Annotated in this window: 53 protein-coding genes (2 of these 53 cut by a window edge); 43 read left to right on the top strand and 10 right to left on the bottom strand. The window is 57.5% G+C overall.

Going from position 1 to position 57671, the window contains the following annotated elements; translation table 11 throughout:
- Both QP904_RS01915 and QP904_RS01910 read right to left on the bottom strand, forming a co-directional pair.
- On the bottom strand, positions 1-1058 hold the start of the coding sequence (locus QP904_RS01915; RefSeq protein ID WP_284835429.1) for a glycogen/starch/alpha-glucan phosphorylase. 1333 nt of this gene lie to the left of the window's left edge; the window shows 1058 of its 2391 coding nt (coding positions 1-1058); it begins with the start codon at positions 1056-1058; the stop codon falls past the left edge of the window.
- Positions 1059-1158: 100 nt separating this feature from the next.
- Complete coding sequence (locus QP904_RS01910; protein ID WP_259825609.1) at positions 1159-2364, bottom strand: amidohydrolase; 1206 nt, start codon at positions 2362-2364, stop codon at positions 1159-1161.
- A gap of 36 nt (positions 2365-2400) precedes the next feature.
- Between QP904_RS01910 and QP904_RS01905 the strand changes: the two genes are divergently transcribed.
- Entirely contained in the window at positions 2401-2799 is a 399-nt protein-coding gene (locus tag QP904_RS01905; RefSeq protein ID WP_259825608.1) for a hypothetical protein, read from the top strand.
- Here QP904_RS01905 and QP904_RS01900 read toward each other — a convergent pair.
- A complete protein-coding gene (locus tag QP904_RS01900; RefSeq protein WP_259825607.1) occupies positions 2796-3878 on the bottom strand; it encodes a glycerate kinase in 1083 nt (360 codons plus the stop codon). The two genes, QP904_RS01905 and QP904_RS01900, sit on opposite strands and share 4 nt — an antisense overlap.
- 198 nt (positions 3879-4076) lie before the next feature.
- On the opposite strand from QP904_RS01900, the gene gdhA reads away from it, so the two are divergent.
- Positions 4077-5423 carry an NADP-specific glutamate dehydrogenase gene (gene gdhA / locus QP904_RS01895; protein WP_259825606.1) on the top strand — a complete coding sequence of 449 codons (1347 nt, stop codon included), beginning with the start codon at positions 4077-4079 and terminating at the stop codon, positions 5421-5423.
- 201 nt (positions 5424-5624) lie between these two features.
- Positions 5625-6383: a DivIVA domain-containing protein gene (locus tag QP904_RS01890; protein WP_023021265.1), complete on the top strand. Its 759-nt coding sequence runs from the start codon at positions 5625-5627 to the stop codon at positions 6381-6383.
- Positions 6384-6567: 184 nt separating this feature from the next.
- On the opposite strand, the gene QP904_RS01885 is transcribed toward QP904_RS01890, so the two are convergent.
- Positions 6568-7215: a hypothetical protein gene (locus tag QP904_RS01885; protein ID WP_086587444.1), complete on the bottom strand. Its 648-nt coding sequence runs from the start codon at positions 7213-7215 to the stop codon at positions 6568-6570.
- A 150-nt stretch (positions 7216-7365) separates the two neighbouring features.
- On the opposite strand from QP904_RS01885, the gene QP904_RS01880 reads away from it, so the two are divergent.
- From QP904_RS01880 to ffh, 16 genes are all read left to right on the top strand, one after another.
- Positions 7366-7911 (top strand): YceD family protein, encoded by a 546-nt coding sequence (locus QP904_RS01880; protein WP_259825605.1) that lies wholly within the window; start codon positions 7366-7368, stop codon positions 7909-7911.
- Positions 7908-8678, top strand: coding sequence for a ribonuclease III (gene rnc / locus QP904_RS01875; protein WP_023021268.1), 771 nt, complete (start codon positions 7908-7910; stop codon positions 8676-8678). Before QP904_RS01880 ends, rnc begins: the two co-directional genes overlap by 4 nt.
- Positions 8679-8680: 2 nt before the next feature.
- Entirely contained in the window at positions 8681-9496 is an 816-nt protein-coding gene (gene mutM, locus QP904_RS01870; RefSeq protein ID WP_259825604.1) for a bifunctional DNA-formamidopyrimidine glycosylase/DNA-(apurinic or apyrimidinic site) lyase, read from the top strand.
- A 53-nt stretch (positions 9497-9549) separates the two neighbouring features.
- Positions 9550-11049, top strand: coding sequence for an alanine/glycine:cation symporter family protein (locus QP904_RS01865; protein WP_259825603.1), 1500 nt, complete (start codon positions 9550-9552; stop codon positions 11047-11049).
- Positions 11050-11071: 22 nt separating this feature from the next.
- The gene (locus QP904_RS01860; RefSeq protein ID WP_023021271.1) at positions 11072-11350 is read left to right on the top strand and encodes an acylphosphatase; all 279 of its coding nucleotides are present in this window, start codon (positions 11072-11074) and stop codon (positions 11348-11350) included.
- A gap of 78 nt (positions 11351-11428) precedes the next feature.
- Positions 11429-14938 carry a chromosome segregation protein SMC gene (smc, locus tag QP904_RS01855; protein ID WP_259825602.1) on the top strand — a complete coding sequence of 1170 codons (3510 nt, stop codon included), beginning with the start codon at positions 11429-11431 and terminating at the stop codon, positions 14936-14938.
- Between the two features lie 102 nt (positions 14939-15040).
- Positions 15041-16981 carry a signal recognition particle-docking protein FtsY gene (gene ftsY, locus QP904_RS01850; protein WP_284798367.1) on the top strand — a complete coding sequence of 647 codons (1941 nt, stop codon included), beginning with the start codon at positions 15041-15043 and terminating at the stop codon, positions 16979-16981.
- A 371-nt stretch (positions 16982-17352) separates the two neighbouring features.
- Positions 17353-20331: a DUF4040 family protein gene (locus QP904_RS01845; RefSeq protein ID WP_284835428.1), complete on the top strand. Its 2979-nt coding sequence runs from the start codon at positions 17353-17355 to the stop codon at positions 20329-20331.
- Positions 20331-20807, top strand: coding sequence for a sodium:proton antiporter (locus tag QP904_RS01840; RefSeq protein ID WP_023021275.1), 477 nt, complete (start codon positions 20331-20333; stop codon positions 20805-20807). The genes QP904_RS01845 and QP904_RS01840 overlap by 1 nt, the downstream gene beginning before the upstream one ends.
- Positions 20807-22348, top strand: coding sequence for a monovalent cation/H+ antiporter subunit D family protein (locus QP904_RS01835; protein ID WP_259825599.1), 1542 nt, complete (start codon positions 20807-20809; stop codon positions 22346-22348). Before QP904_RS01840 ends, QP904_RS01835 begins: the two co-directional genes overlap by 1 nt.
- Complete coding sequence (locus QP904_RS01830) at positions 22349-22882, top strand: monovalent cation/H+ antiporter subunit E (RefSeq protein WP_259825598.1); 534 nt, start codon at positions 22349-22351, stop codon at positions 22880-22882.
- The gene (locus QP904_RS01825) at positions 22879-23169 is read left to right on the top strand and encodes a hypothetical protein (protein ID WP_023021278.1); all 291 of its coding nucleotides are present in this window, start codon (positions 22879-22881) and stop codon (positions 23167-23169) included. The genes QP904_RS01830 and QP904_RS01825 overlap by 4 nt, the downstream gene beginning before the upstream one ends.
- 1 nt (position 23170) lies before the next feature.
- Positions 23171-23539: a Na+/H+ antiporter subunit G gene (locus QP904_RS01820; RefSeq protein WP_049361135.1), complete on the top strand. Its 369-nt coding sequence runs from the start codon at positions 23171-23173 to the stop codon at positions 23537-23539.
- 222 nt (positions 23540-23761) lie between these two features.
- On the top strand, positions 23762-24100 hold the full coding sequence (locus QP904_RS01815; RefSeq protein ID WP_200288908.1) for a P-II family nitrogen regulator: 339 nt from the start codon (positions 23762-23764) through the stop codon (positions 24098-24100).
- Positions 24101-24107: 7 nt separating this feature from the next.
- The gene (locus QP904_RS01810) at positions 24108-26231 is read left to right on the top strand and encodes a [protein-PII] uridylyltransferase (RefSeq protein ID WP_284798370.1); all 2124 of its coding nucleotides are present in this window, start codon (positions 24108-24110) and stop codon (positions 26229-26231) included.
- Positions 26232-26282: 51 nt separating this feature from the next.
- A complete protein-coding gene (gene ffh, locus QP904_RS01805) occupies positions 26283-27935 on the top strand; it encodes a signal recognition particle protein (protein WP_049361138.1) in 1653 nt (550 codons plus the stop codon).
- A 137-nt stretch (positions 27936-28072) separates the two neighbouring features.
- On the opposite strand, the gene QP904_RS01800 is transcribed toward ffh, so the two are convergent.
- Entirely contained in the window at positions 28073-30340 is a 2268-nt protein-coding gene (locus QP904_RS01800) for an acyltransferase family protein (protein ID WP_200288911.1), read from the bottom strand.
- Positions 30341-30693: 353 nt separating this feature from the next.
- On the opposite strand from QP904_RS01800, the gene rpsP reads away from it, so the two are divergent.
- Positions 30694-31209: a 30S ribosomal protein S16 gene (rpsP, locus tag QP904_RS01795; RefSeq protein ID WP_005325261.1), complete on the top strand. Its 516-nt coding sequence runs from the start codon at positions 30694-30696 to the stop codon at positions 31207-31209.
- 227 nt (positions 31210-31436) lie between these two features.
- Here rpsP and QP904_RS01790 read toward each other — a convergent pair whose 3' ends face one another.
- Both QP904_RS01790 and QP904_RS01785 read right to left on the bottom strand, forming a co-directional pair.
- Positions 31437-32123: a TetR/AcrR family transcriptional regulator gene (locus tag QP904_RS01790; protein ID WP_234288180.1), complete on the bottom strand. Its 687-nt coding sequence runs from the start codon at positions 32121-32123 to the stop codon at positions 31437-31439.
- Between the two features lie 38 nt (positions 32124-32161).
- Entirely contained in the window at positions 32162-32566 is a 405-nt protein-coding gene (locus QP904_RS01785) for a cupin domain-containing protein (protein WP_284835427.1), read from the bottom strand.
- 104 nt (positions 32567-32670) lie between these two features.
- Here QP904_RS01785 and rimM point away from each other — a divergent pair, with 104 nt between their 5' ends.
- The 13 genes from rimM to QP904_RS01720 all read left to right on the top strand — a co-directional run bounded on the left by rimM (position 32671) and on the right by QP904_RS01720 (position 45302).
- Positions 32671-33168 (top strand): ribosome maturation factor RimM, encoded by a 498-nt coding sequence (gene rimM / locus QP904_RS01780; RefSeq protein WP_200288914.1) that lies wholly within the window; start codon positions 32671-32673, stop codon positions 33166-33168.
- Positions 33165-34037 (top strand): tRNA (guanosine(37)-N1)-methyltransferase TrmD, encoded by an 873-nt coding sequence (gene trmD, locus QP904_RS01775; RefSeq protein WP_284835426.1) that lies wholly within the window; start codon positions 33165-33167, stop codon positions 34035-34037. Before rimM ends, trmD begins: the two co-directional genes overlap by 4 nt.
- A 495-nt stretch (positions 34038-34532) precedes the next feature.
- Positions 34533-35165, top strand: coding sequence for a hypothetical protein (locus tag QP904_RS01770; RefSeq protein ID WP_284835425.1), 633 nt, complete (start codon positions 34533-34535; stop codon positions 35163-35165).
- A gap of 144 nt (positions 35166-35309) precedes the next feature.
- Positions 35310-37643: a Tex family protein gene (locus QP904_RS01765; protein ID WP_284835424.1), complete on the top strand. Its 2334-nt coding sequence runs from the start codon at positions 35310-35312 to the stop codon at positions 37641-37643.
- A gap of 363 nt (positions 37644-38006) precedes the next feature.
- Positions 38007-38351 (top strand): 50S ribosomal protein L19, encoded by a 345-nt coding sequence (rplS, locus tag QP904_RS01760; protein WP_005325245.1) that lies wholly within the window; start codon positions 38007-38009, stop codon positions 38349-38351.
- 185 nt (positions 38352-38536) lie between these two features.
- The gene (lepB, locus tag QP904_RS01755; RefSeq protein WP_023021292.1) at positions 38537-39340 is read left to right on the top strand and encodes a signal peptidase I; all 804 of its coding nucleotides are present in this window, start codon (positions 38537-38539) and stop codon (positions 39338-39340) included.
- Positions 39318-40055, top strand: coding sequence for a signal peptidase I (gene lepB, locus QP904_RS01750; protein WP_086587466.1), 738 nt, complete (start codon positions 39318-39320; stop codon positions 40053-40055). The genes lepB (QP904_RS01755) and lepB (QP904_RS01750) overlap by 23 nt, the downstream gene beginning before the upstream one ends.
- Positions 40042-40683, top strand: coding sequence for a ribonuclease HII (locus tag QP904_RS01745; RefSeq protein ID WP_200288919.1), 642 nt, complete (start codon positions 40042-40044; stop codon positions 40681-40683). The genes lepB (QP904_RS01750) and QP904_RS01745 overlap by 14 nt, the downstream gene beginning before the upstream one ends.
- 62 nt (positions 40684-40745) lie before the next feature.
- Positions 40746-41051, top strand: coding sequence for a DUF2469 domain-containing protein (locus tag QP904_RS01740; RefSeq protein WP_005325239.1), 306 nt, complete (start codon positions 40746-40748; stop codon positions 41049-41051).
- Between the two features lie 172 nt (positions 41052-41223).
- Positions 41224-41622 carry a YraN family protein gene (locus QP904_RS01735; RefSeq protein WP_086587468.1) on the top strand — a complete coding sequence of 133 codons (399 nt, stop codon included), beginning with the start codon at positions 41224-41226 and terminating at the stop codon, positions 41620-41622.
- Positions 41609-43171, top strand: coding sequence for a YifB family Mg chelatase-like AAA ATPase (locus QP904_RS01730; protein WP_284835423.1), 1563 nt, complete (start codon positions 41609-41611; stop codon positions 43169-43171). Before QP904_RS01735 ends, QP904_RS01730 begins: the two co-directional genes overlap by 14 nt.
- Entirely contained in the window at positions 43168-44349 is a 1182-nt protein-coding gene (dprA, locus tag QP904_RS01725) for a DNA-processing protein DprA (protein ID WP_023021297.1), read from the top strand. The genes QP904_RS01730 and dprA overlap by 4 nt, the downstream gene beginning before the upstream one ends.
- A gap of 35 nt (positions 44350-44384) precedes the next feature.
- A complete protein-coding gene (locus QP904_RS01720; RefSeq protein ID WP_284835422.1) occupies positions 44385-45302 on the top strand; it encodes a tyrosine recombinase XerC in 918 nt (305 codons plus the stop codon).
- On the opposite strand, the gene QP904_RS01715 is transcribed toward QP904_RS01720, so the two are convergent.
- On the bottom strand, positions 45299-45805 hold the full coding sequence (locus QP904_RS01715) for a M23 family metallopeptidase (protein WP_308767530.1): 507 nt from the start codon (positions 45803-45805) through the stop codon (positions 45299-45301). The genes QP904_RS01720 and QP904_RS01715 overlap by 4 nt on opposite strands.
- Before the next feature lie 393 nt (positions 45806-46198).
- Here QP904_RS01715 and rpsB point away from each other — a divergent pair, with 393 nt between their 5' ends.
- From rpsB to QP904_RS01690, 5 genes are all read left to right on the top strand, one after another.
- Positions 46199-47032 carry a 30S ribosomal protein S2 gene (gene rpsB, locus QP904_RS01710; RefSeq protein WP_005325233.1) on the top strand — a complete coding sequence of 278 codons (834 nt, stop codon included), beginning with the start codon at positions 46199-46201 and terminating at the stop codon, positions 47030-47032.
- 300 nt (positions 47033-47332) lie between these two features.
- Entirely contained in the window at positions 47333-48145 is an 813-nt protein-coding gene (gene tsf / locus QP904_RS01705) for a translation elongation factor Ts (RefSeq protein WP_023021300.1), read from the top strand.
- A gap of 268 nt (positions 48146-48413) precedes the next feature.
- A complete protein-coding gene (gene pyrH / locus QP904_RS01700; protein ID WP_023027755.1) occupies positions 48414-49100 on the top strand; it encodes a UMP kinase in 687 nt (228 codons plus the stop codon).
- Positions 49101-49171: 71 nt separating this feature from the next.
- Positions 49172-49729 carry a ribosome recycling factor gene (gene frr, locus QP904_RS01695; RefSeq protein ID WP_023021301.1) on the top strand — a complete coding sequence of 186 codons (558 nt, stop codon included), beginning with the start codon at positions 49172-49174 and terminating at the stop codon, positions 49727-49729.
- Between the two features lie 151 nt (positions 49730-49880).
- Entirely contained in the window at positions 49881-50759 is an 879-nt protein-coding gene (locus QP904_RS01690; protein WP_200288923.1) for a phosphatidate cytidylyltransferase, read from the top strand.
- Positions 50760-50846: 87 nt separating this feature from the next.
- Here the strand turns inward: QP904_RS01690 and QP904_RS01685 are convergent, their stop codons facing one another.
- Positions 50847-51254, bottom strand: coding sequence for a LapA family protein (locus QP904_RS01685; RefSeq protein WP_200288924.1), 408 nt, complete (start codon positions 51252-51254; stop codon positions 50847-50849).
- A 94-nt stretch (positions 51255-51348) separates the two neighbouring features.
- Between QP904_RS01685 and rlmN the strand changes: the two genes are divergently transcribed.
- From rlmN to QP904_RS01670, 3 genes are read left to right on the top strand one after another with little or no spacing between them, the layout of a single operon-like run.
- On the top strand, positions 51349-52461 hold the full coding sequence (gene rlmN, locus QP904_RS01680; RefSeq protein ID WP_489884471.1) for a dual-specificity RNA methyltransferase RlmN: 1113 nt from the start codon (positions 51349-51351) through the stop codon (positions 52459-52461).
- 18 nt (positions 52462-52479) lie between these two features.
- Positions 52480-53310, top strand: coding sequence for an ABC transporter ATP-binding protein (locus tag QP904_RS01675; RefSeq protein ID WP_023021305.1), 831 nt, complete (start codon positions 52480-52482; stop codon positions 53308-53310).
- Positions 53311-53315: 5 nt separating this feature from the next.
- Positions 53316-54908 carry a hypothetical protein gene (locus QP904_RS01670; protein WP_284835421.1) on the top strand — a complete coding sequence of 531 codons (1593 nt, stop codon included), beginning with the start codon at positions 53316-53318 and terminating at the stop codon, positions 54906-54908.
- Positions 54909-55088: 180 nt separating this feature from the next.
- Here the strand turns inward: QP904_RS01670 and QP904_RS01665 are convergent, their stop codons facing one another.
- Complete coding sequence (locus QP904_RS01665; RefSeq protein ID WP_023021307.1) at positions 55089-55550, bottom strand: DUF2631 domain-containing protein; 462 nt, start codon at positions 55548-55550, stop codon at positions 55089-55091.
- A 177-nt stretch (positions 55551-55727) separates the two neighbouring features.
- Between QP904_RS01665 and dxr the strand changes: the two genes are divergently transcribed.
- Both dxr and QP904_RS01655 read left to right on the top strand, forming a co-directional pair.
- Entirely contained in the window at positions 55728-56888 is a 1161-nt protein-coding gene (gene dxr, locus QP904_RS01660) for a 1-deoxy-D-xylulose-5-phosphate reductoisomerase (protein WP_284835420.1), read from the top strand.
- Between the two features lie 15 nt (positions 56889-56903).
- Positions 56904-57671: the 5' portion of a M50 family metallopeptidase gene (locus QP904_RS01655; protein WP_200288928.1), read on the top strand. It continues 441 nt past the right edge of the window; the window shows 768 of its 1209 coding nt (coding positions 1-768); the start codon lies at positions 56904-56906; the stop codon falls past the right edge of the window.

Raw genomic sequence — 57671 nt, 5'->3', positions numbered from 1 at the left:
TTCTGGAAGATGGACACCTCCCAGCTCTCCAGCGCCTCCGCCAGCACGGTGTGGTTGGTATAGGCGAAGGTTTCGGTGACGATCTTCCAGGCTGCATCCCAGCTCAGACCATGCTCATCGAGCAGGATGCGCAGCAGCTCCGGGATGGCAAGTACAGGGTGGGTGTCATTGAGCTGGATGGAGTTATACTTCGCAAACCCGGTGAGGTCTTCGCCGTGCTGGTCAATGTAGTTATCCACCATGGTCTGCAGGGAGGCAGAGACAAAGAAGTACTGCTGGCGCACGCGCAATACCTTGCCCTCGTACGTGGTGTCATTGGGGTAGAGCACGCGGCAGATATCCATAACACGCTCGCGCTCGACGATGGCCTCGGTAAAGCGCTGGGAGTTAAAGGCATCGTAATCGAAGTCATCGATGGGCTCGGACTTCCATAGGCGCAGGGTGCCTACGTTATCGGTCCCGTAGCCGGTGATAGGCATGTCATAGGGAATTGCGCGCACGTCCATGTCATCGAAGTGGACGCGGCGCTGTTCAGAGGCTCGGCGGATGACAAAGTCATAGCCGTTTTCCATCCACGCATCTGGTTGTTCTTTCTGGAAGCCATTCTCAAAGGACTGTCGGAAAAGGCCGTAGCGGTAGAGAAGGCCATAGCCGGTTACGGGGTAGTCCTGAGTGACAGCGGAATCGAGGAAGCAGGCGGCAAGGCGTCCGAGGCCGCCGTTGCCGAGCGCGGCATCATGCTCGGCTTCGAGGACATCGCTCAGCTCGTGATCGGTTGCCTTGGCCGCAGCCTTGGCATCGTCAACAAGACCCAAGTTGGTGAGGTTATTGAGCAGCGCGCGTCCCTGCAGGAATTCCGCAGAGAAGTAGTGCTGTTGGCGCGTTTCCGCGTAGGCAGCACGGGTGCGCTCCCAATTATCGGCAATCTGCTCCATGACGGCACCGGAGAGGCCCGACCAGAACTTACGGTTGGAAGCGCTGTGCGGGCTCACGCCAGAGGCCGCGCGGACATGGGAGGGAACAGTGGATTCGAAAGCAGAATGCCGTGGCTGGCTCATTTTCAACCTTAAGTTTGTGGGGAGTCACGAAACGCCTGCCAGCTTAATAGCATTGGCCCTGCGCCGCAGGCGGGGGAATGAGAATACGCGTCTCGGGCACCTAGGGCGTGGCCAAGTAGGTCAATGCCGCACCATATGCCGCCCGGGTGGAGGCATAAACAGTGGGGGCATAGTCAGGCAGGAAGGTTGCTTGGTGGTTGACCGGAGGATCCTGCAACTCATCTTCCGAGGTGCAGCCGATGTGCCAAAAGACATAAGGTACCCCCCACGCCTGCGGCAGGTAGCAAAAGTCTTCGGAAGCGGTGGAGGGGGCCGCGATGACTGAATCGGAGCCAAAGGCGGCGTCGAAAACCTCGCCTACTGGGGCATGGGCAGTGGCGTCATTATCGGTGACCTCGCCGTGGGCGTAGTACTCAAAAGTAGGGTCCTGCTCGCTTCCGGAGGCGACACACTCGGCCTTAACCATGCGTTCGAGGGAGTGGTAGAACTTTTCTGCCAACGCGGGATCATAGTAGCGAGTATTGAGTACCAGCTCGGCGGAGTCGGGGATGATGTTGTTTTTATCGCCGGAGTGAAGCTCGCCTACGGAGATGACAAAGAACTCGTGCGGGGCGACCTCGCGGCCCACAATGGCTTGGAGGCGGGTGACGATCATAGCCGCGATGTAGGTCGGGTCGATGGAGTTATGGGGCATGGAGGCGTGGGCGGATTTGCCAAAGACGCGGATACGCAGGGAGTCGCATCCGGCCATGATCGGGCCGGCGGTGTGGCGAACCGTGCCGGCGCGGCCGGGCATGATGTGCTGGCCAAGGCAAATATCGGGGCGCGGCACGCGTTCAATGAGGTTATCGGCCAGCATGAATTTGGCTCCCATGGAGGATTCTTCGGCCGGTTGGAAAAGGGCGAGGAAGGTGCCGGACCAGGTGTTTCGGGAGGCGTCGAGAAGCGCGCAGGCACCTAGCAACGCTGTGGTGTGCATGTCGTGTCCGCAGGCGTGCATCTTTCCATTGGTAGCGGAATAGGAAACACCGGTGGCCTCCTCTACCGGCAGGCCATCGAAATCCGCGCGCAGCAAAGCGGTGGGTCCATCGCCATTGCGGAAGATGGCGACCATCCCATAACCCCCGATGTTCTCTACTACCTCGCAGTCAAAATCGGCGAGCTTGGCGCGGATGCGACCGGCGGTTCGCTCTTCCTCGTGGGAAAGCTCGGGGTGGCGGTGCAGGTCCTCGTAAAAGTCCTGCTGCCACTCCAGATCGGCCTGCTGGGAAGTGACGATCTGGGCGATGCGGGCAGAATCAGACATGGTTTCACACCTTAGGAATTGGGTAGGGTTAGCGCTATGCCGGTTATTCAATTTGATGTTTTGGTTCCCAACGCACAAGCAGAGCGCGTCGCGGATATCTTTACCACTGCCACCAACAAGTTGGTAGAAAGCGGTTCATTAGCCTCCGCTGAGGTTACTCGCCCCGATGCGCCGCAGTTTCCAGAGGGGTTGGAAGAACAGCTGCGGCAAAATTATCGCGATGAGCATGAGGACCGCGACCTTGAGGACGCGAGCGTGTACCGCTACGACATTGCGGTAACAGGGGTTAGCGGCTCGGTTAACCAACTAGGCATGGTGCTCTCGCGCCTTCTTACCCCGCATGCCGTGCTGCCGAAAGACCACGTCTTGCTGGAAGATGAGCTGGCGCATGAGCAGCCAGCTATCTTCCCGTGGTCGCTGTCTATCCGGCCTTAGAGCTGCTTGAGGATGTCTCTGGCGGCCGCCGCCAGCTGTTGCGCCAAGGGGCCTTCTTGGCTAAGCGATGCGCAGTAGGCGTCCGTGCCATGCTCGAAAGAACCGGCGATGATGCCTATGGGCGTGCCTGCGTCCCGGGCGAGAGCCGCAATGGTTCCGACGGCCTTTCCAGTCAAAGATTGTTCGTCAAACCTGCCCTCGCCGGTAATGACGAGATCGGCGGAGGATATTTTTTCTGGAAGTCCGAGCGCAGTGGCGACATGTGCGCTGCCGGATAAGACGCGAATATGCTCATCTGAGCCCCAGAGCGTGCGAGAAAGCCAGTGCAGGCCGATGGGAAGGCCACCCGCGGCACCAAAATATTCGGAGTCCGCATCGGCGCCGGTGACTTCGCATGCTTGCAACATGGCGCCGGCCAGCAGCGCTACCTGCTCGCCTTGCGCTCCTTTTTGGGGGCCGTACATGGTTGCCGCCTGTACTGGAGTAGCGCGGGTATCTGCCAGCAATGTGAAATCAAGCATGCCCGCCTTGATATTGAGCTGCGCGGTGTCAATGTGATCGAGCTGAACTAGGGGAGCGCCGCCCTTGGGTAGGGCGTAGCCGCGGGCGTCGTGCGCGGCAGCGCCGAGCGCGGTAAGGATGCCTATACCGGCGTCGATGCTGGCAGTTCCTCCCAATCCGAGAACGATCGAAGTGGCGCCGCGCGTTTCTGCATCCGCAATCAGTACGCCGGTGCCATAAGAATCGGCGTGCAGCGGATCAAGGCTGTCCTGCACTGCGGGCAGGCCGGTGGCAGAGGCGACGTCGATAAACGCAGTGGTTCCGGCCAGGACATAGCTTGCCTGAGTCAAGCGGCCTATGGCGTCGGTGGTAGGCAGGGTGATGGTTTCGACGGATTGTCCGCCGGCTGCGGCCGCTTGTGCGAGGACGGCGGCGGTTCCCTCGCCACCATCGGCCATGGGCAGGGTGGTAACTGTGGCCTCGGGAAGAGCCTGGCGCACCCCCATGGCAATGGCTGCTGCGGCCTCGGGCGCGGAGGCGGTGCCTTTAAACGAGTCTGGCGCGACGACAATATGCATGCCCGTGATTATAAAGCCCGCCTGTCATGGGGCGCTGCGCCGCTTGAGATCCGAACGTTCTACAGAAAACATTTAGCTTTATTGTCACTGGTAAAGACGGTGCGGATCTACGCAAGGTCTAGAAACTGCTTGCTTTATCGGTAGTTTGATAGGAAACTGGTATCTGTTCTTATACGTCCACAGAATGGAATGCACGCCATGTCAGTAGATAGCCAAATTTCTGAGTACTACGACAAATTGCTCAAGCGCAATGCGGGAGAACCAGAATTCCACCAAGCGGTTTCTGAGGTCCTGGACTCGTTGAAGATTGTCCTAGAAAAGGACCCGCAGTACGCGGATTACGGCTTGGTGGAGCGCCTCTGCGAGCCTGAGCGCCAGCTCATCTTCCGCGTGCCGTGGATCGATGACAATGGCGATATCCAGGTCAACCGCGGTTTCCGCGTCCAGTTCAATTCCGCGCTCGGCCCCTACAAGGGTGGACTGCGTTTTCACCCTTCGGTCAACCTGGGCATCATTAAGTTCCTCGGGTTTGAGCAAATCTTCAAAAACTCCCTGACCGGCCTGCCCATCGGCGGCGGCAAGGGCGGTTCTGACTTTGATCCCAAGGGCAGGTCCGAGGTGGAAATCATGCGCTTCTGCCAGTCTTTTATGACGGAATTGCACCGCCACATCGGGGAATATCGCGATGTTCCGGCCGGTGATATTGGCGTCGGCGGCCGCGAGATCGGCTTCCTCTTTGGTCAGTACCGCCGCCTGACTACCCAGCATGAATCCGGTGTCCTTACTGGCAAAGGCCTGACCTGGGGCGGTTCCCTGGTTCGTACCGAGGCCACGGGCTTTGGCGCGGTCTATTTCACCAATGAAATGATGAAGACGCACGGTGAGTCTTTCGACGGCGCCAAGGTCATCGTTTCCGGTTCTGGCAACGTGGCCATCTACGCTGCCGCCAAGGCCCAAGAGCTCGGCGCCACCGTAGTGGCCATGTCTGATTCCTCCGGCTATATCACCACCCCGAATGGCGTGGACATTGAACTGCTCAAGGACGTCAAAGAAACCCGACGTGAACGAATTTCCACCTATGCCGAAGAAGCTGGAAACGGCGTGGAATTCCACCAGGGTGGAAATATCTGGGAAGTACAGGCAGACGTGGCACTGCCGTGTGCTACCCAAAATGAGCTGGACGGCGACTCCGCCAAAAAGCTTGTGGAAGGCGGCGTGCGCTACGTGGCCGAAGGTGCCAATATGCCGTCCACCCCGGAGGCCGTCCACATATTCCAAGAATCCAAGATCAACTTCGCGCCGGGCAAGGCCGCTAATGCTGGTGGTGTTGCTACCTCCGCGCTGGAAATGCAGCAAAATGCGTCCCGTGATTCTTGGTCCTTTGACTACACCGATGACCGCCTCCACGCGATCATGTCCAATATCTTTAAAAACATCGACAATACGGCGAAGGAATACGACCGCGAAGGCGATTACGTAGCCGGCGCAAATATCGCCGGCTTCAAGAAGGTAGCGGACGCCATGTTGGCACAGGGCGTCATCTAAAAATCGGCCTCTATTCAAGCTCCCCTTTTTGCCCCACAGAGCGTGGCGGTAAATGGGGGCGCTTGTATTTGTATATGCGTGCCATAAATTCTGTATGTGTGGGCGCGGACTGGCAAGACCGGTTGTGGAAGTAAAATCTGCAGTACACACTCGGTGCGTGGCCTCCACGCATGGCGGGTGAGGGTATGTAAAATTCGCGGTATGTACCGTGTCTTTGAGTCTCTAGATGAATTAGTTCAGCACTTGGAGGGGGCCCATGGCTTCCCCATGACCTCTAATTGCGTAGTTCCGCGCCATGAAATGCTCGCGCTTCTCGACGACCTCCGTAACGCGCTGCCCGTTGAGATTGATGACGCGCAGGATGTCTTGGATAAGCAGGATGAAATCCTGCACGGCGCTGAGGAGCGCGCGGACCAAACCATCAATGATGCTAATGCTCAAGCAGATGACATTGTGGGCCACGCCCGCGAGGAGGCAGATGCCACGGTGTCCCATGCAGAACAGCATGCCGCCAAGCTGGTGGCTGATGCTGAAGCTCGCGCTCAGTCCATGGTGGAGCAGGCCCGCGCGGAAGCAGACCGTACTATCGCTCAGGCGAATGATGAATATGAGCGTTCCGTCGCTGAAGGCCGCGCAGAGCAAGAGCGTCTGGTTTCGGAATCAGAAGTTGTTCGCCGCGCCGATGAAGAAGCACATCGCATTGTGGAATCCGCCCACACCGAATCTAACCGTCTGCGCAGTGAATGCGATGAATTTGTGGATGGCAAGCTGAGCGAATTTGAAACCACCCTTAATGGTCTGCTGCGTACAGTAAACTCCGACCGCTCTGCCCTGCGCGGCGGCGCCGGAGTGCGCTCCCGTGGCGGCGACTATTCGGCTCCGGGACGCGCCGGCGGCGCAGCTAGCAACACACGTTACGCGGAAGGCGAGACCTATGAGCGCCGCTATAACGAGCGCTAAAACTTTAGTTTCTTTATCGGCCTTAAGCTCTATGGTTCGGTGCACACCGGGCCGTAGAGTAAGGGGCTAGGAAAGACCTATACACTAGGCACGGCCAAAGGCCCTATTTGGTGAGCAGGCGGTTCGTCGTACACCGTCTACTCACCAAATAGGGCCTTTATTCATTGCCGCTGGTCTGAGTAAATCAGGTGGTGGCACGAGTGCGAGGTTGCTTAGCGGCAATGGCCTTTCCTCTTTCATGGGGAGTAGGCGTTATGTGGGTGTGTAGGGGAACGGAGATGTCTTCCTGCCGCGGGAGAAGGTGTGCAGGCGCGGCGGATTGGACGGCCATGCATGCTGCGATAATCGCGGTTACCAAGCCTGGGAAAAGGAATGCAACGAGTGCAGTGAAGAAATAGGAAGACAGTGATGTCAAGGGATTATCACTGAAATTTTGTGGAAAGCACACGGCACACACGCTAAGGAGTGCACCGGTAGCTAGCACCATTGTGCCCACAGAAATGAGCGCGGTAGGAATGGTCGCGCGGGAGAACCAAGTAATAGCACCTGCACTTAGGGAAAAGATGAGCGCGCCGGTAAGAACCGAAAGGTCCATGCCGGTGGGCAATACCAAAATGGCACCGGCTACCAAACCGGCAACGACGCTACAGATGAGTGCGGTAAAAAGGCGAATGCCACGCGCGCCGTACATTCCTGAGCGGTCCGGCCGTGGAGTGGCGTGAACGAGCATACCGGCAGTAGCTAACACCGCAGCGGGAAGACAGCTAAACACGGCGAAACCGAGCGCTATGCTGCGTAGATCCGTGGAGGCTAGCGCCAAGTGGTAGGTCATGCTTCCAGACTAAGGACGGCCTTCGCTCGGGAAAAGGCTAATCCGCAAAGGCATATGTCCTTTTACATTAAACGCCAGACTCTTGACAGAAACTTTCCTCGCGCGGGCCGCTAGGCGGAGTTTGCGGGGCAAGGTAGACTACCTAGTGTTATGACATCACCATTGAAGTTCGATGTGGGCGAATTGTTGAACGCCCAAGGCGCTGACGCATTGCCGGAACAACGCACCCAAACCGGCCCCTCACCTGAGAGGATCGGCGTGGAGATGATCGCCATCCCGCAGGGCGAAGAGCTCACCGTAGACGCTACCTTGACCCCTCTTGGCGCAGGTGTCTTAGTGGATGCCAACGTATCCGGACAGCTGACCGGGGAATGCGCTCGCTGCTTGAAGGAATTGCACCCACAGTTGGACTTGCACGTCACACAGGTCTTTGCAGCCGACGAATCCTTTGTCTCGGGAGATACCCCTACAGACGGTGACGAAGGATCCGGAGATGAGATTCCAGAGATTGAAGATGATGAGCTGGATCTCTTGCAGGCCGTGATCGATGAGGCAGGCCTTAATCTTCCCTTTGCCCCAGTATGCGAAGATGGCTGCGAGATTGACACGCCTGAGGGCGTAACCACGGGTATCTCTGGCGAAGAGGACGAAGAAAAGGTCGATCCCCGCTGGGCTGGTTTGGAGAAGTTCCTATGAGCCGCAAGAAGAAGCTAACTGGGGAAGAGGCACTGGCTGCCGAGTTCGCTGCAGTAGACCATTCCCCGTTGTTGGAATCGCTCGGTGTGGAATTGCAACCAGAGCACCTGTGCCTAGCGTTGACCCACCGTTCATTTGCTAATGAAAATGGGCACTTGCCAAACAACGAGCGCTTGGAGTTCTTGGGCGATGCGGTGCTGGGCCTTTCGGTAGCCTCTCAGCTCTACATCACCTACCCGTCCCGTCCGGAATCGGATATTTCCAAGATGCGCGCATCGATCGTCTCGCGCTACGGCCTGTCTGATATCGCCCGAGAAATAAACCTAGGACCGCACATTTTGTTGGGTAAGGGCGAGCAGTCCACCGGTGGCCGCGATAAAGATTCCATTCTTGCTGATACCACTGAGGCAATCTTTGGCGCCATTTACCGCGAGCATGGTTTTGAAACGGCGCGTGACGTCATCTTGCGCTTATTTGCGGAAAAGATCGAAAATGCGACTGTGAGCGGGCGCCACTTGGATTGGAAGACCACTTTGCAGGAGCTGTGCGCGGAGCTAAAGGCGCCGATGCCGGTTTATTCGGCTACTTCCACCGGACCAGAGCATGACCAGACCTTTAATGCCGTAGCCACTGTGGCTGGTCTGACCGTAGGAAATGGTGTGGGCCACAATAAAAAGTTGGCCGAGCAGCAGGCAGCTCAGGAAGCCTGCCAGACCCTGCGCGAAACTCCGCTTTTGGTGCAAGGCACTGCACATAAAGAGGGCTGAGCATGCCGGAATTGCCGGAAGTCGAGTCCGTCCGCCGTGGCCTTGCACCACACGTGGTGGGACGGACTTTTGAGTCTGTAGAGGTGTTACACCCGCGTTCCAATCGTGGCCAAGATGAGCCGCTTTCCGGTATTCTTGAGGGCAAAGAGATCTCTGCGGTGGCCAGGCGCGGGAAGTTTATGTGGCTGGAATTTGTGGGTGAAGATACCATGGACCCCCACCGTGACGTCCTCTTTATCCACCTAGGTATGTCAGGCCAGATCCGAATAGGTGCCACCGAATCTCCGCACCTTCGCATTACCGCCCAGCTGAGCGGTGGGGTAGAGGTGTGCTTTGTTGACCAGCGAACCTTTGGGTACTGGTTGTATGCGCCGTGGGACAAGATTGCGCACATTGGCATTGACCCGCTGGAACCAGATTTCGATAGTGCGGCTACAGCACGGCGGCTGCGTGCGAAGAGGACCGCAGTGAAGACCGCGCTTTTGGATCAAACGCTGACCTCTGGAATCGGCAATATTTACGCTGATGAATCCCTGTGGGCCGCCCAAATCTCACCCCGCAAGAAAGCTTCGACCTTGCGGCAAAAAGATGCTGTTGCACTGCTAGCGGCAGCTCAGGAGGTCATGACAGCGGCCCTAAAAGTGGGTGGCACGAGTTTTGATTCCCTGTACGTTAATGTGAACGGCGAATCGGGGTATTTTTCGCGTTCCTTGGCCGCGTATGGGCGTGCTGGCCAGCCCTGTCTGCGGTGTGGAACGCCCTTGGAGCGCTGCGTAATTTCAGGGCGGTCCACCCATTTTTGCCCCCATTGTCAATAATTTATGGCGCATGGGGTTCACGTTGTGAACCTTAAGGCAGTAAATTATTCTGCATGGATTTTCTTGAAAATGTCGTAACGACATTTAATGACGGCGTGTGGTCGTGGATTTTGCCGTGGCTGCTGATTGCTGCGGGCCTATTCTTCGGCATCCGTACTGCTTTGGTGCAAGTGCGCATGGTGCCGGAGATGCTCCGCGCCGTCGTCGAGCGCCCCAAGGGGGAGGGCCGCGATGAGGACGAAGACTATGGCGGAATCTCTGCGTTTAAGGCCTTCACCATTTCAGCTGCCTCCCGGGTCGGCACCGGTAACGTTGCCGGTGTGGCCGTGGCCATTTCCGTTGGCGGCCCAGGTGCCGTCTTCTGGATGTGGCTGATTGCCATCCTAGGTGGCGCTACTGCATTCATCGAGTCGACCTTGGCCCAGCTGTGGAAGGTCCGCGATGGCAATGGGTACCGCGGTGGTCCGGCGTATTATATGAAGCGCGGTTTGGGGTGGGGACCGCTCGGCGTGCTTTTCTCCATCGCCATCGCCTTTACCTTTGGCTTGGTATATAACGCCTTCCAGACCAACGCCATTGCGGATGCGGTGTCCTTTTCCTTTGACCGCGATGACACGATGTTCCGCTCCATTATCGGCATTGTTATCGCCGTGGTTGCGGGTCTTATCATCTTTGGCGGTGTGAACCGCATTGCCAATATCACCCAGGTCATCGTGCCATTTATGGCGGTGGCTTACCTGCTCATCGGTGGTTTTGTCGTCATTACCAATTTTGACAAGGTACCGGGAATGATTGGCGATATCGTCGGTCACGCCCTAGGAATCAAGGAAATTGCGGGAGCTGGTCTTGGCGCGGCCATGATGAAGGGTATTCAGCGCGGTCTGTTTTCAAATGAGGCCGGCGAAGGCTCTGCCCCTAACGCGGCGGCAACTGCGGCCGTATCTCACCCAGTCAAGCAAGGCTTGGTGCAGACCCTCGGCGTGTACTTTGACACCTTGGTGGTATGTACCATCACCGCTTTCATTATCTTGCTGGGACCAGAGATTGCCTATGGTGCAGAAGCAGAAGGCGTGTCCTTGACCCAGGCAGCCCTATCTTCTGAGGTGGGCGAGTGGGGAATCCACTTCGTCAGCTTTATCCTCTTCTTCCTGGCCTTCTCTTCCATCCTGGGCAATTACTACTTGGCGGAGTCTAACCTGGAGTACCTCACCCAGAGCAAGCCTGCGCTGGTGATTTTCCGCCTCGTCGTACTTTTCTTTGTCTGGTTCGGTGCGGTGGGCTCCTTGCCGCTGGTCTTTGCCTTGGCCGATACCGGCGCGGCAACCATGGTTATCCTCAATATCCTCGCCATCGTGCCGCTATCCGGGGTGGCCATCAAACTGCTCAAGAACTACAACGAGCAGCGCAGCCATGGCATAGACCCGGTATTCCACCGCGATATGCTGCCGGAGCTTAAAGGCGTGGAGTGCTGGGACGGCTCCGACCCCGTCACTCGTCGCAGCGAAGAGGACCGCCGCGTCCTGCGCGATAAGGGTCAACAAGATCACTACTAGGAGCTAGGGAGGCCGCTTGACCATGGAAAGAATGACCGCTTTTGTCCACGGGCACGTCCAAGGCGTGGGCTTTCGATGGTGGACGCGCTCCCGTGCCCTCGAGCTCGGCTTGAAGGGGCATGCTACTAATTTGGCCGACGGTCGGGTTCAGGTTGTAGCCGAGGGACCGCGGGAGAAATGTGAAGAATTGCTAGGACTCCTCAAAGAACAGCCCAGTATGACTCGCCGGCCAGGAACAGTGGACCTAGTAGTCGAGCAGTGGGCTGCCCCCAAGGGAGAGTCTGGCTTCATTGAACGCTAATGCATAGCACATGCCCGCAGTTTCGAGCCTTGAGGCTCGGCTGGGCAGGCGTGCTCTAAGCTTGCTAAACTAACCCAAATGCACCTGAAATCGCTGACGCTCAAAGGCTTTAAATCATTTGCGTCGGCGACGTCTCTGAAATTTGAGCCGGGCATTTGCGCTGTTGTCGGACCAAATGGTTCCGGCAAGTCCAATGTGGTCGATGCGCTAGCTTGGGTCATGGGCGAGGGAAGCGCCAAGACGCTGCGTGGCGGAAAGATGCAAGACGTCATCTTTGCTGGCGCTGGCGACCGCAAGGCTTTGGGGCGCGCCGAGGTAACCCTCACCATCGATAATGCGGACGGCGCGCTGCCGATCGAGTATTCGGAAGTTTCGGTCACCCGCCGAATGTTCCGTGACGGTGCCAGCGAATACGAAATCAATGGTGCCAAAGCGCGCCTCATGGATATCCAGGAGCTGCTCTCTGATTCGGGTATTGGCCGCGAGATGCATATTATCGTCGGCCAAGGCAAGCTTTCTGAAATCCTCGAATCGCGGCCCGAAGATCGGCGCTCTTATATCGAAGAGGCAGCGGGTGTGCTCAAACACCGCCGCCGCAAGGAAAAGGCGCAGCGAAAGCTCACTGGCATGCAGGCCAATTTGGATCGCCTGCAGGACCTTACGGATGAGCTAGGAAAGCAGCTTAAGCCTTTGGCCCGCCAGGCCGAGGCCGCGCAGCGTGCGGCCACGGTGCAAGCTGATCTGCGCGATGCCCGCCTGCGCTTAGCCGGCGATAGGGTAGTGCGGCTGCGCAGCAAGTTTCAGGAGGCCGAGCGCACAGCCGAAGTTCTCGCCGAGCAGGTTGAAGAAGTTACGGCGCAGCTGGAAGAAGCGACAGGCTCCCAGCTAGAGGTAGAAGCCCAACTAGAAGAAATAAGCCCCAAGGCAGATGCCGCCCAAAAACTATGGTTCGATCTGTCTACGCTTTCTGAGCGCATTTCCGCCACGCAGCGCATCGCGGAAGAGCGAGCGGCCAATGCTGGTGCGCAGGTGGCTTATTCTGGCCAAGATCCGGAGGACCTAGAGGCACGGGCCACCCGTGCAGATGAGGAGCATGCGGAGCTTCTCGCCGCGGCGGAAGAAGCTGCAGAACGCCTGGAAGCGATCCGCGAAGAGGTAGCAGAGCGCCGCGAAGCCTTCGAGGCGGCCGAGCGCGAACACATGGCCCAGCTGCGCGCCATTGCTGATAGGCGCGAGGGCGTAGTCCGCCTTATCGCGGCGGAGGAAAAGGCGGCAGGCCAGGTTACTTCGGCGGAAGAGGAGCTAGCGCGGCAAGAAGAAACCCTTGCTTCTACCAGTCAGCGCACTCAATCTGCCCAGGCAGAGGCGGATGAGGTGGCGGATAAACTGCAATCTTTGGCTGGCGAGCGCGAGCCGCTCGAGGAGGCACATGTGCGCGCGGCCAGTGAATCGGGTGCGGCTGATAAGCGCTTGGAACAGCTGCGCGATGAGCAGCGCGAACGCGAGCGCGCCGTGTACACGTTGCGCTCCCGCATCGATACCTTGGCCCAGACCGCACCAGAAAAAATCGATGTAGGTGAGCAGTTCCAGCCGCTGGCCACATTCATCAGCACCTCATATGAGACAGCGGTTGCTGCCGCATTGGGCGCCTTCGCTGAGGCTCAGGCCGGCGAGATTTCCGTTCAGCTCATTGCGGACCTGGAAAAAGGTACGCGTTCCGCGCTTATCGATGTCTCCGTGGCCGCCCCCGCCACTTCCTGGCGCGTGGATGCAACTTTGCCCACCGGAACCTCGTGGTTGCTCGACCACATTGCTGTGGTTCCGGAGGTATCCGCCGCGCTGCACCGCCTCCTTGCGGATGTCGTGCTCGTTCCCGATTTCGCGGCGGCGAAAAAATTGGTGGCAGAGGATCCTCGCCTGCGCGCCGTTACCGAATCGGGCGTGGTGCTGGGCGAAGGTTGGGTAGAAGTAGGCACCGGTGCCTCGTCTACCGTAGAGGTCACCGCTCGCATCGCAGAGGCAGAGGAACAGCTGGAATCTGCGACGCAGGAGCTAGAAGAGCTATCCGGCACGCTTGAAGGTGCAAAGATTGCAGCAGAAGATGCCCGCGTGACCGCCGCTTCGGCGAAGGCTGCTTTGCGCGAACACGATACCGAGGTTGACGCGTGGAAGCGTGATCATCAGCGCCTGCTTAAGCAATACGAGGCCAATAAATCGGAACACGAAAAGGCCGCTGCGCGGGCGACCGAGATTGAGTTAAAGATCGCAGAAGCCCGCAAGCAGCTTGCCGACGCCCGCGATAGGCTCGCCCGCGTCGATGCGGACGAGCAGCCAGATGAGCCTTCTTCGGCGGAACGTGACGAGGCTTCGGCCGCATTAGAGCAGGTTAAGTCGATGGAGATGGAGGCGCAGGTTGCAGCCCGCTCTGCTCAAGACCAAGTGGGTCAGGTAGCGGGGAAGGGCGAGGCATTGCGTCGCCAAGCGCAGCATGAGCGCCAAGCCAAGGCTCGCCATGAGCAGGCCATGGCCCGGCGCAAAGCCCAAGGGGAATTGGCCGGTGCAGTGGCAAGGCATTCGCGTGATTTGGCCGCGCGCGCCACGCAATTGCTAGAGCGCGCCACCGCTGAGCGCGATGACTACTTTGCGCAGCGCACCTCCTTGAACGCGCAGTTGCAACAGGTAAAACAGCAAGTCTCGGCCGCGCGACAGCAGCTGGACCGGTTGACCAACCGCGCTCATGACTCAGAAATTGCTCGCTCGCAGGCACAGGTGCGCGTCGATGAAGCAGAAGCCAAGATTGTGGAGCAGCTCGGCATTGCGATTTCGGACCTTTTGCAGGACTACACCCCAGGCGAGGATTTCGATCGCGGGGCGGAAAATGCGCGCCTGAAGCAAGCAGAAAAGGACTTGAATTCTTTGGGCAAGGTTAATCCACTTGCGTTGGAAGAATATAAGGCTTTGGAGGAGCGTTATTCCTTCCTGTCCACCCAGCTGGAAGATGTCATCCAAGCCCGCAAGGATCTTGCCGGGGTTATTGAGGACGTGGATGCGCAGATTTTACAGCTTTTCACCGATGCCTGGCATGACGTGGAAGCGGAATTCCCCAAGGTCTTCCAGACCCTTTTCCCTGGTGGCGAGGGCCGCCTCATCCTCACGGAGCCGGAGGACATGCTTACCACCGGCATCGAGGTGGAAGCGCGCCCACCGGGCAAGAAGGTCAAGCGCCTGTCCTTGCTTTCTGGTGGTGAGAAGTCGCTCACCGCGCTGGCAATGCTGGTAGCAATCTTCCGCGCCCGCCCCAGCCCGTTCTACGTCATGGATGAGGTTGAGGCAGCGCTTGATGATGTCAACCTGCGCCGCCTCATTGCCCTTTTTGAAGAGTTGCGCAAGGATTCGCAGCTTATCGTCATTACGCACCAAAAGCCGACGATGGATGTAGCTAACGTGCTGTATGGCGTGACCATGCGCGGCGACGGTATCACCCGTGTTATTTCGCAGCGCATGAATCCCGCAGGTAGTGCCCCTGGAACAGAGCAAGCCAGCGAGGACGCTACCCGCCTGGGCGTTGATGCTCCACGGGGCGACTAGCCAGGGTGGTAGCCGCGGGCGTCGCCTGCCGGTAGGCCCCTCTATCCGGGATAGGAGGGGGTTTGGCGTGCCGCGAGCCCGCAAGACTGGCACTATAGAGACATGAATTCTTTATGGTTATGGATCGGCATTGCGATCGTCGTCATTGTGCTGATTATTCTTCTCGTAGTAATCGGCAAAAAACGCGGCGACGCCAAGAAGGTGTCCTTTGACAAGCCCACTGAGGAAGAACCGAAGCAGCTTACTCAGGAGCAAAAGTCCGGCAATTATCAAGCTAAGTCCGGCTTTAACTTCGCTCCTGCCGGTAGTGCCAAGGAAAAGCAGAAAAGCCCGGTGCAAGCGGAAAAGCCCGTGAAGAACCAGCCAGCTGCGGATAAGTCAGCTCCGGCACATCAGGAGGCAAAGGCAGAGCCTAATGCTACCGACATTGCCAACGAGCAGCTTAGCGGCAAGACCCCACAACCACAGGCCAAGCCGCAAGCACCTGCGGACAAGCCACAGCCTGCTCAGGCTAAGACCGATGCTGCGGCCGACAAGCCCGCGGTAGAGCAACCAAAGGAAAATAAGCCGGCACCACAACAGCAGGCAAAGCCGGCAGAAACCAATAAAACTACTGAGACCAAGAAGCCGGCAGATGTCAAAGAGCAGCCGACTGACTCTCTCCCAGATAAGTCCGAAAAGAACCCGTCCACGGGCGCTGGAGCCACGGCGGCAACCGCTGCCGGTGCAGCAGGGGTAGCGGGTACGGCAGCTGCGGCTGCAGAAAGTAAAGAAACGCCTGCGGATAATGTCGCAGAATCGGTCGAGCAGCCAGCAGCAACATCCGAGCCGAAGGAGCCAGCGGAAGAGGCTTCGCCAGCTGCTGAAAAGGCAGAAGCTCCTGAAGATACCGTGGCTGTGGAAGACGCCGCAGTAGCAGAGGAATCCCCAGTCTTTGACGAGGTCGTTGAAGACAAGAACGCGGAAGACATTGAAGAGCGCGTCGATGACCGCGAGGAGGCCGAAGAGGCTGCGGCTGCAGCCGAGGCACAAACCGGCGCGGCCGAAGCAGCCAAGGAGCAGACCGAGGCTCCAGAGGGAGAGCCAGCCCCAGCGCCAGTACCACAGGAAGACATTGCTCCCGCAGGCGGGCGCCTTGGGCGTCTGCGTGGACGGCTGTCCCGTTCGCAAAATGCCATCGGCCAGGGACTTATGGGGATTCTTTCCGCAGGCGATCTGGACGAAGATGCCTGGGAGGAAGTAGAAGATACTCTCATCATGGCGGACCTAGGCACCAAGTCCACTATGAAAGTGACTGACTCCCTGCGCGAGAAGATTGCTGAGCGCGGCGTCTCCAGCGAGGACGAGGCCCGTGCCATGCTGCGTGAATGCCTCATCGAGGCAGGCCACCCAGAGATGGACCGTTCCATTAAGGCCATGCCGAATGAGGGTAAGCCAGCCATCGTTATGGTTGTCGGCGTTAACGGCACCGGCAAAACCACCACCACGGGCAAGCTTGCCCGTGTGCTTGTAGCCATGGGTCATAAGGTACTTCTGGGCGCGGCGGATACTTTCCGTGCTGCGGCCGCTGATCAGCTCGAGACATGGGGTCGCCGCGTTGGCGCCGATACCGTGCGCGGCAAGGAGGGCGCTGACCCAGCATCGGTCGCCTTCGACGCGGTAGCTCGCGGTGTAGAACAGCAAGTAGATGTGGTCTTGGTAGATACCGCAGGCCGCCTGCATACCTCCACAGACTTGATGGACCAGTTGGGCAAGGTCAAGCGCGTGGTGGAAAAGAAGACCGATGTGGACGAGGTTCTGCTGGTACTGGACGCTACCGTGGGACAAAATGGTCTGACTCAGGCCCGCATATTCCGCGAGGTAGTAGATATCACCGGCGTCGTCCTAACCAAGCTGGATGGTACTGCCAAGGGCGGAATCGTCTTCCAGGTGCAAGAGGAATTGGGCGTTCCGGTCAAGCTCGTGGGCTTGGGGGAAGGCGCCGATGATCTCGCGCCGTTTGAGGTCGAAGGCTTTGTCGACGCTCTCTTGGGCGAGAAATAACGGCTAACTTCAAAGCTCCCCCTGCATATCGGGAAGCGCGAGCGTGCGCCACGGTGTGCTGGGGGAGTTCTTCGTTTTCATGGCTGAGTTCCAGCGTGTACCTTGCTCGCGAATTCTTTTCGTCGATTTGGGATCACCACTTCGCAAACTATGCGGAATGGGCAATTCAATTGCTATGGAAGAATGTCCTGCTAAGTGCCTGTGGTTTTTCTGACTATAAGCGTAATTGGGGCGGTTGTGCTCGCCTTTTATCAGTCGCCAGGGAATGCTGCAATGTGGTTTGGCCTTGGTGGGAATGGTAGCCTGAAGGGGCTGTATTTAATGCGAAATTCGCATTAAACCTAGACCAAGGTTCGTGAGGCAAGTATTTCGTGACGCTACTTTATGCAGTCCTCCTCGCGGCGCTGGCAGTGATCTTGGCACCGGTAACCGTAAAGGTTATTGACCGAAAGGCAGGCTATCTACTAGCTGGCCTTTTTGTTATTGCAGCGGTCCTTATTGCCAAGGAATTTCCTGCCATTGCAGCCGGGGAGGAATTGAGTTTCCACGCCACTTGGGTGCGCGATTTTATCGCACCGGGCGTCGACGTAAGTTTTGCTCTCCGCGGGGATGCGTTGAGTATTTTCTTTGCTATGTTGGCGCTGGTCATTGGTGCCGTCGTCTTTACGTATTCGGCGGCTTATCTGCCTAAGAATGAGGGTAATACCAGCTTCTACACCTTGATGACAGCGTTTACGCTGTCCATTTTATTGCTGGTTTTGGCCAATGACGTTGTGGTTTTGTTCCTTGCCTGGGAGCTAGTCTCCTTGGCTTCCTTTATGCTGATTGCGCGCTCCGGTTCGGGCGGCGAAGCTGGTTCGCAGCGCACCTTGATCCTGACCTTCGTTGGTGGATTGACCCTGCTGACCGGGTTGGGTATTGCTGCGACAGTGACCGGATCGACTGCGGTATCTGAGATTCTGGCGTCGCCGGTATGGACACAGCGCCCCGGTGTAACAGCGGCCGTAGCCGTGTTGATCGCGGCGTCTGCATTTACCAAATCGGCGCAATTCCCATTCCACTTTTGGCTTCCTGAGGCTATGGCCGCCGCCACTCCGGTTTCGGCTTTCCTTCACGCAGCCGCAGTGGTCAAGGCTGGCGTGTATCTGCTGATTCGCTTTTCCACGATCTTCCACGATGTGGCGGTATGGAATTGGCTGCTCATCGTGGTCGGAATGGGTACCGCGGTAATGTCCGCGGTCTTTGCGGTGCAAAAGACGGATTTGAAGAAGCTCACGGCTTATTCGACCGTGTCCCATTTGGGCTGGATTGTCGCCACCATTGGTGTGGGAACCCCATTCGCTATCGCCGCAGCGTTGGTACACACGTTGGCGCACGCGCTATTTAAGTCCTCGCTGTTTATGCTTATTGGCGTCATCGACCACGAGGCCGGTTCGCGCGATATTCGCCGCCTCGGACCACTGTGGAATAAGATGCCGTGGACATTTGGCTCGGTAGTCATCGGCGCGGCCTCTATGGCCGCGGTACCACCGCTTTTGGGCTTTGTATCCAAGGAAGGCATGCTCACTGCGTTTGAAGACGCCCCGATTGGTGGCACTGGCCAGGGCATCTTGCTCATCGTTGCCGCCATCGGCGCCTTCTTTACCTTTACCTACTCCGCCAAGATCGTCTTCGGCGCCTTCTTTGATGGACCTCGCGATATGGGACATGTCCACGAGGCTCCGGTTTCCCTGTGGCTGCCTGCCGCACTACCGGGCTTTATGTCCCTGCCACTGGTATTTGTACTCGGAATCTTTAATAACCCGATTGACCATGCAGTGGCTGCTGTTGGTCTGGAACATCATTCGCACCTTGCCCTCTGGCACGGGCTTAATGTTCCTTTCCTTATCTCGCTCGTGGTCCTTATCGCCGGTATTGCCGGTATCTTTGCCCGCAAGACGATGTGGGCAAGCTTTGAGGACAGGGAGTTTATGCCGCGCAGCGGCAATGAGTTGCTGCACTCTTTGCAGTTGGGTTGTTCGCGGCTGGGACGAGTCTTGGGCAAGATGTCCGATTCGCATAATCCGTCCCGCCACATGCTGCCTATTGTCATTTTGGTTATCGTGTTGGCCGCGACCACCCTCATCCGCGAGGGCGTCGATGGGGTAGCGCTGCAGCCGAGGGTAGATGGTCTGGATAACCCATGGGATCTGCTGCCATTAGGAATCATCGCGCTGGCCATGTTTGGTTTGGTGCGCACTCAGAATCGCTTGACCGGTGCCATCATGATCGGCATTGCCGGCACTGGTGTAACCCTGCAGATGTTCCTGCTCGGGGCGCCGGACGTAGCTTTGACTCAGTTTATGGTGGAAGCCCTATCCGTCATCGTCATGATGATGGTGCTGCGCTACCTGCCGGAAACCTTCCAACCGGTGAAGGATAAGTCCCGCAAGACCGGCTCTATTATCATCGCAGTTTTAGCCGGTGTGGCTGCATTCTTGGGCGTGTGGGGACTAATGGGCCGACACGAGCGTTCGGATCTAGCCATGTGGTATCTCGATAATGCGCCGGATATTACAGGCGGCGATAACGTTGTGGCTACCATCATCGTGGAATTCCGTGCGCTTGATACTTTGGGCGAGCTTTCCGTGCTGGGCATGGCAGCAGTGGTTATCGCAGCCATTACTACGACGTTGCCGCGGTTCCCGTTCAAGTCAGGTACACGTCCTGCGCCATTTGGCCAGTCACAGCTGAACTCTGTGCCACTGCGCAAGGGCGTTCACGTGGTAGTCCCGCTTCTGGTAATCATGTCTGTCATCGTTTTCTTCCGCGGGCATAATGCCTCTGGCGGTGGCTTCCCGGCAGCGTTGATTATGGGCGCCGCAATCGGGCTTATCTACCTGTCCCGAGGCTCTGATGAAATCGTCTTTGGCCGCATGACCCCGATTCACCTGACCGGCATCGGCATTATTACTGCCTTGATTGCAGGCTTCGTGGGCTACTTGCACCACGGCCTTGGAAATGGTGGCTTCCTCGCGGCTATTCATGCTGAGGCCTTTGGTCAGCACTGGACTACCTCGCTCATCTTCGATTTGGGCATCTACCTAGCGGTGTTGGGCATGTTGACCATGGCGATTAATGCCCTGGGCGGTTACCTGCGCCCTGGCACGGAGCGTGACTTCCTGCCGTGGATTCATGATGATAATTCCGCGCTGCCAACCACGCCGCGCATTTCGCTTGAGGATGTCGATGATCCGTATCCGGACCCGATTAACCCCTCGACCGATCCTTTGGCTTTGCTGACGCCATCGGAAGCAAGGACGAAGAGGAAAAATAAACGGTCCATGCCTAAGCGAGGAGGAGAGAAGTAATGATCCTTGCATTGACTATTGCTTTGCTCATAGGCAGTGCCGTCTACCTCATCCAGCAGCGCGGTTTGGTGCGCATCGTGTTGGGCATGATGGCCTTCGGACACGGAGCTAACCTAATGCTGCTGGCTACGGGCGTGTACTCCTACCGCGGCGAGTCCTTCCCCTCCCAGGTTCCACACGACCAGATGGCAGATCCGCTGCCGCAGGCCTTCGTGTTGACCGCGGTGGTTATTTCCATGGCAACCTCGACCATCCTGTTGACGATGGCGGCAATGGGCAAGAACGACGACACCGATGTGGTGGAGCCGGTTGATGACAACACCATCGACCATGCCTTTTCAACCTTGGGCCGTGACGCCCAAAATCGCCAGATTCTGGAAGAATCCACCAACCAACTTGACCGTATCGGTCAGGTGGACCACGACACTCCCGTAGCAGAGCGCGGGGCAGCTGAACAGAAGGAGGATGATAAATAATGACTGATGCTGTAGCTCAACTCCTTCCGCTATTCCCAGCGGTCCCGCTGATTGCAGCAGCCTTTGCACTGCTGGCACCGTGGCGTGCGGTGCGCGATTCCATCATGTTGATCATCCCGGGCATGGGAATCTTCGCTGGCCTGGGTCTGCTGATGTACACCATGAACAACGGGGTAGTTGCCCACACAGTGGGCCTATACCAAGGCAATGTGGGTATCCCGTTTGCTGCGGATGCTTTCTCCGCGTTGATGATCATCACCACGATGATTGTCGCTTTTGGCGCCAACTGGTTTGCCATTGCGGGCGGGGAGACCAAGTCTCGCTTTTATCCATCGCTCACCTTGATTTTGATTACCGGTGTCTGCGGTGCGTTGCTTACTGCTGACCTCTTTAACTTCTTCGTCTTTATTGAGGTTATGCTTCTGCCGTCTTATGGCCTTATCACCATGTCTGGTACTTGGTCGCGTCTGGCGGCCGGACGTGCCTTCGTCTTGGTGAACCTTTTCGCCTCCACCTTGCTGGTCGTTGGCGTGGGTTATATGTATTCGGTTACCGGCGCGGTTAACCTTGGCGCATTGAAGGGTGCGGCAGCAGGTAACGGGCCCGTCACCGTCGCCGCGGGTTTGATTCTCATTGCAATCACCGCCAAGGCCGGCGTATTCCCTGTGCAATCGTGGTTGCCTCGCACTTACCCGGGGACCTCAGCTGCGGTGATGGGCCTGTTTTCCGGCCTGCACACCAAGGTGGCCGTGTACATGCTCTATCGCCTCTACGTGCAGCTATTCGGTCTGGATCAGCGCTGGAATGTGTTGATCATCGTGATCATGATCATCTCCATGATGATCGGTGCCTTTGGCGGCCTAGCGGAGAACTCCATTCGCCGCGTGCTCGGCTATCAGATGCTCAACGGCATGCCTTTCATCTTGGTAATGCTTGCTTTTACCTCTGATGACCCACGCCGCGCACTAGCAGCCGGCATTATGTACACGATTCACCACATGTTGACTGTTGGTTCGCTGATCTTGGCTTCTGGCGCCATTGAGGAAACCTACGGCACGGGCCTGCTAACCAAGCTGTCCGGTCTCGCTCGTCGGGACCCCATTATCGCGTGGATTTTCGCTGCCGGTGCGTTCTCCGTCGTAGGTTTCCCGCCGTTCTCCGGAATGTGGGGCAAGCTGATGATCGTCTTCGAGATTGCCCGGGTAGGAGGCGCGTGGGCGTGGATCGCTATCGCGGCTATTATCATTGCCTCCTTTGCCGCCTTCTTGGCCATGCTGCGCGTATGGCGCAAGGTTTTCTGGGGCAAGGGCTTGCCGGAAGATAAGGTTCCGGATGAACTGATCATCCGCAAAAAGCTCATGGCCCCCTCTGCCGCACTCATCCTTGGTTCGCTGTGCATGTTCATTTTCTCTGGAATCGTTCTGGACGTTGTGGATAGCGCCTCGGAGCAGCTGCTTGATACCACCGCTTATACTGAAACCGTCTTGGGAGACGAGCCGATTGCCGTTCCCAATATCTATGAAATTCAGGAGGGCCGTTAAATGAACGCAGTGGTGTATGCATTGTGGCTCATTAAGGAAATCTTTGTGGCCGGCATTAGCCTGGCAATGGCGGCCTTTAAGCCAGATAACGAATACCACCCGGTTATCATTCGCTATCCACTGCGTGTGACTGGAGCATGGGAGATCTTCTGGTTTACTTCTTCCATCACCGCAACGCCGGGAACCCTTTCGCTGGGTTTGCGCGAGCCACCCCGCAAGGGGCTGCCACGTATCGTGCTGGTGCAGGCCGTTCAGGGATCTGACCCGGCGGCAATCGTGGCTGATTTGGCTGATATGGAGCAGCGCCTTGCCCCACGGGTGAAAGACATCGACTACGGCGTCCCAGGCCAAGGAGAGACGACGCAATTGGATGAGGCTTTCTACGAGTATCCCCTCGAATCTGTCGGTCGCTTTATGCGCTCGCCTGACTTGGCGCGGGCGGAGGACACTCCGCTTTCAGAAAGCGAAGCGGACGTCGAAAAGCCGAAGCGTCATGCCCGGAACATAAAACGCAGGAAGGAGACCGAGCGATGATTGATTTTGCCACACTGTCCCCGTTCGGCTGGGTCGTATTTGTATGCGTATTCATCATTGGCATCGCCACATGGTGCGGCGTGCTGCTTGCACTGCGCACACGCGATGAGCTCACTCGCGCAATTACGTCTGACATCGTGTTCTACGGCATGATCTGCATGTACTTGGCATGGTCGATGACCAATAACGCCCCGATGGCCTACTACATTGCACTCCTCGGTGCCATTGCCGCGGGCGTGCTGCCCACGCTATCTATGGCCCGCATTATCTCGAAGGGCAGGCGATAAAATGGCTATTTCTGAGATTATCGCCTCGGTGCTACTTATTATCGCCACCATTTTGGTGGTCGCGACGGTTATATCCCTGTGGCGGGCGCCCGACGCATTGACGCGCGCTAACCTGCTGGGGCCGACCGTGGGTCTTGCGGTACCGCTGATTATCGTGGCCAAACTAGTTGTAGATTTTGGCCGCGATGGCTTTTCCCTGTGGCTGCTCATTCAAGCCCTGATCGCCTGCTTCGGTGTGTGGATTATCGGTTCAGTAGGTTCCTTCTACCTGGGACGTTCCATCTACGGCGTAACAGTTACTGACGTCAAACACGCCAAGCATAACCACAAAAAAGTCCAAACCGTGCAAGCCAAGGAAGACGATATCTAGTCACCCTCAGCGCCTTCTGGCGGCGAGTCTTATCTGCAATAGCGCTCAATGGCGGAAATGCAGACGAGCTCGCCGCCTTTTGGTTTTACTGGATTGTGGCATTCACCGGGCCCTAGATTCATGACGCGAATATAGTGCACAGCAACTGCCGTGCTCGGGCTAGAATGGATGCACACTATTCGGTGCTTCTAGCCCGCCCCGAAGAGAAAACAAGGAGTAACAATGAAACTCATCACGGCCATCGTTAAGCCCTTTACCCTGCCGGAAATCCGTCAGGCGCTAGAGCAGCAGGAAGTACGCGGTCTCACTGTTACTGAAAGCCAGGGCTTTGGGCAGCAGCGAGGGCATAGCGAGGTATATCGCGGAGCAGAATACGCCACCGATTTTGTGCCTAAGGTCAAGCTGGAAGTAGTAGCGGCGGATGACCACGCTGAAGACATCATTAACGCCATTGTGGATGCTGCCTACACTGGCAAAATCGGCGATGGCAAGCTGTGGGTAACCCCAGTAGAAGATGCCATTCGTGTACGCACCGGGGAGCACGGCGAGGCGGCACTGTAAAACCAGCATGCTTAACGCCGCACAGATTCGCGCCGAGGCCCATGCCTCGGCGCTTCGTGTATTGCGCAGCCTCGAGCTCCCAGCGGGGACTGCGCTCGCTGCCACCGGGTCCTTCGCCCGCAATGAGATGACCCCGCAATCGGATATTGACGTCATCCTTATCTATCCGGAGGGCCACGATCCAGACCCAGCGCTGGTGGAGAAGCTGTGGTTGCCCGTATGGGATGCCAAGTATCGCCTAGATTATGCCCTGCGCACCCCGCAGGAGTGTGCGGCGATTGCTGCAGAAGATGCTTCTGCTGGCTTTGCACAGTTGGACTTGGCCTTTGTCGCAGGGCGCAAGATATTAGTGGATGAGGCGCGGGCACAGCTGCTCGCAGCGTGGCGGCGCCAGCTGCAGCGCGGCTTTGATGACTTTGTGGATACCGCGATTATTCGCTGGAAGCGCTCGGGCGCGGTAGCAGCAATGACGAATCCAGACTTGAAAAATGGCCGTGGGGGACTGCGCGATATTCAGCTTCTGCGCGCGATGGCTTTGGGTAACCTGTGCGACTTTCCTGATCTAGACGTCGAAAAGCAGCTGCTTCTCGACGTCCGCACACTCCTGCATGTCAAAGCCCGACGCCACCGCGATATCTTAGACCCCGAGTTCGCCGCGGACGTGGCTGCGGATTTGGGCTTTGAAAACCGATATGCCTTAACCGCCGCTTTGGTAGGCGCTGCAGCCACTGTTAATAAGGCCGTAGAACGCGGCCTGGCCACCGCCCGAGGGGTGCTGGGGAGAAATGCGCTGGCGGCGGGCCGCGGGCAGCGCCGTCCACTCGATGTGGACGTGGTGGCAGAGGGCGGCGTTATCTACCTTTCGCGCAAACCGAATGTGGAGGATCCGTGGTTGCTTACACGCGTTGCGGCAGCCGCGGCGCGCACGGGATATGCCGTTGCCGAGACCACCTGGCACCAGCTCCAAAAATTGCCGAATCTGCCGCCACGCTGGCCGCGAGCAGCGGTGGATGATTTCTTCGCCATTTTGTCGTCCCCGCAATATACGCCGCGGGTTATTCAGGATTTGGACCGCTATGGCCTGTGGGAACGTCTAGTGCCGGAATGGGGGCATGTGCGCGGTTTGTTGCCGCGCGAGCGCAGCCACGTCAGAGCGGTGGACCATCATCTCATTGCGACGGTTACTCGGTGCGCGGAGGTGCGCACCTCGGTAGCTCGCCCTGATCTATTATTGCTGGCCGCGCTTTACCATGACATTGGTAAGGGCTACGAGCGCCCCCACGCTCAGGTAGGCGCGGAAATGATAGCTCGCCAGGCAGCCCGCATGCGGTTGAGCGTGGCCGATAGGTCGCGTGCTCAAATTCTGGTGGCAGAGCATACCACCTTAGCGCGGCTAGCTGCGACAATGGACCCGTTCTCCGATGCCGCTCGTGACGCATTGTTGGCCGCAGCGCATTACGATCAGCTGATTATTTCGCTGCTGGCGGTATTGGCTAAGGCTGATGCGCAATCGACAGGGCCTAGCGTCTGGACACCGCGGGTAGAGCAAGCGCAGAAGCTTATTGTCTCTCGCGCTCTGGAAGCACTCAAACCAGGCGTCCTTCAGCGCCCCGCGGTGCACGTGCCGCTATCTACTGAGGGCGTTGCGCTTACGGTGGATTGGGAAGACCAAGAAGTTACTGTGTCCTGGTGTGGCTCCTCCAAAGGGGAGCTCAAGCGCATTTTTGCCTTGCTGTCCGCTTTGGGGTGGACCATCGTGCGGGCCAATATCGTCAAAGAGGATGACGGTACTTATAAGGCGGAGTTTTTCATCCGCACCGTACAACAGACCCTCAAGGAAGCGGCCCAGGAGATAAGGTTTATCCAGTCTTATAACTCCCGTACCTATACGGAGCTGCCAGATATCGAGGGAGAAGTAACCACCGCGGCTTTTGATGTGGGCGGCATCTTGGTGATCCGTACCGTCGAGCGCATTGGTGCTTTGGGGCACTTGATAGAGGCATTGCCAGACTTTGTGTGGCTGCGCCATGAGATTATGGGCGCGACAATGATCGTCAATGTCTTCCTTGCCGGGGAGGCTTCCCGCGCTACGGTGGTGGGGAATGTGACCAGGGCCCTGGCAAGGGACTAAGATTAAATAGTTGAACTTTAGATCGATCTAAATTAAGGGAGCGCATCCGTAGTGTTTGACTCACTATCAGACCGCCTACAGTCAGCCCTGGCGGGCCTGCGCGGTAAGGGCAAACTGACCGAGGCTGACATTAATGCCACCGCCCGCGAGATCCGCCTCGCGCTGCTGGAAGCTGACGTGTCTTTGACCGTCGTCCGTGGCTTTATCAAGCGCATCAAGGAACGTGCCCGTGGCGCGGAAGTCTCTGAGGCGCTCAACCCAGCCCAACAGGTAGTCAAGATCGTCAATGAAGAGCTCATTGAGATCCTCGGCGGCGAAACTCGCCGCCTGAACCTAGCGAAGAACCCGCCGACAGTGATCATGCTCGCCGGTTTGCAGGGTGCCGGTAAGACCACGTTGGCCGGCAAGCTGGCCAAGCACCTGGCCAAGCAAGGGCATACCCCGATGCTGGTGGCCTGTGACTTGCAGCGCCCGGGTGCGGTGCAGCAGCTACAGATCGTCGGCGAGCGCGCCGAGGTGCCGACCTTCGCGCCAGATCCGGGTACCTCCCTGGACTCCAATGAGCATGAAATGGGTACCTCCCACGGTGATCCGGTAGACGTCGCCAAGCGCGGCATTGCTGAGGCCAAACAGAAGCAGCACGATGTGGTCATCATCGATACCGCCGGCCGCTTGGGCATTGATGAGACACTGATGACGCAGGCGCGCAATATTCGCGACGCCGTCGAGCCGGATGAAGTCCTCTTCGTCATCGACTCCATGATCGGCCAGGATGCTGTGCAGACTGCTGAGGCTTTCCGCGATGGCGTGGACTTTACCGGTGTGGTTCTCACCAAGCTGGATGGCGACGCCCGCGGTGGTGCGGCCCTATCTATTCGTGAGGTCACCGGCAAGCCCATTATGTATGCCTCTACCGGTGAGAAGCTCGATGATTTCGATGTCTTCCACCCCGAGCGCATGTCCAGCCGCATTTTGGGCATGGGTGACCTGCTTTCCCTCATCGAGCAGGCCGAGGCCACCTTGGATCATCAGAAGGCCGAGGAGGCCGCCTCCAAGCTTGGTTCTGGTGAGCTGACGCTGAATGACTTCCTTGAGCAGATGCTGATGATCCGCAAGATGGGGCCCATCGGCAACCTGCTGAAGATGATGCCCGGCGGCAAGCAGATGAATGAGATGGCCGCCATGGTGGATGAAAAGCAGCTGGACCGCATCCAGGCCATCATCCGTGGTATGACTCCGCAGGAGCGTGAGGATCCGAAGATCCTCAATGCTTCGCGCCGCAAGCGTATTGCTAATGGCTCTGGCGTGAGCGTTTCTGAGGTCAACCAGCTCATCGAGCGCTTCAACCAAGCTAAGAAGATGATGTCTAAGATGGCCGGCCAATTCGGCATGGGTGGTATGGGTGGCCGCTCTGCTACCAAGAAGAAGCCGAAGGGCCGCAAGGGTAAAAACGGCAAGCGCAAGAAAGGCAAGGGCGGCGGTGGAAACCGCGGCCCGAAGATGCCGGGCGGAATGCCGGGCATGGGCGGAATGCCAGGTATGCCCGGTGGTGGCGGCATGCCGTCCATGGAAGAACTGCAAAAACTCCAGCAGCAAATGGGCGGCGGCGGTGGCATGCCGGGAATGCCGGGCATGCCAAAGATGCCGAAGGGAATGGAAAATATTGATCTTAACAACTTGGACTTTGGCAAGGGCAAAAAATAGTCTGCCTCAGTCTTAAGACATAGCAAAGGAGGCTCCCACGTTATTGTGGGAGCCTCCTTCGTTCTATGCAGGCAGTTGGGTGCCTTATCCCCAGCGCCCGTGCTCGTAGGCGTTGGCGCGTGTTCGCGCGCTATGGCCTAGACGGCGTCGTCGCGCACAGTGTTGGGGTAGGGGACTGGGTTGGCATGTGGCTTGCCGGCGTCGGTAGGTGCGGCGGGTGCCGGCTCCACAGCTGCTGCGGCCTGCTCCGGGGGGATATCAGGGGCTTGCTGTTGGACCTTTTCCCCGTTGAGGAATGGCTTCAGGGCCTCGCGAATCATGGGCATAGCCGATTCCGCGAAGGCATTGGTGATGTGGTGCATGTCGCGGTAGACCATCGTATTGCCGATGATGACTGGGCAGTCACCATTGTCATCGCAGAACCACGGGGCGGTATCTACCGAGAGCATATTCTGGTACTTCGAGAGCACTACTGCACCGGGGTCATAGGGCTGGTAGACCTGCTCAAAGCGCATGCCGCAACCATAGGCATCTTCGGTGGCTACATAGCACTCATCGAACTCGCGCGGACGGCCTTCCTCATCGAAGCCCCACGGGTTATCGCGGAAGCCCAAGAAGGGGATATCGCGCTCGGCTAATTCATCCCAAAATGCCTGGTATCCAGCGGGAACAGCATCGGGGCCCGTGCCGTACTCATTTTGCGGGCGCGTGGTATTTGAAATCACCAAGGCTGGGTTTGCTTCTTCGATGCGATCCATCACTAGTTTGCCCCATTCGGCGCACTCAGGGGTCACGGTGACATCGTCACCCAGCTCGATGGGGCAACCTTGGCGTAGCAACGGAACCAATTTAAAGCCCATTTCTTTGCCCAGGCGGTCAAGCGCGGAAGAATACTGTTCCGCGTGGGAGCCGCCAACCAAATAGACTTCCTTTTCTGCGTTTGTGTCACCGAAAATGCACGGAGTTTTGCCGTCTTTGCGGGTTTCGAAGAAGAAATCAGCGGGCTGGCTATCCGGAACAAAGCACCAATTAGCAGCCACTGGTGGCTGGATGCCGCCGGCCAGAATTGGGTCAGGCTTAATCTCTACATTATCCGGTGGGGTGAGGTGATTGATGAACGTCGTCGCACCGGGGTAGAGGGAAGGATTCAGAAGTTCTGCGTCGGCATCATCAAGCGTGCGCATCCACAGCGGCTGAATGGCCAGAAGGCCGACAACGGCCGCAGCAACCACGACACCACCGACGCCGCGAGCAGCGCCTGCCGGCTTCCGCAATGTCGATAGGCCCTTGCGTACCGGCAGATCCTCGGCGGTGGGGCGCTTGCGATGCTGGCGCAGTGGCCGCTCCAAAAAGCGGTGCGTGAGGTCCGCCAGCACCAGTGAAATGGCGATAATGATAACGCCCAGCCACCACGATGGGGTTTCTTGACCCAAATAAGAGGTGGACAGGATAAGCAGAGGCCAGTGCCATAGGTAGAGCGGATAGGCTACATCGCCCAGCCAGCGGGCCTGTTTGGAGGCCATGGCCTTGGAAATCTTGCCACCGCCACCCAAGATGATGAGCACGGCGCCGCCCAGCGGCAAGAGCGAAAGCGGGCCAGGATACGCGGTGGTATCGGCGATGATGGCACCGGTAAAGATGAGCATCACAAGGCCCAAACCCGTAAAGAGGTCATAAAGGCGGGGCGGAATCTTCCAGGCGGAACCGTAGATGGCTAGGACAGCACCCAAGGTCAACTCCCAAGCGCGTGACCAGGTGGAGTAGTAGTTCTCCGGGGTGCCGTAGAGGCCGTGGCGTGAAGCATAGGCGAAGGAGGCAATGGTGGCCACAATGAGGATCGGGCCCGCAATCTGGTTGACTGTGGGGAAGCTGCGCTTGCCCAGTGGTTGGTGCTTCGGCCGGAACTTCATGATGGCTGCCAAGATGGTCGCAAAGGCAATGCCCATGATGTAGAACTGGCCCTGTACGGCCATGGACCACATGTGCTGCAGCGGGGAGGTATCCGCTGCGGCCGCCGTGTAGTCGGCGTTTTGTTCCGCTAGCTCCCAGTTCTGGTAGTACAGCATGGTGGCTGTGATCTGCTGGGTGAGCTCGGTGCGCATGAGCTGTGGGGTGAAAATGCGCACCAGAATGTAGGTCACGCCAATGACCAAAACTAAGCTGGGTACCAAACGTCGCAGGGTGCGCCAGATGGGCCACCAAGGGTTTAAAGAAGCGTTGGGCTTGCTGGCGTAGCGCAGCTGGGAGCCCAAGAAGAAGTAGCCGGATAGCAGCAAGAATACGTCCACGCCGCCGGAGACGCGTCCAACGAAGACGTGGTAGATAACTACTAGGCCGATGGCAATACCGCGAAGACCATCAAGGTCATAGCGGTACCGGAAATTTCGCGGTGATTCTTTAGTCATAAACTGTCTTTTCGTGCGTCAACGCCTTTACAGTGAGGCAGAAGGCGCGCCATACATATGAAACCAAATGTCTATATTCGGCCCTTAAGGCTACTCTGCTTTAGTATCGATGGCATAACGAACCTGCGTGAGTGGCGTCGTGATTTTTAAAATTGCAGATACTCGCGCTAAAATACTTCAGGTTATCTACTCGGATACTCCGGGCTAGGTAGTCCACAGAACGTAATATTCTGCGTAGCACCGTTCCCGTCTACGGTCGGCCGGTATGTCACACGCAGATTAAATCCAAGGGTTGAACCGGCGCACTACCTGGTGCGCGTCTGTACTGCCCAGTGACTAGAAAAGGAGCCGTCATGGCTGTCAAGATTAAGCTGCAGCGTTTGGGCAAGGTCCGCGCTGCTGAGTACCGCGTTGTTATTGCTGATGCCCGCACCCGTCGTAACGGCAAGGTAATCGAGAACATTGGTATCTACCACCCGAAGGAAGAGCCTTCCCTCATCCAGATCGATTCTGAGCGTGCGCAGCACTGGCTGTCCGTCGGCGCACAGCCAACCGAGCCGGTTCTTGCTCTGTTGAAGGTCACCGGTGACTGGCAGAAGCACAAGGGCCTGCCTGGTGCAGAAGGCACCCTGAAGGTTGCTGAGGAGAAGAAGTCCAAGCTGGAGATCTTCAACGAGGCACTGGCTGAGGCTAACAACGGCCCGACCATCGAGGCTATCACCGAAAAGAAGAAGAAGGCCAAGGAAGAGGCTGAGAAGAAGGCCGCTGAGGAAGCTGCTGCTGCAGAGGCTGCCGCTGCTGCTGCCGGCGAAGCTGATGCCGAGGCCGAGGAGAAGGCTGAGGAAGCTTCCGAGGAGTCTGCAGAGTAATCTGCCTTCCTTTGCTCAGCGCACAGCGCTTCTACCTTCGGGCCCTGCCTACACCACTGTGCAAGTCGTGTAGGTGGGGCTTTTGTGCTGTGTGGATGAAATCAACCGGCCCAAAAAGATGACCGCGCACGTATGTCCTTGGTGGAGTTGCGTGCGCGGTCATCTTTTTAGAAAAGCACGGTGAAACCCAGCAAGCTACAACGGGTGGGGGAGGGTGAATGTTTCCCTTAGCTCTGTGGCTTGTAGTCGGCATAGCGACTGTAGACATTAGACGGATCTTTAAAGTCCATGCCACGCAGGCCGCCGGCAACAACCGGAGCAAAAAGTTCTAGGATTTGCTCGCGTGGTAGCTGTGACATGGGGCCGTTGACGGCAAGAACGGTAAAGCCATGGATGGTAGACCATGCCAAAAGGGCGTTCTGCATGAAATATGTGGGGTCAGTAGTATTGTCCAAAGCTTGCGCGTGGCGGGCGAGAAGGGCGAAGAAATCGCGAATCTGCTGAAGGTGATCCATCTTCGGATCATCTTCGGTGTGCGGATCCACACCGAGCATGAAGCGCAGCGCCTTCCATTCCAACATGCAACGGAAGAAATTGGTCTCATCCAAGGCAAACTCGAGGTAAGCGTAACCGATTTGCACCAAGTGCTCTGGAAAATCCAAGTGCCCGGCAGCTTTAGTAGTCTCATGCAGGCGCCGGACCAGTTCGTCGGTGGCAAGCTCTGCTACCTTATCGTGTAGTTCTTCTTGATCCTTGAAGTGGCGGTAGGCGGAGGTAGGGGATACTCCGGCTTCGCGGGTAACGGCACGGACCGTGATGGCATTGGGGCCGCTTCGCTTGCCTAGCTGGACTGCGATGCGGAGCAGCTCATCGTGGAGGTTTCCATGATGGTAAGGCTTATTATGCGATTCCATGAGAGTCATTTTATCACCGAAACTTATGTTCCTATAAACTATTTTGTCAGCATAGTGAGCAACAAAATTGCGGGGGTAGAGGTACCGGAATCCGCAGCTGCAGCCTCGACTTTATGCACCTCATATGCAGGAAGATGCACGATCGTGCCCGGCGTAAGGGTGACGGTTTCTTCACCATAGGTGAAGTTGAGCTGCCCGCGGAGCGTCTGCACGGTAATGGGATGAGCGGCCTTGTGGTCCGGTAGGGACTGTCCTGGTGCAAAGCTAAAGAGAATGAGATTAGCGCCATCGGTGCTCAAGACGCGCTGTACGCCTGGGTGGGGCCGCTGCGGATCCGTATCCGGTGCGATATCGAGCAAATTAAGTGTAGTCATAGCGGAAGCAGTGCCCAGATGGGAAGCCGTGCCAAAAGTATCCGGGGAATTGGTAGGTAAATCGCTCATGTGCCTACTTTAACGACAATGAGCCCCAAAAACTGGAACTTTTTCGAAGTAGCTGAAAACCCATCACTGACAAGGGAAAAGGCTCGTGCTGTAGAATTTCCGCTATGGAATTGATGATTGGTCGCGTGATTAAATCGCACGGCGTGAAGGGTGAAGTAGTAATCGAGGCCACTACTGACGAACCGGAGGTGCGCTTTGCGGTGGGGGAAGCGCTCCATGGCACGCAGGGCAAAAAAGAGCACACGCTAACTATCAAGGCAGTCCGCACTCACAAGGGAAGGCTGCTCGTTACCTTCGAAGAAGTAAAAGACCGCAATGTGGCGGATAGCCTGCGCGGCACGAAGTTTTTCGCCGCGCCGCTCGATAGCGATGATGGCGGTTTTTATGACCATGAGCTGGAAGGACTACGCGTACTTCTGGCGGGCAAAAACATTGGTGAGGTTACGTCGGTCATCCACGGTGGAAGCCAAGATTTGCTAGAGGTAAATCTCGACACTGGCAAGGAAGCACTCATTCCTTTCGTGCATGCCATTGTTCCTGACGTGGACCTTGCAGCAGGGACGTGCACCATTGACCCGCCGGAAGGATTGCTGGACCTATGAGGCTTGATGTTGTCACCATCTTTCCGGAGTACTTGGAGCCGTTGCGGCATGCACTTTTAGGAAAAGCCATTGAACAAGGTCGCCTTGAAGTAGGCGTACATGATCTGCGGCAGTGGGCGACTGATGCGCATAAGTCTGTCGATGATTCGCCGGTCGGCGGTGGCCCTGGCATGGTTATGAAGCCGGAAGTATGGGGGCCGGCACTCGATAGTGTTGCTGCTCAGGAAAGTGCACCGAACCTAGAATCGGCCCTTCCGCACTTGAACCGTCCCCGCCACGATGAGCTTGAAGGAGTAGAGGCGCACGCCTATGCGGTCGACGCCCAGCCCGAGGAGGATAGTGACCTCCCACTGCTCATTGTGCCTACCCCAACGGGAAAACCGTTTAGTCAAGCAGATGCGCGTGCGTGGTCGAATGAGGAGCACATCGTCTTTGCTTGCGGGCGTTATGAGGGAATCGATCAGCGCGTGGTGGATGATGCCGCGCGTCGCTACCGCGTCCGCGAGGTATCCATCGGTGATTATGTGCTGATCGGTGGGGAAGTAGCGACGCTGGTAATTGCAGAGGCCGTCGTGCGACTCATTCCAGGCGTGCTGGGCAATAAGCGCTCCCATGAAGAGGATTCTTTTTCTGATGGTCTCCTAGAGGGCCCGAGCTATACCAAGCCGCGAGAGTGGCGGGGTCTGGCCGTACCGGACGTTTTGACCTCGGGAAACCACGCCTTGGTGGATAAGTGGCGGCGCGAACAAGCATTATTGCGCACTTGGCAGCGCCGTCCCGAGCTGCTGGAAGTAGCCGAGCTAGACAAGGATGATAGGGCTTTCATTGCGCAGTTGGAGCAGGAAGCTAAGGCTAAGGGTGAAGGCTAATGGAGGTTAGTGCTGATCTTTCCGTGCTTCTAGGAACTCGAGAGAATGAGGATTGCCTCGCAGGACTGCCTGACAGGCTACGTGCTCAGGGCTTTCATCCAGCTAGCATTTTCGTCATTCAGGTAGCGGAGTCATGCCCGGAGAGCAGCCCGTTAGCGCAGGAATACCGTTTCAGGTTTGGTCAGCGACCGCAGGGAATTCCGGTGTGGCGGCTTATAGTTAACGGTGAGACCGCACTCCCCTTAGCCACCGTGGCCCCCACTGTGGCGGAATGTTTGCCCCCGGAAGCGCTGTGGTTGGGGAGCGCGGAAATCGGTTTTACAGAGATGGGGCTTGGTACCCCAGCGGTATGGCGAGCGGAAGCTGCGCAATAGGCGCCGACGAGAAAATTAATCGCCGCATTTTCACGCTAAATCTGCAGCGCTTAGGCCGTTTGGGGTTATAGTAAGGGGGACATTGCCTCCAATTTTCTATTCCCAAGGTGGTTCCTTAATTATGACGGCTCCCAATGGCAATAATTACGATGGAAATAATCAACAGCCGCCCCAGTACAACCAACAGTATTATCCCCAGCCGCAGAACAATGGCGGCGTCAGCGGTGCCACGATCGCTGCGATTATCGCAGCCATTGTGGCGGTAATCGCGGTGGCTGCCATGGTCATTATGTTCGTGACCAATAACCAGAGCGATTCTACGGAGAGCGCTGCAGGTAATAACGAATTCCAGCAATCGGATGCGAGTAGCGGATCCGGATCCGGGACAGGATCCGACAAGAAATCCGGTTCCTCCAAGGATTCTGCAGAGGATGAGGACTCCAGCCCGGTCACGGTGACCGAGACCAAGGAAGCCCCGGCACCAGCACCGGCACAGGTCGATTCCGTTGGTTCCAGCAATGGACATTCCTGGGGTGATTACCCTAACTATTATGCGACTGGCCCGACTACCAGTCCTTTTGCTCGCAACGTCTACACCGCTTTTATGAATAACTGGGTTGCAGGCGGCGGCACCAACGTCACCTTGAGTGTCTATTCGCCGAGCACCGGTGGTACCTACACCATGTACTGCTCCGGTAGCTCCGCCCGAGTTACTTGCACCGGCGGCAAGAACGCCCGCGTGGTTATCCACTAGGCACGCGCCGCACCTTCCTCCTTTCCTTGCTGGAAAGGAGGTTTTTGCGTTGAGGGGGCGTCGGCAAGCGAAGGCGGTGTAAGGGCCGTGCGGTAAATTGGGTGGGTCTAATCCCAAACCTCGAGAAAAGAGTGAGGAGACCACGTGAATATTGCGGCAACCATCGCCGCCGAGCTCAACGTGAAGGAAACACAGATTTCCACCGCGTTGCAGCTCCTTGCGGAGGGCAATACCGTGCCTTTTATTGCCCGCTACCGCAAGGAGGCCACCAGCGAGCTGGATGACTCCCAGCTGCGCACTATTGAGGAGCGTGCGAATTACCTGAAGGAATTGCAGGAGCGTAAGGAGACCATCCTTGCGGCGATTGAGGAGCAGGGCAAGCTTAGCGGCGCCCTGAAGAAACAAATCCTTGCCTGCGAAACCAAGGCGCGCCTGGAGGACCTGTACCTGCCGTATAAGAAGCGCCGTAAAACTAAGGCGGATATTGCCCGCGAGGCCGGCCTAGAAGAGCTGACCGATAAGCTCATCGCGGATCCTCACGCCACCCCAGAAGATCTAGCGCAGGCCTTCCTTTGCGAGGGCTTTGAAGATACAAAGAAAGCCCTCGACGGCGCCCGCGCCATCCTGGTGGATCGCTTCGCACTGGACGCTGACCTGGTGGGTGAGGTGCGAGAGCGCATGTTTACTAAGGGTGTTATGGGCGCGCACGTCATTGAAGGCAAGGAAGCAGAAGGGGCGAAGTTTAAGGATTATTTCTCCTTCAACGAGTCTTTCCACACATTGCCCTCGCACCGCATTTTGGCGCTCCTGCGGGGCGAGAATGAAGGCGTATTGCAATTGCAGCTTGATGCTGGCGATGACGCGGACTATGAGGACGTTATTGCCTCCCGCTTTGAACTGGATCGCTCCTCCAAGTGGCTTGCTGACGCCGTCCATTGGGGCTGGCGCACCAAGCTTTATATTTCCTCCAGCCTGGATGTACGTATGCGCCTGAAAGAAGTGGCAGAGGAAGGTGCGCTCAAGATTTTTGCCACCAATTTGCGGGATGTGCTACTTGCTGCGCCGGCAGGTCAGCGTGCCACCATTGGCCTGGATCCGGGATACCGCAATGGCGTCAAGTGTGCGGTTGTAGACAAAACCGGCAAAGTGCTCGATACCACTATTGTCTACCCGCACCAGCCGCAGAATCAGTGGAGCCAGGCGTTACAGACCTTGTCTACCTTGTGCGCCAAGCATTCGGTGGACCTTTTGGCCATCGGAAATGGTACTGCCTCCCGTGAGACCGAGAAGCTCGCCCAGGAGATTGCGGACCTCATCAAGCAGGCCGGACGCCAGCGTCCCACGCCCGTCGTAGTCTCAGAGTCCGGCGCTTCGGTGTATTCTGCCTCGCAGCTGGCGGCGGCGGAATTCCCCGATATGGATGTCTCGCTGCGTGGTGCAGTCTCCATCGCTCGTCGTTTGCAGGATCCTCTGGCGGAGCTGGTAAAGATCGATCCGAAGGCTATTGGGGTGGGGCAGTATCAGCACGATGTTAACCAGACCGCGCTCGCTCGCACCCTTGATGGTGTGGTGGAAAGTGCCGTGAACGGCGTGGGCGTAGATCTCAACACTGCTTCCGTCCCGCTGCTGGAGCGGGTGGCTGGAGTTAATTCCACCATCGCTGCCAATATTGTGGCCTATCGCAATGAAAACGGGTCCTTTGCTTCCCGCAAGGCACTGAAGAAGGTGCCGCGTCTCGGACCTAAGGCGTTTGAGCAGTCAGCCGGCTTTCTTCGCATCAATGGCGGCACCGATCCGTTGGATGCCTCCGCCGTGCACCCTGAGGCTTATCCGGTGGTCTCCCGCATTGCGGAAAAGACCGGTCTGGGCATTTCCGAGCTTATTGGCAATACGCGCGTACTTTCCAAGCTTGTGCCAACAGATTTTGCAGATGAGACCTTTGGTATCCCTACGGTGACCGATATCATCGCTGAGCTGGATAAACCCGGCCGCGACCCGCGTCCGGAATTTAAGACCGCAACCTTCAAAGAGGGGGTACATAAGGTCTCCGATCTCACCCCGGGAATGATCCTTGAGGGCACAGTTACCAACGTGGCGGCCTTTGGCGCTTTTGTGGACGTTGGAGTACATCAGGACGGCCTCGTCCATGTTTCTGCCATGAGCCACAAGTTCGTCTCTGATCCGCACGAGGTCGTGCGCTCTGGCCAAGTGGTCAAGGTAAAAGTCATGGAGGTCGACGTCGAGCGGCAGCGCATCGGCTTGTCTTTGCGCCTCGATGATGAACCGGGGCAGCAGGCTCCCAAGCGCCGTGGCGATGCGCAACATGCCGCAAACTCTGCCGCCAGGGGAGAAGGGAAGCGCTCCGGACACAAATCCGGGCGCGGTTCCCGGGGTGGCTCGCGCGGCCGCACTGGCGGTCGAGGTGGCTCCGGCGGTGGTGGCGCCATGGCCGATGCCCTGAAGAAGGCAGGCTTCTAACCGCCGTGGTCTAGTGTTTTGCCTGCTGCTTTAGCTCCCATCGTTGCGTACGGTGGGAGCTTTTGCAGTCCGGAGGGAGGATTCTGCCACGATGTTGTCGGAACCATGATGCGGGCGAGGTGGAACCCATCCAATCACCTGCGCAAACTTCACCTAGCGGTGGTGGGGGCGGCCGCTTAGCAGTTTCCCTCCTAAGCTGCGGCGGCGTAGCTTGGGCGGGGGAGAGAAAGAAGTGCCGGGAAGGAAATTTGGTTCCTGCAGGTACATATGGAAAAATAGGTGGCCGTTCTATGTAACGGGCACGAACCGGTTAGGCTTAGCGCCGCTAGGGTCCTCTGTCCCAAACTGAAAAGGAATATTGGCATGTCCAACATTATTGACAAGGTCGATGCAGCACAGCTGCGCGACGATATCCCGTCCTTTCGCCCAGGCGATACCCTCGACGTTAACGTAAAGGTTATCGAGGGTAACAACGAGCGTGCACAGCTGTTCAAGGGCATCTGCATCCGTCGTCAGGGTTCCGGCATCCGTGAGACCTTCACCGTCCGTAAGGTCTCCTTCGGTATCGGCGTTGAGCGTACCTTCCCGGTTCACTCCCCGAACCTGGAGTCCATCAAGGTCTCCCGCCGCGGCCGCGTTCGCCGTGCGAAGCTGTACTACCTGCGCGATCTGCGCGGTAAGAAGGCTCGCATCAAGGAGCGTCGCTAGTATTAGTGCGCTGCGCGCCACCATCCCCCTTGCACCCTTGTGGGTGCAAGGGGGATTTTTGTGCCTATTGCCAGCTATTTCCTGGTGTCAGCCGGCAGGCTTTAACCGGATAGTTGCCTGTGAATTCTCCAGCCGCGAGGGGGATAAGGCGGGAACCGGGACGTGGGGTTGCTAGGATTTAGCGCGTGAATAAAGACAGCATCTCGCAGGAACAGTCGCCTGAAGGTGAGGGGGCCAACCCCGTAGAGGGGAACGCTTCCCCGCAAGGCGAAGGGGCAACCAAGAAAAAAGACATGCCGTGGCTGCTGGAAACCCTTCTGGTCGTGGCAACGGTCCTTGTTATCGTGGGCCTTTTCCAGAACTTTATCGGACGGCAGTATGTGATCCCTTCCGGCTCGATGGAGCCGACACTGCATGGCTGCGAGGGCTGTACGAATGACCGTATCTTTACGGAAAAGATCTCCTATTACGGCGATGGAGAGCCAGAACCAGGCGATGTTGTCGTCTTCAAAGGCACCGAGGACTGGAATTCCAGCTATGTCTCGCCGCGCTCGTCCAACCCGGTAATCCACGGGGTGCAGGATGCATTGAGCTTTGTATCCTTGGCGCCGCCCGATGAAAATACCCTGGTTAAGCGCGTGATTGCTACCGGTGGGCAGACAGTGTCTTGCCAGGAGGGCGATCCTGCAGTCATGGTTGATGGCAAGCCCATCGAGCAAGACTACGTGCAAGACCCGCCAACGTACCCGGTAGATAAGTCGACAGGCTCGGAAGCTTGTGGAGGCCCGTACTTTGGTCCCGTGGAAGTACCGGAGGGCAATATCTGGGTCATGGGTGATAATCGCACGGCCTCGGCAGATTCTCGCTATCACATGACCGATAAATTCCACGGCACAGTACCGGTGGAAAATGTCCGCGGCAAGGTGAAGTTCGTCTTCTGGCCGTTTACCCGCATCGGTGGCATCGATGACCCGGACATCCAGGAATAAACCTTCTTCCCAACGCCTGCGCACCCGGGATTTTTTCTTCCCCGTGGTGGCAGGTTTTGTCCTGCTGGTGCTGTTACAAGCATTGGTGGGACGGATGTATGTCATTCCTTCTGCGTCGATGGAACCTACCCTGCATGGTTGTGCCGGCTGCGAAAATGATCGCATCGCAGTGCAGAAGGTCAGCTATTACTTCACAGACCCACAACCTGGGGAGGTGGTTGTCTTCGAAGGGCCGGAGTCGTGGAATAACGAGTTTCAGGTCACACGCTCGCGCAATATTATTGTGCGAGGTGCGCAGAATGCTTTGGCGGCAGTTGGGCTTTTGCCCAACGGGGAAAATATCCTCGTCAAGCGGGTAATTGCTACCGGCGGACAAACGGTGAGCTGTGAGGCTGGTGATCCTTCGGTGATGGTGGATGGTCAGCCGATTGATCAATCATTCGTGCTTGATCCACCGGAGATTCCCGTAGACCCCGGTGTTGGCTCCCAGGAGTGTGGCGGCGAGTACTTCGGCCCCGTCACCGTCCCGGAGGGGCATCTCTGGGTAATGGGAGATAATCGCACCAACTCCCTCGATTCGCGTGCGCACTTGGGCGATAACCTACAAGGCACCGTGCCAGTGGACAATATTCGCGGCCGAGTTGAGGCTGTCATCTTGCCTCTGTCGCGGTGGGGTGGGGTGGAACACCCAGAGATTTCGCATGCGGCGGCTTAAGCAACGACGCACCTATGAGCTGGCTTTGAGCAAGGCTGGGCTCGGGCCGGTGGCTGGAGTGGATGAGGCCGGGCGCGGCGCGTGTTGCGGGCCAATCACCATCGCGGCCTGCATTATGCCTAATCGCCCGATCAAGGAGCTGGCGGAGCTTAGCGATTCCAAAAAACTGACTCCCCGGCAGCGCGAGCGGCTCTTTCCACTCATTAAGGACAAGGCTGTGGACTGGTCTGTGGTGCACATTAGCGCGGGGGACATCGATAAGCGCGGCATCCAGCACGCTAATATTTCCGGTATGCGCAGGGCGGTAGCACGCCTGGATATCCGCCCAGGCTATGTGCTTAGCGACGCCCTCTTTATCCCCGGCCTTACCCAACCCCAGCTGCCCATCATCGGCGGCGATGCAGCCGCGCGGTGTATCGCCGCGGCAAGTGTCTTGGCAAAAGTGAGTCGCGACCACCTGATGCGCGACCTTGATGCGCGCTATCCCGGCTATGAATTGGCCAAGCACAAAGGCTATGGGACTAAGGCACACGAGGCTGCAATTTCGGCGCTTGGAGCGTGCCCGGAACACCGGATGAGCTATGACAATGTCCGCCGCGCTCATGCGGAGTTCGCCGCGCGTGCCTAGCTAGAATCTAGCCTCCTGCGCGCTAAGCTTAAGCGAGCTAACCCACAACCTGGAGGTCCACCGTGAGTGCAGAGGAACTCGATAACTACGAGGCTGAGGTAGAGCTGTCCCTCTACCGCGAGTACCGAGACGTTGTCAGTCAGTTTTCCTATGTCGTTGAAACTGAGCGGCGCTTTTACCTGGCTAATGCGGTAGAGCTCATTCCGCATACCTCTGGACCTGATGTGTACTACGAGGTGCGCATGTCCGATGCTTGGGTATGGGATATGTACCGCTCCGCCCGCTTTGTGCGCTATGTTCGCGTCATTACCTACAAGGACGTCAATATCGAAGAGCTGGATAAGCCTGAATTCATGATGCCGGAGTAATTTTGTCAACTCGGCACTACAAGCGTTGTGCCCTGGTTGTGGATAACAGTGCCTCGAAGCATAGTTATCCACAGCCTGGGCACTTTCCGTTTTGTACACCTTGTGCACCCCATGCTAGCTGCGGTGTTCTGTGCAGGCCGATGAATTTCACGACGCACAAGGATAAACTGCAATGCAATTTAGTTCAGAACACCACCTAGCCACGAAGAAGCCTCGCCATAAGCAAGTCTTAGGGAAAAGGGGAGAAGCCTTCGCCGCGCGCTACCTCCGTGAACGCGGGGCCGAAATTATTGCCGCTAATGTCTCTTATAGGGTAGGAGAAATTGACCTCATCGCGCGCGAGGCGGACGGAACCATCGTCTTTGTTGAGGTTAAAACGCGCGCTACTCCCAGCTTCGGGGTAGCAGAAGCCGTAACCCCGCAGAAGCTAGCGCGCCTTCGCAAGGCTGCAGCGCAGTGGCTCGATGGAAAGCCACTGTCTTCGGTGCGATTCGACGTTATAACGTTGTTGGAGCGCGGGCAGGGATTTGCGCTAGAACACTTCAAGGGGGTTGAAGATGGCTCTAGGTAATTGCTTAACGATGTCCCTCAACGGAGTTCTAGCACAGCTAGTCGATGTAGAAGCGAACGTTGGCCACGGCCTGCCAGGGATACATGTTGTGGGGCAGACGGATACCGCGATCTCTGAATCGCGGGATAGGATCAAGACTGCAGCCTTTAACTCCCACCTTCCTTGGCCCAAGACCAAGGTGGTCGTCTCGATGTCTCCAGCGTCGCTTCCCAAATCCGGTTCCCACTTTGACTTACCCATAGCGCTCGCGATCCTGGCGGCGCAGGCAGAAGGTGACTTTCCGCGCTTTGGCAATTCGCCTTCGCCCGCGAGGCGGCTGCAGCGCACCTTGGTTTTGGGAGAGCTCGGTCTCGACGGATCCGTTCGGCCCGTCGCAGGTATTATTCCGGCCCTCCTAGCCGCAAGGGAGCAGGGAATATCAACTCTTATCGTGCCGCCGGGTAACGCAGCCGAGGCAACCTTGGTGCCGGATTTGGACGTACTCGTCGCAGCATCTTTGAAAGAGGCTTTTAGCTGGGCGTGCGGAAACCGAGGGTTACCGCAGGCGGCGAGTTTTTCTGGCTCGCTCGAAGCTGCGCCTGCAGCCACGATGCGCTTGGACTTTTGCGATATCGCGGGCCAAGCTAATGCAAAATGGGCCGCCGAGGTTGCTGCGGCCGGTGGGCACCACCTTATGATGATTGGCCCTCCCGGGGCGGGAAAGTCCATGATTGCCTCCCGTCTGCCCACCATCCTGCCTACACTTACCCCGGATCAGCAGGTAGAGACCACCGCGATTCATTCGCTTACCGGAACGCCAGGTGAGGTCATTGAGCATGCTCCGTTTATCGCCCCGCATGCCTCGGTTACTCGGGCCGCGCTGCTGGGTGGCGGATCCGGGCATCCGCGCCCAGGAGCGGTAAGCCTGGCTCACAATGGTGTGCTCTTCCTCGACGAGGTCAGCGAGGTTGCCGCACCGGTACTCGATGGCCTGCGTGCCCCGTTGGAAGAAGGGCAAGTACGGCTTGCGCGCTCGCGCCGAGAAGTTATCTATCCTGCTCGCTTCCAACTGGTCATGGCAGCAAACCCGTGTAGGTGCTCGGCAGAAGATCCTTCGCAGTGCAGGTGTAACCCCCACGAGCGCATGAACTATCTGTCCAACCTCTCCGGTCCGCTCCGGGACCGTCTAGATATGGTGGTCACCTTAAGTGGGCAGGCGGCGACGATTAACGCGGAGGGCGAAGAAGACTCCGCAGTCATTGCCGAGCGAGTTGCCGCTGCCCGCGAGCGTGCCGCTGCGCGGTGGTGGGCGGATGGCATTTCCGCGCGGACCAATGGCGAGGTCCCTTCGTCCTACTTGCGCCGAAAGCGGCCGGCTGCAGATGCTGCAATGGTCATGTTGTCCGCCTACCTGGCGGAAGGCGAAATTTCCCAGCGCGGGGTGGACCGTGTGCTCAGGCTTTCGTGGACCTTAGCTGATTTAGCAGGAAAGATGCAGCCGGACTTGGATGAGGTGGGACGCGCACTCGACCTGCGTGGCTCCATCAACGTGGGAAGGCTCGCGGCATGAGCGAATTAGATCTCTCCACCCCTTATGCCACCTGGGTATACCTCAACCGCGTGGTAGAAGGCCCTTCCGCTGCCTTGCAGGCCCTGCTTACGCAGTATCCGGCCGAGGAAATCGCCCATGGAATCTACCATCGTGCCGAATGGATAGGACCGCTGCTTGCGCGCACGGCCTCCCGTTATGATTGGCTGCGTCAAGCGGAGGATATGGCAGCAGCAGAACGCGTTGGGGCTCGGCTCATCACGGCAGAAAGCCCAGAATGGCCAACGGAGGAGTTTGATTCCGCATTCGGCTTTTATCAAAACAGCGGGGAAGCCCCAGCTACCTTTGATGACCAAGCACTGCCGCCGCACAGCCTCTGGGTGCGTGGCGCCCCTGTGAAGCAGGAGGTTGCTCAGGCTGTAGCGATTGTTGGCACTCGCGCCATTTCTCGCTATGGCTGGCAGGCAACCCAAAACGTAGTGTCCGGATTGGTTCAACACGAATGGACTCCTATATCTGGCGGCGCCCTAGGCGTTGATACCGTGGCGCATGAAACTGCTTTGCACAACAACGGGCACACGGTAGCTATAGCAGCGTGCGGCATCGATAGGGACTATCCGGCTCGCAATGCCAACCTATTTGCCAAGATCGCGGATAACGGGTGCGTTATTTCTGAATTCGCACCGGAAACCGCACCGAAGCGACACCGGTTCCTAACGCGCAATCGTTTAGTAGCAGCACTCAGTCACGGCACCGTAGTTATGGAGGCGGCTTTTCGATCCGGCGCACTTAATACTCTCAACTGGGCAGAAGCGCTAGGACGCGTGGCCATGGCTGTACCGGGGCCGATAACCACTAGCGGCTCGCTGGGCTGTCACCAGCGCATTCAGGAAGGCCGTGCACAGTTGGTCACCAGCGCCGATGAAATTCGCGCCTTAGTCAGCCGCGCCGGGGAAGTAGATCCAGGTGCACAATATGAAATCAATTTTGCGGCAACAATGACACAACGTCTCTCCCGCAATGAGTTGCGAGTCTTTGATGCAACACCGCCGCCAGGCCAAGAAAAAGCTACGGCAGAGGACATTGCCCGCGACGCCGGATTTCGTCTGCCGTTGACAGTTCACCTTTTATTGGCGTTAGAGAAGATGTGTGTCGTTGTCCGCCACGGCAATACCTGGGCGCGCCGGGAAACGGAATAGATCGCCCCAGCGAAAGGCGAGTACACTGCTGTGACATGAGTGAAGATGGAGTTTCCGCGAAGGCGCCGGATATTCAAGGGCAGATGGCTGAGGCTATCGAGGATTTCGTGGATTTCCAACTGCACGTGAAAGGCCGTGCGGAGGCAACGGTACGTGGGTATCGCTCAGATCTGCGCGACCTTGCTCGCAGCGTTCCTACCTTTGCGGAATTTAACCTCAACAGCCTGCGCCAATGGCTGGCAGAGGCCGTAGCGGAAGGAAAGTCGCGCTCCACCTTGGCGCGTCGCACCGCAGCGGCCAAAGGGTTTTCCACTTGGGCAGTGCGCGAAGGGCACCTCGAGCGAGATGTAGCCGCACGGCTAGTCACGCCCAAGGTAGGCCGCCACCTACCGACGGTTCTATCCCCCGAGCAGGCCGGTGCGCTCATGGGCAATGCGGTTTCTGCAGACGAAGCTCACTTCCTGCGCGATAGTGCCATCTTGGAGTTGCTGTATGCCTCCGGGATGCGCGTGGCGGAGCTGGTGCGCCTAGACCTGAGCGATATTGATTTTTATCGCGGCACCTTGCACGTAACCGGTAAGGGAGATAAGCAGCGCGTGGTGCCTTTTGGTCATGCGGCGGACGACGCCTTGCGGCAGTGGATAGAAAAGGGCCGTGGACAACTCGCTGAGGAAGGAACTAAAGCCGTATTCGTAGGCAGCAGGGGAGGGCGCATTGACCAGCGCCAGGTGCGGCGCATTGTGGATAGGGCCGCCAAAGTTAGCGGTGCACAAGGGCTTACCCCGCACGGAGTGCGGCACTCGGCTGCCACCCACCTCCTAGAAGGCGGGGCAGATTTGCGGGTTGTGCAAGAACTATTGGGGCATTCCTCGCTTAATACCACGCAGATCTATACCCACGTATCTGCGCAAAGATTGCAACGCGTATATAACCAGGCGCATCCTCGAGCTTAAAGTGGCTTGAGGCGTATCACTGGCATATCCAGCAAGGTTAAAGGATCGATATAGGTATCTTTTGCAATGAGGGCGCCCCAGTGCAGGCCGGGATAGCCATCGACGGGATTGCCCAAGCGGCCAATGACTTGTCCTTCGCGAACTTCTTGGCCTTGTTTTACGGTGCCGTGTACGGGCTGATAAGTCGTCCTTACCCCGTCTGCATGGGTGATGGAAACGACCGGTTTTCCTGCCACCGTGCCGACAAACGCGACAACGCCATCTTCAGCGGCTACCACCGGAGAACCCACGGCAAGGGCCATGTCTACACCGCGGTGGCCGGGACTCCACTTTTGTTCGGGAGCTTCAAACCCGCGCAAAACCCGCGCCGGGTTTGGCTTACCCGAGGCAGGATCAACGTAGGCCGTGGCCGGCGGGCAGCACAGTAGTAGGAGGGAAGAAACGACGAGGAAGGCAGTGGTGGTGAAGGTGGGGCGTCGGAAAGCGGGCTTTGAAAAAGACACAGAAAAATGGCTCATGGGAAAAGCATTAACCAGAGGTGAGCTGTCAGAAAGCCCTTGCCTGTGGGGCTGTGGATTACGAGTAGCGGATGGTCCAATTGGGGTGAATGTGGCGCATGATGCTTAGCAGCTTCGACCCTAGTGTGAATAAGTTGTATTCGGTTTGGAAAAACCAGCGTAGAGGGATTATTCTTTGAGGCAGCAGTGTGTCCACCGTGTGGAGGCATTGACTACGCGCGGCGAAGTTGTCGCTTCCTGCTGGAAGGAAGAGACAGCCTGGCGGCTGACGTGGTCCTTGGAAACAAGGTGTCAGCGGGGCCTTCGTTGCTAGGGTGCGGAATAAAACACCGCACAATTGGAAAACCGAAAGACAAGATAAAAGAAAGCGAGCGAATCATGGCAGTTGTAACCATGCGCGAGCTCCTCGACGCTGGTGTGCACTTTGGCCACCAGACCCGTCGCTGGAATCCGAAGATGCGTCGTTTCATCTTCACTGACCGTAACGGCATCTACATCATCGACCTGCAGCAGACGCTGACCTACATTGACGAGGCTTATGAGTTCGTCAAGGAAACCGTTGCACACGGCGGCACCATCCTGTTCGTTGGTACCAAGAAGCAGGCTCAGGAAGCAGTTGCTGAGGAAGCAACCCGCGTCGGTATGCCTTACGTAAACCACCGCTGGTTGGGCGGCATGCTCACCAACTTCCAGACCGTGTCCAAGCGTCTGAAGCGCATGAAGGAGCTTCAGGCAATGGACGAGCGTGAGGACGGCTACAAGGGCCGCACCAAGAAGGAAGTTCTCATGCTCAACCGTGAGCGCGCCAAGCTCGAGCGCGTTCTGGGCGGCATCTCCGATATGGCTAAGACCCCGTCCGCTCTGTGGATTGTTGATACCAACAAGGAGCACATCGCGGTCAAGGAAGCTCACAAGCTGAACATCCCAGTTGTTGCCATCTTGGACACCAACTGCGACCCGGACGACGTTGACTTCCCGATTCCGGGCAACGACGACGCCATCCGTTCCACCAAGCTGCTCTCCGGCATCGTTGCCTCCGCTGTAGAGGAAGGCAAGAAGGCTCGTGAGGAGCGTCAGCTGGCTGCAGCCAAGGAAGCTGCCGGCGACTCTGCTGAAAAGGAAAAGCGTGACGCTGAGGCGGCTGCCGCAGCTTCCGATCCGGCTTCCGCAGAAAAGTCTGAGGAAGCATCCGCAGACAAGGCCGAGAAGTAATCGTACTTTCTTGGTAGGAACCTTCCTTACCTGCGTTTAACTGAATACCCCACGCACTTTTGGTGTGGGGCAGCAAGGGAGTAATACCTGCCCAAGGCTGTTTACCAACCCCCGCCACCGTGCTCAAACGGCGGCGGGGGTTGGTTTTATCTATGCTGGGTGCTGCTGAAGCCAGCTCCACCTTCATGCATAGGTGAGAAAAGGGGTGGTTTCTGCCACCCTAAAGCGGCGCGATTTCACCGCGTCGACTACGCTGTTTGAACGAACACTGTTTGATTTTCAAGGAGGATCGCCCCAACTATGGCGAACTACACTGCTGCAGACGTCAAGGCACTGCGCGAAGCTACCGGCTCCGGCATGCTCGATTGCAAGAAGGCTCTGGAAGAGTCCAACGGCGACTACGATAAGGCCGTTGAGTACCTGCGCATCAAGGGCGCTAAGAACGTCTCCAAGCGCGCTGACCGCGAGGCAACCGAAGGCCTGATTGCTGTTTCTGGCAACACTATGGTCGAGATCAACTGTGAGACCGACTTCGTTGCTAAGAACGAGGCTTTCAAGACCTTCGCAGCCAAGATTGCTGACGCTGCCGCTGAGGCCAAGGCAAACTCCGCAGACGAACTCAACAACATTGAGATCGACGGCAAGAAGGTTTCCGAGGTAGTGGACGAGGAGTCCGCTAAGACCGGTGAGAAGCTGCAGGCACGCCGTGCAGTTACCGTAGAGGGTGACAACATTGCTGTTTACCTGCACCAGCGTTCCGCTGATCTGCCGCCGGCAGTGGGCGTTCTGGTTTCCTACGAGGGCAACGAGGAAGGCGCTCACGCTGCCGCCCTGCAGATTGCTGCAATGAACGCTGAGTACCTCACCCGCGAAGACGTTCCTGCAGAGATCGTCGAAAAGGAGCGCGAGATCGCTGAGGCCACTACTCGTGAGGAGGGCAAGCCGGAGGCAGCCCTGCCGAAGATCGTGGAAGGCCGCCTGAACGGCTTCTTCAAGTCCATCGTTCTGCTGGAGCAGGCTTCCTTGTCTGATAACAAGAAGACCGTAAAGCAGGTTGCGGAAGAGGCTGGCACCACCATCACTGGCTTCGTTCGCTACGAGGTTGGCGCTTAAGCACGCTCTCGCTTTTAAAACCTAGCCCACAAAGGACCGTCCTTTGTGGGCTTTGTTGTGCGCTAATGGGGTGACCGGCGCGAGGTTCTCTTTTCTCTAGGTGCCTTTTTGGTGCCTAGCTTAAACCCACCGGGCTGCATCGGCAGGTGGTGTGAGGATGCGAAAGATATATGGGTAAGATGGGGCGGAGATTGAAACTGCCCCGCGTTAAGGAGACGAAGTAGGCGTGACTGCTGCAGATATTAAGCGAACCGGATATAAGCGAGTAATGCTGAAGCTGGGCGGTGAGATGTTCGGCGGCGGTAAGGTCGGTATCGATCCGGATGTGGTTGAAAACGTTGCCCGCCAAATCGCCGAGGTCTCCCGCCAAGGAATCGAGATTGCAGTGGTGATTGGCGGCGGAAACTTCTTCCGCGGCGCGGAGCTATCCCAGCGCGGTATGGACCGGGCACGCTCGGACTACATGGGCATGCTCGGCACGGTAATGAATTCCCTTGCACTGCAGGATTTCCTCAAGCAGCAAGGTGTTGATTGCCGCGTACAGACCTCCATCAACATGGCGCAGATTGCTGAGCCGTACCTGCCGCTGCGTGCGGACCGCCATTTGGAAAAGGGCCGCGTAGTTATCTTCGGCGCTGGCATGGGTATGCCGTACTTCTCCACGGATACCACCGCCGCGCAGCGCGCCTTGGAAATTGGCGCCGAGGTTCTGTTCCTGGCTAAGGCAGTCGACGGCGTCTACTCGGATGACCCGCGCACCAATCCGGATGCAGAGTTGTACTCCGAAATTACCCCGCGTGAGGTCATTGAAAAGGGCCTAAAGGTGGCAGATGCAACGGCCTTTAGCCTGTGCATGGACAATGATATGCCGATTTTGGTCTTTAACCTGCTGGAGGAGGGCAATATTGCCCGCGCAGCTGGCGGTGAAGTTATCGGCACGCTGGTGCAGTCCTAATACTGTAGCGGCTGCGAACCTGCTACCTTTTTATACAGCCACCCCTATTCGTTTAAGGATGATTTAGCCTCATGATCGATGAGATTCAGCTCGAAGCAGAAGAGCACATGACCGCTTCCGTCGAGCACACCCGCGAGCAGCTGGTGACCATTCGTACCGGCCGCGCGAACCCCGCCATGTTCAACGGCTTGGTAGCCGAATACTACGGTGTTCCCACCCCGATTACCCAAATGGCTACCATATCCGTACCAGAGCCGCGCATGCTGCTCATCAAGCCTTATGAGCAGTCCATGATCCATGAGATTGAAAATTCCATCCGCAACTCGGATTTGGGCGTCAATCCCACCAACGATGGTCAGGTTCTGCGCGTGACTGTCCCGCAGTTGACGGAGGAACGCCGTAAAGAAATGGTGAAGCTGGCTAAGAGCAAGGGTGAGGATGGCAAGATCGCTATCCGTAATATTCGCCGCAAGGCCATGGAGCAGTTGAAGAAGCTGCAAAAGGACGGCGATGCCGGCGAGGACGAAGTCATCGCAGCAGAAAAGGAAATGGAAAAGATTACCTCCGGCTACATCGAGCAGGTAGACAGCTTGGTAGAGAATAAGGAAAACGAGCTGATGGAGGTCTAGGACCTCCGCTTTGTTGCCGCCGTGCCTGTCTCCTCGGCCGGCGGCGCTTTTTCTGTTCCAAGGCCCGCCGCTCCCACAAACGGGGCAGAGCCGGCGGAACTGAGCATGTTAGCCGGGGAATCACACAAGACAGCGAAAGGAGCCGGTCACGGTGAGTGACGCCATAAACCGCCGATTGCCACAGCCAAAGAATGGTGCAGGCCGCGACTTGCCGGCCGCTATCGGTGTTGGCGTGGGGCTCGGCGTTCTTGTGGTGCTTGCCGTGTGGGCTGGTCCGCTGGCTTGGTATGCGGTCGTAGCGCTTGCAGTAGGCGTTGCGATGTGGGAGGTCCTCAGCCGCCTGCGGGAGCATTCCTACTATGTTCCGCGTACGCTGCTTATTATTCTGGGCCAAGCCATGGTGTGGATCTCATGGCCCCTGGGTGCGCCAGGCCTGGTAGCGGTCTATGTCACTGCGGTGCTGGCACTTATGTTTGGCCGCCTTTTCCATAATGGCCGTCATCGTCCGCCTATCAACTACCTGCGTGATATGTCCGTCGGTATTTTTGTGCTGACGTGGATTCCCCTTTTTGCCACCTTCGCAGCTATGTTGTCGCTAGTGTCGACTCCATTTTCCAGTGGGGCTGCCTCCATCGTCGTCTTTATGCTGTGCGTTGTGGCTTCCGATACCGGCGGATATGTTGCGGGCGTGATGTTTGGTTCGCACCCCATGGCACCTGCGGTGAGCCCTAAAAAATCGTGGGAGGGGTTTTGTGGGTCCATCATCTTCGGCGTGGTGACCGGTGCGCTCACGGTGAAATTTCTGCTCCATCACGATGCCTGGGTGGGTGGCCTGATGGGGCTCGGTCTAGTTATCTGTGCCACCTTGGGAGACTTGGTGGAATCCCAATTTAAGCGCGAGCTGGGTATTAAAGACATGTCGGCATTATTGCCCGGCCACGGCGGCCTCATGGACCGTTTGGATGGCATGCTACCTTCTGCCATGGTCACCTGGGTAGCGATTAGCTTCCTGTCTACGTTTACACCATAGGAACATCAGACAAACAAAAGCCGCCTCTCCCGTATAAACTGCCCGAAAAAGACGGCAGAACAGGGGAGAGGCGGCTTTTATATAGATTTATACCTGCTGCGCTTGCTTGCGTAGCTGGCGACGCAACTCAAACATGCGCCAGCCACCGACTAGCGCCATGATGAGTGCGCCGCCGATAGCAAAAATGAGGAAAGCAATTCCGGCGGGGAACTCGCCAGACCAGCCCAGGAAGTTCATGGGAACCTCGTGCTGGTTTTGCATGATGAACACAATGAGGACAATCAGCAGCAGGAATCCTACGATAAGCGCCATCCACGTGCTGGCCGCGAAAGATCCCTTCGCCTTGCCAGAGGGCTGGGTGGAGTGAGAAGTAGAGTCAGAAACGGCTGGTTCTAGGTCAGAACTAGTCTCCGGTTCAGAAGCGTTCAGCTCCGCCGAGGAGAGGTCTGCGTCGGAAGAAGAAAAATCATCTGCAGGATAATTTGGATTTGTCATGTATCCATTATTTCTTTAATCCTGTCGATTATGCCACTTGGCACGGCCTCCAATTGGAAAATCCCACGCAGACCGTGGAAAGATGGGCAATATTATGGCTCAACCAGTGAAACTTAACTTTTCCGCCCCGCGCCGCGGATTGCCTCCTAAGCATTTTGCGGACCTGACCGAAGACGAGCGCATTGACAAGCTCGCAGAAATTGGCCTACCTAAATTCCGTGCGAAGCAGCTGGCTAAGCACTATTACGAGCACTACACCGACAACGTCGAGGATATGACCGATATCCCCGCCGGCAAGCGCGAAGCAGTCAAGGAAGCCTTCTTCCCTGAGCTGATGAAACCCATCCGGACCACCTCCACGGACGACGGCGAGACCACTAAGTCCCTGTGGCGGTTGCACGACGGCACGCTACTGGAATCAGTGCTGATGCGCTACCCAGGTCGCGCTACTTTGTGTATTTCTTCCCAGGCAGGGTGCGGCATGGCCTGCCCGTTCTGCGCTACTGGCCAGGGCGGCCTTGATCGTAACTTGTCCACGGGCGAGATTGTCGAGCAATTCCGCCACGCTGCGGCCGCCATGGCTGCAGAAGGTGGGCGTTTGTCCAACGTTGTCTTCATGGGCATGGGTGAGCCGCTGGCCAACTATAAGCGCGTGGTCCAGGCCGTACGTCAGATTTCTGGCCAGGATGGTACGGGTTTTGGCCTTTCCCAGCGCAACGTGACCGTTTCCACCGTGGGCTTGGCTCCGGCAATTCGCAAGCTTGCGGACGAAGACTTGGCCTGCACTCTGGCCGTTTCCTTGCACACTCCGGACGATGAGCTGCGTGACGGTCTAGTGCCCGTCAACAACCGGTGGTCTGTTGATGAGGTGCTGGATGCCGCGCGCTACTATGCGGATAAGTCCGCCCGCCGCGTGTCCATTGAGTACGCCCTGATTCGCGATAAGAATGACCAGGATTTCCGCGCCGATATGCTGGGGCGCAAGCTGCACCAGAAGTTGGGCTCCAAGGTCCACGTTAATGTTATTCCGCTGAACCCCACGCCGGGCTCAGAGTGGGATGCGGCCCCGCAAGACCGCCAGGACGAGTTCGTGCGTCGCGTGCAAGCCCAAGGCGTTCCCTGCACGGTGCGCGATACAAAGGGCGATGAGATTGCGGCGGCTTGTGGTCAGCTTGCAGCGGATGAGCGGGAAGATAAGTCAGCCTAACTGATAAGATTGGCGGACATGATTGTTCCGAATTATCCGCCACTTGCAGATGATCCGACCACGCAGGCCTTTGCCGTGCGCGGTCTGAACAAAATTTTCGCTGGACGCCCCGTGGTGTCGAATTTGAGCCTCGACATCCCGCGGGGCTCTATTTATGGCATCGTTGGCCCCAATGGCGCGGGCAAAACCACCATGTTGACCATGGCGTGTGGCCTCCTGCGCCCAAATAGCGGCGAGGCCTTTATCGCCGGGCACAATACCTGGCAGGAGCCACTGCCAGCCAAGGCGGCCATGGGCCTGCTTGTCGACGGCGCTCCGGTCTTCGACCGTTTATCGGGCCCAGAGTACTTGTTCTATCTCGGCGCATTGCGCCGCATGAATCAAGCCGAAGTCGAGCACCGCAGCGCACAGCTTTTGGATGCCTTGCAGCTTGCCGACGCCGCCGATAAACCCATCGCGGACTACTCCGCCGGCATGACTAAAAAGATACTTCTGGCGGGCGCGCTCCTGCATAACCCAGAGGTCGTGATACTAGATGAGCCCCTAGAGGCAGTGGATCCCGTTTCGGGGCAGCTTATTCAAGAGATCCTGCGCGCCTATGTCGCCCGCGGAGGCACAGTAATCCTGTCTTCACATGTTATGCAATTAGTGGAAGGCTTATGCGATCACGTAGCCATCATCGCCGGTGGCCAGGTGCTCTCCGCCGGCCACGTGGAAGATGTGCGCCAAGGCGGCAGCCTGACGGATGCCTTCATTCACTTCGCCGGCGGAAGTGAATTTGATGCGGACTCTTTCGAGTGGTTGCGCAGCGAAGGCAGCACAACGCAGCGCGGGGAAGGGGAGTTGTAGACGCAATGACTTCGACGCTTCTCAAGCTGCACCGCACACTATGGGTGCGAAGCCTTAAAGCGAATGCTGCAGCGGTTATGATCCCGATCTGCCTTTTGCTCTATGGACTCATCGGGCTAGCATCGCTCGCCGCTCTTGCTGCGGCAGATATTTCCACCGGAACTGGGAACGTGCAAGCCTTAACCGTGGCCCCTGGTCTTGGCACGCTGGCTTTCATCGTTATCACCCTCATCATGCCCAGCGGAGAGAACCAGCTATCTGCCCGCGAGCTTTCCGCGTTTCCGCTGCGGCTGAAAGACATCACACCGGCACTCGCTATCGCCTCGGTGCTTAATCTGCGTGCCCCGGTCTCAGTCTTGCTGTCCATTGCTTATGCGGTGGCCGGAAGCGTGATCCTGGCGGCAAACGGGAAGGCATTGTTCATCTTGCCTTTCTGTCTAGGAATGCTTTTCGCCCTTGTGCTGACGCTGGTGCTGGTGGATCTCGCGGTTCATGTCGGGTCAACTGTCGCGGAGCTTAGTTCCACGAAGCTTAAGGCCTTGGGTTCGGTGGCGGTGTTCGTCCTTATCTTTGGCTCTACTAAACTTTCTTCTCTCGCGGGCTCTGACTTTCCGTTGGGAACTGTAGGTGAAGGATTAGCGTGGACGCCTGTTGGAGCACCGGTGGGGTGGGCGCTTGCGCTTGCTCAAGGCGAGCTAGTGAAAGCCTGCGCACAATTTCTCATCGCCGCAGTGACTCTGGGCGTAGCTGTGTGGGCGTGGCATTGGTTGTTGCGGCGGCAATTCGAGCACCGTACGGTTTCCCCGTCGGCACGCAATCACCGTGAGAAGTCCAAGGGGATAAGCCGCTTTTCCCTTGGTTCCTTTTCCTATAGCAGCCCTGCTGCCATGGAATTTACGCGCTCGCTGCGCTATATTTTCCGTGACTCCCGCCTTATTGGCAGCATTATCATGCAGCCAATTCTGGCAGTCGTCTTGATTATCCAGGGCTTTGCTACTGACTCCGATTTATCTTCAGTAGGTTTGTTATTCCTCGGGCTGATAGGCGGAATCGTCGCCACCAATGATTTTGGTTATGACGGTCCAAGCCTGTGGGTAAAGATGGCCGCCCCAGTTCGTCCGCGCACGCTGCTCTACGCGCGGCACTGGGCGCACGTGGTGCTTTCAACCATAATTGTTGTGCTCACGGCGATGCTGCTTTTTGCGCTAAGTGCGGATAAAGCTCTCACTGCCTGTTTGGTGGTTGCTGCCCTGGGAATCTTCATTTCTTCCGCCGGATTGTCATTGCTGCTCACCACCTTTAATCCCTTTGCCACCGCGCGGCCTGGCGGGAATATGTGGGCGGATAAATCCGGCTACTCGGCTAGCGCCTTCTTAAGCGCTATTTTGAGTTTGTTTATTGGCTGGACGCCCATCATCCCAGGCGTCATCCCAATGGCTATCGGCTACGGCTCGAACATGGTGCTGGTCGCGCTGGGGTTTGTACTCGTCATAGCCGTGCCTGTTGCGTGTTATGTCCTCGCACTGCGGGTCAGTGGCAAGCGCGTCGATAACACCCTGCCCGAGATCTACGCCAAGGTGGGCCACTGGGTGTCTTAAAACTCGGGCGCTTCTTAGCAAGTATCGCCCACACCGCGCTCTTGCTAAGGGTGGGTGTGGGCAGGGCGGCACCCAGCAGAGTGAGCGCTGAGTAAGAGGAGAGGCGTCGGCAAGCGGAGGCAAAAAGAAACCGCCGACCTTCGCGGGGAAGGGCGGCGGTAGCTAAAGTGTGCTGAAAGCTTAGAGCGCGTGCTTGCTGGAGGAAACCGGGGTGGCGTTGTTAGTGCCTGGCTCAACGCGCAGGTGAGAAACGCGGGAAGGCTCGATATTCAGCGCGCGCAGCTGGGAATCGCTCAGCTCGGCGTACACACCGGTGTTGGTCTTTTGGTCGTAGACCCAGTCTGGCTCCTGGTGCCCCACCGGCTGGTTGCGGGCGGTCACGGTGCGCACCTGGTGCAGCTTAGGCTGGAAAGCATGAATGAGCAGGCCGATTACCAGCAGGACAGTCAGTACGACGAGCCAGACAGTCTCAACGTGGCCCTTGTGATTACCAAAGTGGTAGGCGATCAAGAAGAGAACGGAAATCCAACCGGCGATCTGCACGCCCGAGCGGCTGATGCGGGACCAACCGAATCCTGCGGATGGGACGTCCTCAGTAGAAACACCGTCATATACCTGCGGTACCGGCTTGTGGGAAGACACTTGCTCTCCTTCGCTTCTGCGTATGCCCGTCTGCGCGATGGGCGTGCGGGCACACCAATGCCATTTGTCTGCTACACATTCTAAATCATCGCGCCTTAGATGGCGATTAAACACCCCCGCCGCAGTACTGGTTACCTGCCATGCCCGCCCCGTGGTGATGGGCGCTAGGGTGGAAGGGTGACTACACAGCGAATACTCATTCTTGGTTCCACCGGTTCAATCGGCACGCAAGCTTTGGAAGTTATTGCGGATAATCCCGATAAATTCGACGTGGTGGGAATCGCGGCGGGCGGCTCCAACCCGCAGCTCATCATCGATCAGGCCCGTCGCCTCAATCTTTCGTTTGACCACGTTGCAGTGGCTAAAGAGGAAGCTGCTGCCGAGGTTTCCGCTGCCTTAGGCGGTTCGGTACTAAGTGGCGCCGATGCTGCAGAGAACCTAGTGCGTTCGACTCCGGCCGATACAGTCCTCAACGCCCTGGTAGGCTCCCTGGGCCTTAAAGCCACCCTGGCGACACTCGAAATGGGAGAGTACCTGGCCTTGGCTAATAAGGAATCCCTCGTCGCCGGTGGCAGGCTTGTTACCCGGGCGGCGCGCCCTGGTCAGATTATTCCCGTCGATTCGGAACATTCCGCCATGGCGCAGTGTCTGCGCGCCGGCGAGGAAGGGGAGCTGGACAAGCTTGTTCTTACCGCCTCAGGCGGGCCATTCCGCGGGTGGTCGCGCGAAGAGATGTGGGATGTGACTCCCGAGGAAGCGGCGCAGCATCCCACGTGGTCGATGGGCCAGATGAATACCCTCAATTCAGCAACGCTCATCAATAAAGGTCTGGAGCTGATTGAGGCTACGCTGCTTTTTGACATCGACCCTGAGCGTATCGATGTCACCGTGCATCCACAGTCCATTATTCACTCTATGGCTACTTTCAAAGACGGCTGCACCATCGCCCAAGTTTCGCCGCCTTCGATGAAGCTGCCGATTTCCCTGGCGCTCAATTGGCCGCACCGCGTGCCGGGTGCGCAGCCTTCCTTAGATTTTGCGCAGGCGCATGAGTGGCGTTTTGAGCCGCTTGACGATGCCGCCTTTCCCGCCGTCGATCTCGCCCGCCGCGCCGCGGCCGAGGGAACGGGGGTCATTTATAACGCCGCCAATGAGGAAGCGGCGGCCGCATTTTTATCCGGGCGTATCCACTTCCCAGAAATCGTGGACGTAGTGGGCAAGGTCCTTGATTCCGCTTCTGAGTTTGCTGGTGTAGTCTCTAGCCTCGATGTAATCCTCGCAGTAGAAGGCGAGGCGCGCAGGCGCGCGAACGCGCTGATTGATTCGCTGGCTGATTAGAAAGCTTTTCACACCATGGCAAATTTGCTGGGCATTGTGTTTTTCGCCCTTGGCATCGGGCTTACCGTAGCGCTGCATGAAGCAGGCCATATGCTTAGCGCGCGTGCCTTTGGTATGCGCGTGCGCCGCTACTTTATCGGTTTTGGTCCGCGCGTATTTTCCTTCCGGAAGGGGCACACTGAATACGGGCTGGCGGCCTTCCCTGTGGGCGGCTTTTGCGATATCGCCGGAATGACTGCCCAGGATGAATTCCTCACCGAGGACGAAGAACCCCACGCCATGTATAAAAAGCCATGGTGGCAGCGCATTATTGTGATGGCCGGCGGTATTGTCGTCAACCTGATTTTGGGCTTTGTCATTCTCTATTTTGTCGCGATGACGGCTGGCCTGCCCAACCCGGATGCCGATGTGCGCCCCCGCGTAGGCGAGGTGACCTGCTCGGCCAATCAGAAGCCGAACCAAGAGCTGGAAAAGTGTACGGGTCCAGGCCCCGCCGGAAAGGCCGGTGTGCGGGAGGGCGATATCATCGTCGCCTTCGAGGGCCAGAAGATAGACTCTTTTACCCAGCTGCGCGATGAGGTAATGCAGCGTCCTGGTGACACCATCACGCTGACAGTTGAGCGCGATGGAAAAGATAAAGACATCCCAGTCCACCTGGATACCGTTAAGCGGCTCAATAAGGACGGAGAACTTATAGATGCCGGCTCTATCGGGTTGAGCAATCAGCTTATCGACGTCGTCGAAAAGCACGGCCCTGTTGACGCGCTACCAGCAACGTGGCGG

The organism is Corynebacterium nasorum, from assembly GCF_030229765.1.
Taxonomy (GTDB): Bacteria; Actinomycetota; Actinomycetes; order Mycobacteriales; family Mycobacteriaceae; genus Corynebacterium; species Corynebacterium kefirresidentii.
Note: the sequence above shows the minus strand (reverse complement) of the source record. Positions and strands in the feature narration are given on the sequence as shown.

Excerpts from the sequence above, each read along its gene's own strand:
- QP904_RS01785 (WP_284835427.1), bottom strand. The coding sequence starts at position 32,566 with ATGAGCGATTTACCTACCAATTCCCCGGATACTTTTGGCACGGCTTCC.
- trmD (WP_284835426.1), top strand. The coding sequence starts at position 33,165 with ATGAGGCTTGATGTTGTCACCATCTTTCCGGAGTACTTGGAGCCGTTG.
- ftsY (WP_284798367.1), top strand. The coding sequence starts at position 15,041 with ATGAATTCTTTATGGTTATGGATCGGCATTGCGATCGTCGTCATTGTG.
- QP904_RS01800 (WP_200288911.1), bottom strand. The coding sequence starts at position 30,340 with ATGACTAAAGAATCACCGCGAAATTTCCGGTACCGCTATGACCTTGAT.
- smc (WP_259825602.1), top strand. The coding sequence starts at position 11,429 with ATGCACCTGAAATCGCTGACGCTCAAAGGCTTTAAATCATTTGCGTCG.
- QP904_RS01860 (WP_023021271.1), top strand. The coding sequence starts at position 11,072 with ATGGAAAGAATGACCGCTTTTGTCCACGGGCACGTCCAAGGCGTGGGC.
- frr (WP_023021301.1), top strand. The coding sequence starts at position 49,172 with ATGATCGATGAGATTCAGCTCGAAGCAGAAGAGCACATGACCGCTTCC.
- QP904_RS01770 (WP_284835425.1), top strand. The coding sequence starts at position 34,533 with ATGACGGCTCCCAATGGCAATAATTACGATGGAAATAATCAACAGCCG.
- dprA (WP_023021297.1), top strand. The coding sequence starts at position 43,168 with ATGAGCGAATTAGATCTCTCCACCCCTTATGCCACCTGGGTATACCTC.
- QP904_RS01865 (WP_259825603.1), top strand. The coding sequence starts at position 9,550 with ATGGATTTTCTTGAAAATGTCGTAACGACATTTAATGACGGCGTGTGG.
- pyrH (WP_023027755.1), top strand. The coding sequence starts at position 48,414 with ATGCTGAAGCTGGGCGGTGAGATGTTCGGCGGCGGTAAGGTCGGTATC.
- rnc (WP_023021268.1), top strand. The coding sequence starts at position 7,908 with ATGAGCCGCAAGAAGAAGCTAACTGGGGAAGAGGCACTGGCTGCCGAG.
- QP904_RS01825 (WP_023021278.1), top strand. The coding sequence starts at position 22,879 with ATGATTGATTTTGCCACACTGTCCCCGTTCGGCTGGGTCGTATTTGTA.
- QP904_RS01720 (WP_284835422.1), top strand. The coding sequence starts at position 44,385 with ATGAGTGAAGATGGAGTTTCCGCGAAGGCGCCGGATATTCAAGGGCAG.
- QP904_RS01880 (WP_259825605.1), top strand. The coding sequence starts at position 7,366 with ATGACATCACCATTGAAGTTCGATGTGGGCGAATTGTTGAACGCCCAA.
- QP904_RS01905 (WP_259825608.1), top strand. The coding sequence starts at position 2,401 with ATGCCGGTTATTCAATTTGATGTTTTGGTTCCCAACGCACAAGCAGAG.
- QP904_RS01745 (WP_200288919.1), top strand. The coding sequence starts at position 40,042 with ATGCGGCGGCTTAAGCAACGACGCACCTATGAGCTGGCTTTGAGCAAG.
- QP904_RS01830 (WP_259825598.1), top strand. The coding sequence starts at position 22,349 with ATGAACGCAGTGGTGTATGCATTGTGGCTCATTAAGGAAATCTTTGTG.
- QP904_RS01735 (WP_086587468.1), top strand. The coding sequence starts at position 41,224 with ATGCAATTTAGTTCAGAACACCACCTAGCCACGAAGAAGCCTCGCCAT.
- rimM (WP_200288914.1), top strand. The coding sequence starts at position 32,671 with ATGGAATTGATGATTGGTCGCGTGATTAAATCGCACGGCGTGAAGGGT.
- rpsP (WP_005325261.1), top strand. The coding sequence starts at position 30,694 with ATGGCTGTCAAGATTAAGCTGCAGCGTTTGGGCAAGGTCCGCGCTGCT.
- QP904_RS01675 (WP_023021305.1), top strand. The coding sequence starts at position 52,480 with ATGATTGTTCCGAATTATCCGCCACTTGCAGATGATCCGACCACGCAG.
- QP904_RS01810 (WP_284798370.1), top strand. The coding sequence starts at position 24,108 with ATGCTTAACGCCGCACAGATTCGCGCCGAGGCCCATGCCTCGGCGCTT.
- rlmN (WP_489884471.1), top strand. The coding sequence starts at position 51,349 with ATGGCTCAACCAGTGAAACTTAACTTTTCCGCCCCGCGCCGCGGATTG.
- gdhA (WP_259825606.1), top strand. The coding sequence starts at position 4,077 with ATGTCAGTAGATAGCCAAATTTCTGAGTACTACGACAAATTGCTCAAG.
- QP904_RS01730 (WP_284835423.1), top strand. The coding sequence starts at position 41,609 with ATGGCTCTAGGTAATTGCTTAACGATGTCCCTCAACGGAGTTCTAGCA.
- QP904_RS01790 (WP_234288180.1), bottom strand. The coding sequence starts at position 32,123 with ATGGAATCGCATAATAAGCCTTACCATCATGGAAACCTCCACGATGAG.
- mutM (WP_259825604.1), top strand. The coding sequence starts at position 8,681 with ATGCCGGAATTGCCGGAAGTCGAGTCCGTCCGCCGTGGCCTTGCACCA.
- QP904_RS01890 (WP_023021265.1), top strand. The coding sequence starts at position 5,625 with ATGTACCGTGTCTTTGAGTCTCTAGATGAATTAGTTCAGCACTTGGAG.
- lepB (WP_086587466.1), top strand. The coding sequence starts at position 39,318 with ATGACCCGGACATCCAGGAATAAACCTTCTTCCCAACGCCTGCGCACC.
- rplS (WP_005325245.1), top strand. The coding sequence starts at position 38,007 with ATGTCCAACATTATTGACAAGGTCGATGCAGCACAGCTGCGCGACGAT.
- QP904_RS01670 (WP_284835421.1), top strand. The coding sequence starts at position 53,316 with ATGACTTCGACGCTTCTCAAGCTGCACCGCACACTATGGGTGCGAAGC.
- QP904_RS01815 (WP_200288908.1), top strand. The coding sequence starts at position 23,762 with ATGAAACTCATCACGGCCATCGTTAAGCCCTTTACCCTGCCGGAAATC.
- QP904_RS01840 (WP_023021275.1), top strand. The coding sequence starts at position 20,331 with ATGATCCTTGCATTGACTATTGCTTTGCTCATAGGCAGTGCCGTCTAC.
- QP904_RS01820 (WP_049361135.1), top strand. The coding sequence starts at position 23,171 with ATGGCTATTTCTGAGATTATCGCCTCGGTGCTACTTATTATCGCCACC.
- QP904_RS01685 (WP_200288924.1), bottom strand. The coding sequence starts at position 51,254 with ATGACAAATCCAAATTATCCTGCAGATGATTTTTCTTCTTCCGACGCA.
- tsf (WP_023021300.1), top strand. The coding sequence starts at position 47,333 with ATGGCGAACTACACTGCTGCAGACGTCAAGGCACTGCGCGAAGCTACC.
- QP904_RS01910 (WP_259825609.1), bottom strand. The coding sequence starts at position 2,364 with ATGTCTGATTCTGCCCGCATCGCCCAGATCGTCACTTCCCAGCAGGCC.
- rpsB (WP_005325233.1), top strand. The coding sequence starts at position 46,199 with ATGGCAGTTGTAACCATGCGCGAGCTCCTCGACGCTGGTGTGCACTTT.
- QP904_RS01835 (WP_259825599.1), top strand. The coding sequence starts at position 20,807 with ATGACTGATGCTGTAGCTCAACTCCTTCCGCTATTCCCAGCGGTCCCG.
- QP904_RS01885 (WP_086587444.1), bottom strand. The coding sequence starts at position 7,215 with ATGACCTACCACTTGGCGCTAGCCTCCACGGATCTACGCAGCATAGCG.
- QP904_RS01900 (WP_259825607.1), bottom strand. The coding sequence starts at position 3,878 with ATGCATATTGTCGTCGCGCCAGACTCGTTTAAAGGCACCGCCTCCGCG.